The 47,098-nt window shown below is 34.3% G+C and carries 54 protein-coding genes; 10 read left to right on the top strand and 44 right to left on the bottom strand.

Translation table 11 applies throughout. The features are described 5' to 3' along the window. Positions 1-21 precede the first annotated feature (21 nt). The 37 genes from ACW9JY_RS06720 to ACW9JY_RS06540 form a co-directional block, all read right to left on the bottom strand. Entirely contained in the window at positions 22-699 is a 678-nt protein-coding gene (locus tag ACW9JY_RS06720; protein ID WP_457283786.1) for an adenylate kinase, read from the bottom strand. 7 nt (positions 700-706) lie between these two features. Beyond that, a complete protein-coding gene (gene secY, locus ACW9JY_RS06715; RefSeq protein ID WP_103076381.1) occupies positions 707-1,987 on the bottom strand; it encodes a preprotein translocase subunit SecY in 1,281 nt (426 codons plus the stop codon). A 1-nt stretch (position 1,988) separates the two neighbouring features. Next, complete coding sequence (gene rplO, locus ACW9JY_RS06710; protein WP_103076382.1) at positions 1,989-2,444, bottom strand: 50S ribosomal protein L15; 456 nt, start codon at positions 2,442-2,444, stop codon at positions 1,989-1,991. Between the two features lie 32 nt (positions 2,445-2,476). Further along, a complete protein-coding gene (rpmD, locus tag ACW9JY_RS06705; protein ID WP_103066425.1) occupies positions 2,477-2,662 on the bottom strand; it encodes a 50S ribosomal protein L30 in 186 nt (61 codons plus the stop codon). 3 nt (positions 2,663-2,665) lie between these two features. Continuing rightward, positions 2,666-3,199: a 30S ribosomal protein S5 gene (rpsE, locus tag ACW9JY_RS06700; RefSeq protein WP_103076383.1), complete on the bottom strand. Its 534-nt coding sequence runs from the start codon at positions 3,197-3,199 to the stop codon at positions 2,666-2,668. A gap of 16 nt (positions 3,200-3,215) precedes the next feature. Next, complete coding sequence (gene rplR, locus ACW9JY_RS06695; RefSeq protein WP_103076384.1) at positions 3,216-3,584, bottom strand: 50S ribosomal protein L18; 369 nt, start codon at positions 3,582-3,584, stop codon at positions 3,216-3,218. A gap of 30 nt (positions 3,585-3,614) precedes the next feature. After that, positions 3,615-4,175, bottom strand: a complete 561-nt coding sequence (rplF, locus tag ACW9JY_RS06690) for a 50S ribosomal protein L6 (protein ID WP_103076385.1) — start codon at positions 4,173-4,175, stop codon at positions 3,615-3,617. A 12-nt stretch (positions 4,176-4,187) separates the two neighbouring features. Next, positions 4,188-4,592, bottom strand: coding sequence for a 30S ribosomal protein S8 (rpsH, locus tag ACW9JY_RS06685; protein ID WP_103076386.1), 405 nt, complete (start codon positions 4,590-4,592; stop codon positions 4,188-4,190). Between the two features lie 14 nt (positions 4,593-4,606). Next, positions 4,607-4,792: a type Z 30S ribosomal protein S14 gene (locus tag ACW9JY_RS06680; protein WP_103076387.1), complete on the bottom strand. Its 186-nt coding sequence runs from the start codon at positions 4,790-4,792 to the stop codon at positions 4,607-4,609. A gap of 16 nt (positions 4,793-4,808) precedes the next feature. Further along, positions 4,809-5,366: a 50S ribosomal protein L5 gene (rplE, locus tag ACW9JY_RS06675; RefSeq protein ID WP_103076388.1), complete on the bottom strand. Its 558-nt coding sequence runs from the start codon at positions 5,364-5,366 to the stop codon at positions 4,809-4,811. Positions 5,367-5,434: 68 nt separating this feature from the next. Beyond that, entirely contained in the window at positions 5,435-5,755 is a 321-nt protein-coding gene (gene rplX / locus ACW9JY_RS06670; protein ID WP_103076389.1) for a 50S ribosomal protein L24, read from the bottom strand. A gap of 9 nt (positions 5,756-5,764) precedes the next feature. Continuing rightward, a complete protein-coding gene (gene rplN, locus ACW9JY_RS06665) occupies positions 5,765-6,133 on the bottom strand; it encodes a 50S ribosomal protein L14 (protein ID WP_103076390.1) in 369 nt (122 codons plus the stop codon). Beyond that, complete coding sequence (gene rpsQ, locus ACW9JY_RS06660; RefSeq protein WP_103076391.1) at positions 6,114-6,446, bottom strand: 30S ribosomal protein S17; 333 nt, start codon at positions 6,444-6,446, stop codon at positions 6,114-6,116. Before rpsQ ends, rplN begins: the two co-directional genes overlap by 20 nt. Positions 6,447-6,451: 5 nt before the next feature. Next, positions 6,452-6,652: a 50S ribosomal protein L29 gene (gene rpmC, locus ACW9JY_RS06655; protein ID WP_103066435.1), complete on the bottom strand. Its 201-nt coding sequence runs from the start codon at positions 6,650-6,652 to the stop codon at positions 6,452-6,454. After that, the gene (gene rplP / locus ACW9JY_RS06650; protein ID WP_103076392.1) at positions 6,652-7,077 is read right to left on the bottom strand and encodes a 50S ribosomal protein L16; all 426 of its coding nucleotides are present in this window, start codon (positions 7,075-7,077) and stop codon (positions 6,652-6,654) included. Before rplP ends, rpmC begins: the two co-directional genes overlap by 1 nt. A gap of 219 nt (positions 7,078-7,296) precedes the next feature. Further along, positions 7,297-7,932 carry a 30S ribosomal protein S3 gene (gene rpsC, locus ACW9JY_RS06645; protein ID WP_103076393.1) on the bottom strand — a complete coding sequence of 212 codons (636 nt, stop codon included), beginning with the start codon at positions 7,930-7,932 and terminating at the stop codon, positions 7,297-7,299. 15 nt (positions 7,933-7,947) lie between these two features. Then, positions 7,948-8,394: a 50S ribosomal protein L22 gene (rplV, locus tag ACW9JY_RS06640; protein WP_103076394.1), complete on the bottom strand. Its 447-nt coding sequence runs from the start codon at positions 8,392-8,394 to the stop codon at positions 7,948-7,950. Positions 8,395-8,406: 12 nt separating this feature from the next. Next, the gene (rpsS, locus tag ACW9JY_RS06635) at positions 8,407-8,700 is read right to left on the bottom strand and encodes a 30S ribosomal protein S19 (protein WP_103076395.1); all 294 of its coding nucleotides are present in this window, start codon (positions 8,698-8,700) and stop codon (positions 8,407-8,409) included. A 93-nt stretch (positions 8,701-8,793) separates the two neighbouring features. Further along, positions 8,794-9,618, bottom strand: a complete 825-nt coding sequence (rplB, locus tag ACW9JY_RS06630) for a 50S ribosomal protein L2 (RefSeq protein WP_103076396.1) — start codon at positions 9,616-9,618, stop codon at positions 8,794-8,796. Between the two features lie 16 nt (positions 9,619-9,634). Then, the gene (rplW, locus tag ACW9JY_RS06625; protein ID WP_103076397.1) at positions 9,635-9,931 is read right to left on the bottom strand and encodes a 50S ribosomal protein L23; all 297 of its coding nucleotides are present in this window, start codon (positions 9,929-9,931) and stop codon (positions 9,635-9,637) included. Further along, on the bottom strand, positions 9,931-10,596 hold the full coding sequence (rplD, locus tag ACW9JY_RS06620) for a 50S ribosomal protein L4 (protein ID WP_103065579.1): 666 nt from the start codon (positions 10,594-10,596) through the stop codon (positions 9,931-9,933). Before rplD ends, rplW begins: the two co-directional genes overlap by 1 nt. 16 nt (positions 10,597-10,612) lie before the next feature. Next, positions 10,613-11,254 (bottom strand): 50S ribosomal protein L3, encoded by a 642-nt coding sequence (gene rplC, locus ACW9JY_RS06615; RefSeq protein ID WP_103065580.1) that lies wholly within the window; start codon positions 11,252-11,254, stop codon positions 10,613-10,615. A 59-nt stretch (positions 11,255-11,313) separates the two neighbouring features. Beyond that, positions 11,314-11,625, bottom strand: coding sequence for a 30S ribosomal protein S10 (gene rpsJ, locus ACW9JY_RS06610; protein ID WP_103065581.1), 312 nt, complete (start codon positions 11,623-11,625; stop codon positions 11,314-11,316). 77 nt (positions 11,626-11,702) lie between these two features. Then, the gene (gene tuf, locus ACW9JY_RS06605) at positions 11,703-12,902 is read right to left on the bottom strand and encodes an elongation factor Tu (protein ID WP_103065582.1); all 1,200 of its coding nucleotides are present in this window, start codon (positions 12,900-12,902) and stop codon (positions 11,703-11,705) included. A gap of 34 nt (positions 12,903-12,936) precedes the next feature. Next, positions 12,937-15,024 (bottom strand): elongation factor G, encoded by a 2,088-nt coding sequence (gene fusA / locus ACW9JY_RS06600; protein WP_103065583.1) that lies wholly within the window; start codon positions 15,022-15,024, stop codon positions 12,937-12,939. A gap of 25 nt (positions 15,025-15,049) precedes the next feature. Then, positions 15,050-15,517 (bottom strand): 30S ribosomal protein S7, encoded by a 468-nt coding sequence (gene rpsG, locus ACW9JY_RS06595; RefSeq protein WP_103076399.1) that lies wholly within the window; start codon positions 15,515-15,517, stop codon positions 15,050-15,052. A gap of 19 nt (positions 15,518-15,536) precedes the next feature. Then, positions 15,537-15,911, bottom strand: coding sequence for a 30S ribosomal protein S12 (rpsL, locus tag ACW9JY_RS06590; protein WP_103076400.1), 375 nt, complete (start codon positions 15,909-15,911; stop codon positions 15,537-15,539). A 206-nt stretch (positions 15,912-16,117) separates the two neighbouring features. Next, positions 16,118-18,142, bottom strand: coding sequence for an ATP-dependent helicase (locus tag ACW9JY_RS06585; protein WP_457283785.1), 2,025 nt, complete (start codon positions 18,140-18,142; stop codon positions 16,118-16,120). 52 nt (positions 18,143-18,194) lie between these two features. Then, positions 18,195-19,439 (bottom strand): sigma-70 family RNA polymerase sigma factor, encoded by a 1,245-nt coding sequence (locus tag ACW9JY_RS06580; protein WP_103076402.1) that lies wholly within the window; start codon positions 19,437-19,439, stop codon positions 18,195-18,197. A gap of 86 nt (positions 19,440-19,525) precedes the next feature. Then, positions 19,526-21,265 (bottom strand): DNA primase, encoded by a 1,740-nt coding sequence (gene dnaG / locus ACW9JY_RS06575; protein ID WP_457283784.1) that lies wholly within the window; start codon positions 21,263-21,265, stop codon positions 19,526-19,528. 45 nt (positions 21,266-21,310) lie between these two features. Continuing rightward, positions 21,311-21,718, bottom strand: coding sequence for a 30S ribosomal protein S9 (gene rpsI / locus ACW9JY_RS06570; protein ID WP_103076404.1), 408 nt, complete (start codon positions 21,716-21,718; stop codon positions 21,311-21,313). Positions 21,719-21,733: 15 nt separating this feature from the next. Then, positions 21,734-22,189 (bottom strand): 50S ribosomal protein L13, encoded by a 456-nt coding sequence (gene rplM / locus ACW9JY_RS06565; RefSeq protein WP_103076405.1) that lies wholly within the window; start codon positions 22,187-22,189, stop codon positions 21,734-21,736. A 13-nt stretch (positions 22,190-22,202) separates the two neighbouring features. Beyond that, entirely contained in the window at positions 22,203-22,763 is a 561-nt protein-coding gene (locus ACW9JY_RS06560; protein WP_103076406.1) for an ECF transporter S component, read from the bottom strand. 7 nt (positions 22,764-22,770) lie between these two features. Further along, the gene (gene rpmA, locus ACW9JY_RS06555) at positions 22,771-23,040 is read right to left on the bottom strand and encodes a 50S ribosomal protein L27 (protein WP_103076407.1); all 270 of its coding nucleotides are present in this window, start codon (positions 23,038-23,040) and stop codon (positions 22,771-22,773) included. 4 nt (positions 23,041-23,044) lie between these two features. Then, the gene (locus ACW9JY_RS06550; protein ID WP_457283783.1) at positions 23,045-23,341 is read right to left on the bottom strand and encodes a ribosomal-processing cysteine protease Prp; all 297 of its coding nucleotides are present in this window, start codon (positions 23,339-23,341) and stop codon (positions 23,045-23,047) included. 5 nt (positions 23,342-23,346) lie between these two features. Beyond that, positions 23,347-23,661, bottom strand: a complete 315-nt coding sequence (gene rplU, locus ACW9JY_RS06545; RefSeq protein ID WP_103076409.1) for a 50S ribosomal protein L21 — start codon at positions 23,659-23,661, stop codon at positions 23,347-23,349. A gap of 115 nt (positions 23,662-23,776) precedes the next feature. Next, complete coding sequence (locus tag ACW9JY_RS06540) at positions 23,777-25,822, bottom strand: transglycosylase domain-containing protein (protein WP_457283782.1); 2,046 nt, start codon at positions 25,820-25,822, stop codon at positions 23,777-23,779. A 444-nt stretch (positions 25,823-26,266) separates the two neighbouring features. On the opposite strand from ACW9JY_RS06540, the gene ACW9JY_RS06535 reads away from it, so the two are divergent. The 5 genes from ACW9JY_RS06535 (at position 26,267) to ACW9JY_RS06515 (ending at position 30,454) form a co-directional block, all read left to right on the top strand. After that, positions 26,267-27,022 (top strand): YebC/PmpR family DNA-binding transcriptional regulator, encoded by a 756-nt coding sequence (locus ACW9JY_RS06535; RefSeq protein WP_103078847.1) that lies wholly within the window; start codon positions 26,267-26,269, stop codon positions 27,020-27,022. Between the two features lie 71 nt (positions 27,023-27,093). Further along, positions 27,094-27,861 carry a hypothetical protein gene (locus tag ACW9JY_RS06530; RefSeq protein ID WP_457283781.1) on the top strand — a complete coding sequence of 256 codons (768 nt, stop codon included), beginning with the start codon at positions 27,094-27,096 and terminating at the stop codon, positions 27,859-27,861. 19 nt (positions 27,862-27,880) lie between these two features. Further along, on the top strand, positions 27,881-28,690 hold the full coding sequence (locus ACW9JY_RS06525; RefSeq protein WP_457283780.1) for a CheR family methyltransferase: 810 nt from the start codon (positions 27,881-27,883) through the stop codon (positions 28,688-28,690). A gap of 244 nt (positions 28,691-28,934) precedes the next feature. Then, the gene (mtnA, locus tag ACW9JY_RS06520) at positions 28,935-29,990 is read left to right on the top strand and encodes an S-methyl-5-thioribose-1-phosphate isomerase (RefSeq protein WP_457283779.1); all 1,056 of its coding nucleotides are present in this window, start codon (positions 28,935-28,937) and stop codon (positions 29,988-29,990) included. Further along, entirely contained in the window at positions 29,987-30,454 is a 468-nt protein-coding gene (locus ACW9JY_RS06515; RefSeq protein WP_457283778.1) for a metallophosphoesterase family protein, read from the top strand. The genes mtnA and ACW9JY_RS06515 overlap by 4 nt, the downstream gene beginning before the upstream one ends. Before the next feature lie 12 nt (positions 30,455-30,466). On the opposite strand, the gene ACW9JY_RS06510 is transcribed toward ACW9JY_RS06515, so the two are convergent. From ACW9JY_RS06510 to ACW9JY_RS06485, 6 genes are all read right to left on the bottom strand, one after another. Next, a complete protein-coding gene (locus tag ACW9JY_RS06510; RefSeq protein WP_457283777.1) occupies positions 30,467-31,531 on the bottom strand; it encodes a family 1 glycosylhydrolase in 1,065 nt (354 codons plus the stop codon). Between the two features lie 77 nt (positions 31,532-31,608). Beyond that, complete coding sequence (locus ACW9JY_RS06505; protein WP_457283776.1) at positions 31,609-32,817, bottom strand: ABC transporter permease; 1,209 nt, start codon at positions 32,815-32,817, stop codon at positions 31,609-31,611. Next, entirely contained in the window at positions 32,804-33,502 is a 699-nt protein-coding gene (locus ACW9JY_RS06500) for an ABC transporter ATP-binding protein (protein ID WP_457283775.1), read from the bottom strand. Before ACW9JY_RS06500 ends, ACW9JY_RS06505 begins: the two co-directional genes overlap by 14 nt. Continuing rightward, complete coding sequence (locus tag ACW9JY_RS06495) at positions 33,499-34,566, bottom strand: efflux RND transporter periplasmic adaptor subunit (protein ID WP_457283774.1); 1,068 nt, start codon at positions 34,564-34,566, stop codon at positions 33,499-33,501. The genes ACW9JY_RS06500 and ACW9JY_RS06495 overlap by 4 nt, the downstream gene beginning before the upstream one ends. Then, positions 34,563-35,906, bottom strand: coding sequence for a hypothetical protein (locus ACW9JY_RS06490; protein ID WP_457283773.1), 1,344 nt, complete (start codon positions 35,904-35,906; stop codon positions 34,563-34,565). Before ACW9JY_RS06490 ends, ACW9JY_RS06495 begins: the two co-directional genes overlap by 4 nt. Further along, a complete protein-coding gene (locus tag ACW9JY_RS06485; RefSeq protein WP_457283772.1) occupies positions 35,903-36,904 on the bottom strand; it encodes a TolC family protein in 1,002 nt (333 codons plus the stop codon). Before ACW9JY_RS06485 ends, ACW9JY_RS06490 begins: the two co-directional genes overlap by 4 nt. Positions 36,905-37,290: 386 nt before the next feature. Between ACW9JY_RS06485 and ftsH the strand changes: the two genes are divergently transcribed. From ftsH to ACW9JY_RS06460, 5 genes are all read left to right on the top strand, one after another. Beyond that, a complete protein-coding gene (gene ftsH / locus ACW9JY_RS06480) occupies positions 37,291-39,183 on the top strand; it encodes an ATP-dependent zinc metalloprotease FtsH (protein WP_103076421.1) in 1,893 nt (630 codons plus the stop codon). A 36-nt stretch (positions 39,184-39,219) separates the two neighbouring features. Then, positions 39,220-39,489 carry a metal-sensitive transcriptional regulator gene (locus tag ACW9JY_RS06475; protein WP_103076422.1) on the top strand — a complete coding sequence of 90 codons (270 nt, stop codon included), beginning with the start codon at positions 39,220-39,222 and terminating at the stop codon, positions 39,487-39,489. Between the two features lie 169 nt (positions 39,490-39,658). Continuing rightward, entirely contained in the window at positions 39,659-40,939 is a 1,281-nt protein-coding gene (locus tag ACW9JY_RS06470) for a S41 family peptidase (protein ID WP_457283771.1), read from the top strand. Between the two features lies 1 nt (position 40,940). Continuing rightward, positions 40,941-41,630 (top strand): hypothetical protein, encoded by a 690-nt coding sequence (locus ACW9JY_RS06465; RefSeq protein WP_457283770.1) that lies wholly within the window; start codon positions 40,941-40,943, stop codon positions 41,628-41,630. Positions 41,631-42,068: 438 nt separating this feature from the next. After that, the gene (locus ACW9JY_RS06460) at positions 42,069-44,465 is read left to right on the top strand and encodes an efflux RND transporter permease subunit (RefSeq protein ID WP_457283769.1); all 2,397 of its coding nucleotides are present in this window, start codon (positions 42,069-42,071) and stop codon (positions 44,463-44,465) included. Between the two features lie 9 nt (positions 44,466-44,474). Here the strand turns inward: ACW9JY_RS06460 and ACW9JY_RS06455 are convergent, their stop codons facing one another. Further along, positions 44,475-46,919, bottom strand: coding sequence for a TolB family protein (locus ACW9JY_RS06455; RefSeq protein ID WP_457283768.1), 2,445 nt, complete (start codon positions 46,917-46,919; stop codon positions 44,475-44,477). Between the last annotated feature and the right edge of the window lie 179 nt (positions 46,920-47,098).

Raw genomic sequence — 47,098 nt, 5'->3', positions numbered from 1 at the left:
TTAGTTCTTTTTCTTCTTGCCTTAACTTAATTTACCTTTAGTTAATCGTTGCTTTGACCTATTTCTGAAGTGGGTAATATTAAACAATTCTTTTGTAACGTCTTCAATATTTTGGACACCGTCTATTGTAATTATTTTGTTATTTTTTCTATAATATTCTATTACGGGCTCGGTATTTTTCTTATATACTTTATACCTTTCTCTGACTACTTCTTCTTTGTCATCGTCTCTTTGAATTAATTTTGTACCACATACATCACATTTTTCGTCTTCTTTTGGTTTAAGTGTAATTAAATTATATACTTTTCCACAGTTTGGGCAGACCCTTCTATTACTTATCCTTTTTACTATTTCCTCTTCGGAAACGTCGATTAGTACTGCCGCATCTATTTCTTTTTTTAACTCTTTTGTTGCTTGATCCAAAAATTTTGCTTGATCTAAAGTTCTAGGATAACCATCAAGAATAAAAGAATCTAATTCTTCCAATTTTTCTTTTACCAAACTATTCATTATTTCATCTGAAACTAATTCACCACGATCCATAATTGCTTTAGCCTTTTTACCTAATTCTGTACCTTTGCTAACAGCGTCTCTTAAAATATCTCCGGTGGATATATGTACAACATCAAACTCCTTGGCTACCCTTTTTGCTTGGGTTCCTTTACCTGCACCAGGGGGTCCGAAAAATAAAAGTCTCAATGAAAATTCATCTCCTTCCTCGTAGCCTTCCTTTTTTCATAAAACCTTCATACTGTCTAACTATCATGTGTTGCTCCATCTGTTGAACTATGTCTAAAGCAACTCCTACTGCTATTAGGGTACTGGTACCACCTATCCAGATTTGCTGCATCCCTGAAGCACCTCTGATAAAGTAGGGAACCAAAGCGATTACAACCAAAAAGATAGCTCCTATGAATGTTACCCTCGTCATAACTGAAGTAATGTAATTAACAGTCGGCTTTCCTGGTCTTAAACCTGGTATGAACCCACCATAATTTCTTATATTATCAGCTACATCGTTTGGATCCATAACAACAGAACTGTAGAAGTATGTAAAAAAGAAAACCAACAAACCATACAACACAAGGTAAAGTGGAGCACCTATGGCGAATAGCCTATCGTCTACCGTCGTGTTGGTCACTCCAGCAATCATACTGGGTAGAGTCATGATAGCCGAAGCAAAGATTATTGGAATTACCCCTCCACCATTTACTTTAATAGGTAAATATGTTGAGGAACCTCCATAAATTTTGGTGCCGACCACTCTTTTTGCATACTGAATATTAATTCTTCTTTCAGAGGTTTGAACCGCTACCACGGCTATTACTATAAATATGGCAACAGCCGCTAAGAGTATCCATTCTAATGGAGTTAAACCTATGAGAGCTTCTGCTGCATATGTAGGATACCTCGATACTATACCTGCAAATATTAAAACAGATACTCCGTTTCCTATTCCTTTTTCGGTGATTAATTCACCTATCCATAGTAAAAACATCGTTCCTGCTGCTATAGAAACGGTTGCTAAAGTTACAAAGAGGACTGGTGATAGGTTGGGGGATCTGTAATTGTTGGCAGCTATGGACATTAATAATCCTTGCCCAAAAGCTAACACTAACGTTAACATCCTGGTGTAATGAGCGAATTTTTTTCTCCCACTTTCACCTTCTCTCAACATTTCTTTTAAACTAGGTATTATAGAAGAGAGAAGTTGAAAAATGATCGAAGCTGTAATATAGGGTGTTACTGAGAGAACAAATATAGATAAATTGCTTAATGCTCCCCCAGCAAAAACGTCAAAAAAACCGATGAATCCTCCAACCGCTCCTTGGGCTGCTCCACTTAAAGCAGATTGCCATGCCTCAATATTTATTCCCGGAATGGGGATGTAAATACCTATCCTAAACCCTATCAACGCTAAAAAGGTGAATATAACCCTATCCCTTAATTCAGGAATCCTAAAAACGTTCCTAAAGGCTTTGAACATGTTATTCAATCACCTCTATTTTCCCGCCAACAGCTTCAATTTTCTCTCTAGCAGTTTGAGAGAAAAAGTTAGCTTTGACAACAAGAGGTTTTGATATTTCTCCTTTTCCTAATATTTTTACTCCATCGTTCAATTTTTTTATTACTTTCCTTTCTAGAAGTATATCTGGAGTTACTTCTTCATTTTCTGAGAAATACTTTTCTAATGTTTCTACGTTTACAACAGAATATACTTTTTTGAATGGTTTATTAGAAAATCCAAATTTTGGAGTCCTTCTAATAATGTTTGTTTGTCCACCTTCAAAGGCTTTACCGATTTTACCACTTCCTCTAGCCTTTTGACCTTTGTGCCCTTTTCCGGATGTTTTTCCTAATCCTGAGCCAATTCCTCTTCCTAACCTTTTTTTGGGTTTTCTTGATCCTGGTGTAGGTTTTAGATCTTCAATTTTAAGTGGCATGTATATAGCCTCCTTATTTACAGTTTGTTTAATTAAGAATCGATTTCTTCCCACTCAACTAAGTGATGTACAGTCCTTATCATTCCTCTAATTTGGGGATTGTCAGGTTTTATTACTACTTTATCTTTTCTAGTTAAATCTAAAGCATCGAGAGTAGCTAATTGTCTTTTGTTCTTACCTGCTCTTCCTCTTACTAATTTTATTTTTAGGCTTGACATCGCTCATACCCCCTCGTGTGCACCAAAAAATACTTGTTTTACAGTTAAATCTCTCAACTTTGCAATTTCTTGAGGAGATCTTAGCTTTTTTAATCCATTGTAAGTGGCTTTAGCTAAATTTAATACGTTCGTTGAACTAATGGATTTACTTAGAATATTATCTATTCCTGCTAATTCAACAACGGCTCTTACAGCTGAACTAGCTATAACACCGGTACCTGGCCCTGCTGGGAACAGTAATACGGTGGAAGCATCTTGTTCACCGATTGTTTCGTAAGGAATGGTTCCATTTCTAACGGGGACTTCTATTATATTATTCTTTGCATTTTCAATTGATTTTCTGATGGCTTGTGGAACTTCCCGGGCATTCCCAACTCCTAATCCTACTTTTCCATTTCTATTACCTACTACTGAAACAGCTCGAAATGAAATAGTTTTTCCACCTTTAGTTACTTTACTGACCCTTCGAATTTCGATTACTCTTTCTTCTAATTCATTTGCAGCATCAGTAGCTTTTACTTTCTGATCGCTCGGCATAAATTACCAACACCTCCTAAAACTTTAAGCCCGTTTCTCTTGCTGCTTCAGCAAGAGCTTTTACTTTTCCATGGTATTTGTAACCGCTTCTATCAAAAACTATTTCTGTTATACCTTTTTCTTTTGCTTTTTCAGCTATAAGTTTCCCTACTTCTTTTGCAGCGTTTTCATCCCATGTTTTTTCTAATTTTTCTTTCAATTGTTTTTGGGTTGTTGAAGCAGACACCAATGTGACACCTTTGGTATCGTCTATTATTTGAGCGTATATATGCTTTTGACTTTTAAAAACTGTTAGTCTTGGTTTTTCTGGTGTTCCTCTAACGTTTTTTCTCACTCTTAAATGCCTTTTTCGTCTAAGGGCTTTTTTGTCTAATTGTTTTATCAATTTAAAAGGGACCTCCTTTGCGGAAATGTTTTAAACTTTCTTTCCTTCTTTTCTTAAAACACTTTCTCCAACGTATTTTATACCTTTACCGCTGTATACGTTAACTTTTCTCAAACTTCTTATTCTTGCAGCGACTTCTCCAACTTTGTATTTATCTATACCTTTAACCACCACTCGTGTGGGTTGTGGAACCTCTATTGTTATTCCTTCAGGCACCGGAAATTCTACCGGCTTTGAATAACCAATATTCAAGACTAAATTTTTCCCTTGAAGTTGCGCTCTGTACCCAATACCAGTAATCTCCAATTCTTTTTGGTATCCTTCAGTTACACCTTTAATCATGTTTCTCACATGAGATGTGAACGTGCCTCTGAGCGCTTTTAATCGTTTTTCGTCGGAACTTCTTTTAACCACGCCTTCTTTTGACTTAATCATTAATTCGTTGTTATCTCTATTAATTTCTAAATATTCGGGTAAATTTAGACTTAATTCACCGTTTTTACCTTTGATTTTTATTGTTTGTCCATCCACAGATAATTCTACACCATCAGGAATAATTGTTGGTTTATCAGCTATTCTCGATTGTGGCATCTAGGCACCTCCTCACCATACATAACAGATTACTTCTCCACCAACTTTTTTATCTCTCGCTTCCTTATCGGTCATTACTCCTAAGGACGTTGAGAGTATAGCTATACCTAATCCACCTTTGACTTTTGGTATGTTACGGGTATTAACATATACTCTTCTTCCGCTTTTTGAAACCTTTATGATTCCTTCCATTATAGGTTTTTTGTCTCTTCTAGTACCTTTGTACTTTAGATAGACTTTGAGTATTCCTTGCTTACCATCGTCTATAAATTTATAATCATTGATAAATCCTTCTTTTTTCATTATTTCTAAAATGTCTCTTTTTAAGTTCGAAGCGGGTATTTCAACACTTTCTTTGAACACCGAATTGGCATTCCTTATTCTGGTTAGCATATCAGCTACCGGATCGCTCCACATTCGTTTTTCCCTCCTTACCAGCTAGCCTTCTTAACTCCAGGAAGTTTACCTTCTAGAGCTTTTTCTCTGAAACATATCCTACATAAACCAAATTCTCTATAAACAGCTCTTGGTCTACCACAAACCTTACATCGTGAGTATTCTCTTGTTTTATACTTTGGGGTTCTTTTAGATTTTTCTATAAGTGCCTTTTTTGCCATTACTCACACCCTCCATTTATTTTTTTTGTAACGGGAAACCAAAATATTCTAGTAATTTCCTGGCTTCTTCATCAGTTTTTGCTGTGGTAACGATTGTTATATCCATACCTTGAACTCTATTTATGTCATCAGGCCTAATTTCTGGAAAAATTAGTTGTTCGGGAATTCCAAAGGTATAATTACCTCTTCCATCGAAAGAATCGGATGGTAATCCTCTAAAATCCCTCAATTTTGGTAATACAACATGATTTAATTTATACAAGAAATTATACATTTTCCATCCTCTCAAAGTTACTTTTACCCCTATTGGCATCCCTTCTCTAACCTTAAAATTGGCAACACTTTTCTTTGCCCTGGTTATTAAGGCTTTTTGCCCGACTATCTTTGTTAACTCTTGAGCATGTTTTTCAACAACAGCTCTGTTCCTAGAGCCTTCTCCAACTCCCATATTAACAACTATCTTCACAAGTTTTGGGACTTGTAATTCGTTTTTGTAGTTAAATTCTTTCATCATAGAGGGAATTACTACTTCTTTGTACCTGTCTTTCAGAGGTATATACTGAACTTTCTCCATTGATAGTCCTCCTTTTTGGTTCTTACCTTACCTACTTGATTTTTACAAGTTTTCAAAATTTGAATGAATTAAGATTTCTCTACTATTTCACCACATTTTTTGCAATATCTTACTTTACTTCCATCTTCAAGAAATTTAAATCCCACTCTTGTTTTTTGATCACAATTTGGACAAACTAACATAACGTTTGAAATATCAATAGGACTGGGTTGCTCGATAATTCCCCCTTCCCTCATCTTTTGAGTGGGCCTTTGATGTTTCTTGACGACGTTTACATTATCTACAATAACTTTTTTATCCTTTGGTATAACCCTTAAAACTTTGCTTCTTTTTCCTTTATCTTTTCCAGAAATTACTATTACAGTGTCATCTCTTTTTATTTTATACATATTTTCACCTCACCAAACTTCTTTTGCTAACGATGCTATTTTCGCATAGCCTTTTTCCCGCACTTCTCTGGCTACTGGGCCAAAAACCCTCGTCCCTAAAGGTAATTTATTTTTATCAACCAGTACTGCAGCATTGTCATCAAATCTAATATAGGTTCCATCTTTCCTTTTTATCTCTTTTTTCGTTCTGACAATAACGGCTTGAACTACTTGACCTTTTTTCAAATCTGTGTGAGGTATGGCTTCCCTAACGGAGCAAACAACGGTGTCTCCAACGGTTCCTTTTGATTTATGAAATCCTCCGAGTACTTTAATAACTCTTAAAACTTTTGCTCCAGAGTTATCAGCGACTCTAACTTTACTCTCTAGTTGTACCATCAACCTCACCTCCAAAGGCTTCTTGTACTTCTTCTTCAACTGACTCGGGTGTTTCAACTTCTTCCGATAAAATATTTTTTCTCACAATTCTTTTTAAAACAAAAGCCTTTGTTTTGGAAAGCTTTCTAGATTCTTCTATTTCAACAATATCACCGATCTCACATTCGTTATTTTCGTCATGTGCATGGTATCTTCTGGTTTTTTTAACAAATTTGTGGTATTTGGGATGTTTGGTAAGTCTGTCTGTTTCTACCGTTATCGTTTTGTCCATCGCATTGCTGACAACTTTTCCCGTTATTATCTTTTTAGACATGAAATTTACCTCCTTATTCCGAGTTCCCTTTCTTTGAGGATGGTCTTTATTCGAGCTATATCTTTCTTTACTTGCTTGATACTTGAAGAATTTTTTAGTTGTCCAAGTTCAAGTTGAAACCTCAATTGAAATAATTTTTCCTTTAAATTGTTTAATTCTTCATTGAGCTCTTCGTCTGTTAATTCTCTCATCTCAGTTATTCTCATCAGAGCTCCCCTCCTATTTCATATCTTTGAACTATCTTAGTCCTTATCGGTAGCTTGGAGGCGGCATACTCTAAGGCCCTTTTGGCAGTTGCTTCATCGACTCCACCTATCTCAAACATTACCCTTCCCTTCTTTACAACCGCTACCCAACCTTCTACATCACCTTTACCTTTTCCTTGCCTTGTTCCAATACCTTTGGAAGTTACTGGTTTATCTGGAAAAACGTTAATCCAAATATTTCCTGTTCTTTTTAAGGTTCTAACCATAGATAACCTACATGCTTCTATCTGTTGAGCGGTTATCCATGAACTTTCCATCGCTTTTAATCCCCAGTCACCAAAATGTACCAAACTAGCACCTTTTGTCATTCCTTTGACTGTTCCGCGTTGTTGTTTTCTGTATTTCACTCTTTTAGGCATTAACATTTAGGATTTCCTCCTTTTTTACCATTTCTACGATCTTTAGCATGCTTTAGCGCCCCTTTGCCCCGCTCCCCACCCATAAGGAAGAACACAATATTTTGTCCCTTCATCTCGTAGCTCCATCCATAAGGATGGGGAAAGATATCTTCACTCCGCTCCTTACCTTTTAGGATGAGCAGAAGACTTTGCCTCTTCATCTGGTAGCCCATCCATTTGGTAACATTATTGAATTATCGTATCTCCATGATAGACCCATACCTTTATTCCTATGGTGCCGTATTTAGTTTGAGAATGAACGATAGCGTAATCTATGTTTGATCTTAAGGTTTGAAGAGGTAATCTTCCTTCCATATACCATTCTGTTCTTGCTATTTCAGCACCACCAAGCCTGCCAGAAACCATAATTTTCACGCCTTTAGCGCCTCTTCTCATGGCGTTGCTTATAGCTCTTTTCATGGCAACTTTGTGCGAAACCCTTCTTTGAAGTTGACCCGATACATCTTCAGCTATGAGTTGAGCATCAACGTAAGGATTTTTTACTTCTTGAGCGTAGACCTTAACATTTTTATCGCCCACTATGTTTTTCAAATCATCTCTAATTTTTTTTATCTCTGAACCTTTTCGTCCGATCAAAATCCCTAGTCTTGCACCATAGATATCTATTCTTATTAACGAATCGCTGGGTCTTTCAATTAATATATCTGAAATTCCGGCAGCTTCGTAATTTGATTTTAGATAATTTCTTATCTTTTCATCTTCATGTAAATAATCAGAATAATTCTTTTCGTTAAACCATACAGATTTCCAATTTTTATTGTTTCCAAGCCTGAAGCCGTTTGGATGCACTTTTGATCCCACTTAATTCACCTCACTTTATTTATCGGCACTTTTGTCTCTCACGGTTATATAAATATGGCTCATTCTTTTTTGAAGAATATCTGCTCTTCCATGAGACCTTGGCCATAGTCTTTTTAGTCTAGGGCCTTCATTCACCATTATTTCAGAAACATAAAGATTTTCAGCGTTCAACCCAAAATTATTCTCGGCGTTGGCTATCGCGGACATCAAAGTTTTGTATAGTATACGTGCTGATTTTTTTGGACTGAAAGTGAGTATTTGAAGTGCTTCACTTATATCTTTATTTCTTATTGAGTTGGCCATGGATCTAACTTTTTTTGGTGATATTCTTACATACTTTGTAACTGCCCTAGCTTCAACAATTGGTTCAGCAGCTTCTTTTTCTTTTCTCAATCTATGATAAACAGACCTTTTTACTTTTCTACCATCTTCTTGAACTCTGGAAACATTATTAGTAGCCATAAACTACCCTCCTCAACCTTGCTTTTCTAACTTTCCTTTAACCGCTTTTTTGTCCGGATGCCCTCCAAACCTTCTGGTTGGAGAAAATTCACCTAATCTATGACCGATCATTTGTTCAGTTATATAAACCGGTATGTGTTTCATTCCGTTATGAACTGCTATTGTGTGCCCAACCATTTCTGGAAGGATCATTGAAGCTCTTGACCAAGTTTTAATGACTTTTTTTTCACCCTTTTCGTTCATCTCTCTAATTTTTTTAATAAGACTCGGATGAACATATGGACCTTTCTTTAAAGATCTTCCCACCTACTGCACCTCCTTGCTTTTTATGTTTTAGACACTTTAGAAACTCTAAAACTTCTGTTAGCGCCCCTTTGCCACGCTTCCCATCCAAAGTGTCTACTTTACCCTTCTTCTTACAATAAATTTATCGGATTGTTTTTTTCCTCTTCTTGTTTTATATCCTTTAGCAGGGGTCCCCCATGGGGATTTAGGAATGTGACCTTTGCTCCTTCCTTCTCCACCACCCATTGGATGGTCTACTGGATTTTGTACCATACCTCTTACTTTAGGCCTTCTTCCTAACCATCTAGTTTTTCCTGCTTTACCGTAAACTTCATTGGAGTGTTCTTCGTTGCTTACTACACCGATGGTAGCCATACAACTCAAACGAACCCTTCTCAATTCTCCAGAAGGCATTTTTAAAAGTGCATATTTACCTTCTTTAGCCATTAACTGAGCATAGGTCCCTGCAGATTTTGCTATTTTTCCACCTCTGCCTGGTTCAAATTCTATGTTGTGCACAAGTGTACCCAAAGGAATGTTCTCCAAAGGTAAGCAGTTACCAACTTTGATTTCAGCATTTGCACCACTCATTACAGTTTCTCCAACTTTTAAACCTTTGGGAGATAATATATACCTTTTTTCCCCATCGGCGTATACCAATAGAGCTATCCTTGCACTTCTGTTGGGGTCGTATTCTATTGAAGCAACTTTTGCAGGAATATTCTCTTTATTCCTTTTAAAGTCGATTATTCTGTATTTTCTTTTATGTCCACCACCACGATGCCTCATTGTAACTCGACCGTAATGGTTCCTTCCTCCAGTTTTTTTCAAAGGTTCCAACAAACTTTTTTCGGGTTTGACTTTTGATAATTCGGAAAAATCAGAAGTCGTCATATATCTTCGCGTTGGTGTTACGGGTTTGTATTGTTTTAACGCCATTATTTATTCACCTCTCTTACAAACTGCCTTGCAATTCTCTAATTACGTAACCTTCTCCTAATTTAACTATTGCTTTTTTCCATCCTCTTGTATATCCTTCACTTCTTCCTAATCTTTTCGGTTTCGGCTTCATATTCATTACGTACACTTTCTCTACTTTGACTTTGAATATTGTTTCGATGGCTTCCTTTATTTCTGGTTTGGTAGCATCTTTCGCAACTTCAAATGTATATTTTCGTTCTTGCATGAGAGAATAAGTTTTTTCTGTTAAGATCGGCCTAGTAATAATATCGTACGCTTTTTGAAGCTCCATCAGCCGATCACCTCCTCGATTTTATTCACCATTTCTTTGGTAAGTACAATTTTCTCATTGTTTATTAAATCAAATACATTCAAACCATCCACATTTTTTTTATTTTGCCCAGGATTATCAGCAATAATTACTTTCACCTTTGGTAAATTTCTTGCAGACAATTTGAAGTTTTCGTATTGTTCTTGCTTATAAGGAAATAAAAATAAGACCTTTGTACCATCCATACCAAATTGGGTCAAAATATTTTTTACATCTTTTGTTCTAGGTTTTTCAAATTTAACATCATCCAAAACAATTAAGTTATTTTCTCTATACCTGACACTCAATGCAGATTTTAATGCTAATCTTTTCATTTTTTTGTTGAGATCTTTGTGAAATTCCCTAGGTTTTGGTCCAAAAGCTACTCCACCGTGTCGGAAAATAGGAGATCTAATTGATCCGGCTCTTGCTCTACCTAAATGCTTTTGAGGCCACGGTTTTCGGCCTCCTCCCCTGACTTCACTTCTAGTCTTTGTCGAAGCTGTACCTGCCCTTTTGTTGGTTAATTGCATATCCACGTATCTATATAGTACATCCATATTTGGATCGATATTAAAAATTTCATCTTTAATATCTAACGTTCCCACTTTTTCATTTTTAATGTTGTATACATCTATCTGTGACATTTCTTAATTGACCTCCTTACTTCATTTTTGGGCGTTTAGCCTTAACGGCTTCTCTTATTGTTACCAATCCGCCCCTCGCTCCTGGGACTCCACCTTTGACCGCTATTAGATTGTTTTGTACATCAATGTAAACTACCTCTGAGTTTTGAATGGTTACCCTTTCATTTCCGTATTGACCAGCCATTTTTTTCCCTTTGAATACCTTAGAAGGATAGGATGCATTTCCTGTTGATCCTAGATCTCTATGAAATTTTGAACCGTGAGTTTTCTCTCCCCCTGAAAAGTTCCATCTTTTCATAACTCCTGAGTATCCTCGGCCTTTTGATTTACCTATTAAATCAATCTTTTCTCCTTCAGAAAAAATTGATACATCAATTTTTTGACCGATTTCGTAATCATCGACATTGTCTACTCTAAATTCCCTTAAATATCTCATGGGTTGCACTTGTGCCTTTTTGAAGTGACCCATCAATGGTTTGTTTGCTTTTCTTTCCGGTATCTCTTCAAAACCTATCTGTATAGCGTTATATCCATCTGTTTCTACGGTTTTCTTTTGAACTACCACACATGGTCCAGCTTTGATAACTGTCACCGGGATGGCTTTATCGTCTTTAAAAATTCGTGTCATTGCAACTTTTTTACCTAAAATACTCTTCATTTTCACACCTCCAGAGCCCGAATGATATCCGTCTTAATTTTTTTAGATTTACAATGGCATTAAGCCTTTATGTCTACAGATACTCCTGCTGGAATATTGACTTTCAACAGTTTAGTAACCGTATCTGATGAAGCATTGTAGATATATATAACTCTTTTATGAACAACTTTTTCAAATTGTTCCATTGAATATGAATATTTGTGTGGGGATCTTATTACCGAATATACAGTTCTCTTATTTGGTAATGGAATAGGACCAGAAACTTTAGCTTCGGTATCTTTTACGGCATCAATAATTTTTTTTGATGATTCGTCTAGTAATCTATGGTCGTATCCTTTCAATCTAATTTTTATGTACTTATTATTGGCCATATTTTTTTAAAAAGCCTCCTTTTAACTCATTAGTAAGGGGAGCTGAAGCTCCCCGTACAATAATACATTCAAATTGATTATTCAATTATTTCTGTAACAACACCGGCTCCTACTGTCCTTCCACCCTCTCTTATAGCGAATCTCATCCCTTCTTCAAGGGCTACAGGGTAAATCAGTTCTACTGTCATATTGATATTGTCACCAGGCATTACCATCTCTGCACCGCTGGAAAATTCTACAAGAGTTCCTGTAACGTCTGCTGTTCTAATATAAAACTGAGGTCTGTAACCTTTGGTAAAGGGTGTGTGTCTTCCTCCCTCTTCCTTTTTCAATACGTATACCTCAGCCTTGAATTTTTTGTGAGGAGTAATTGAACCTGGAGCGGCGAGGACTTGACCTCTTTTTACTTCATCTTTTTCTATACCTCTTAAAAGACATCCGACGTTGTCTCCAGCTTCACCTTCATCCAATATCTTTCTAAACATCTCAACACCGGTTACAACAGTCTTTTTTGTTTCATAGCTCAAACCAACTATTTCAACTTGATCTCCAGTGTGAACAACACCTCTTTCGATTCTTCCAGTAACAACCGTTCCCCTTCCAGTAATGCTGAAAATATCTTCTATGGGCATTAAGAAAGGCTTATCAGTTTCTCTGACTGGATCTGGAAAGTAATTATCAATCGCATCTAGAAGTTCGTATATCTTTTGTGTCCAAGGACCGTCTGGGCTGTCTTCTTCCAATGCTTTTAGGGCAGAACCTTTAACAACTGGGACTTCATCTCCAGGAAATTCGTAGCTACTTAGGAGATCTCTAACTTCCATTTCTACTAAGTCTATTAATTCTTCGTCATCAACCATGTCAACTTTGTTTATAAAAACAGCTATAGCGGGAACGTTAACCTGTCTTGCCAACAAAACATGTTCCCTTGTTTGTGGCATAACACCATCAGTTGCGGCTACAACCAAAATAGCTCCATCCATTTGAGCTGCCCCAGTTATCATATTTTTTATGTAGTCCGCATGACCTGGACAATCTATATGTGCATAATGCCTTTTTTCTGTTTGATATTCAATGTGTGAAACGTTGATGGTGATTCCCCTTGCTTTTTCTTCAGGAGCTTTATCTATCATGTCAAAAGGTGTAAAATCTGCCCAGCCTTTGTAAGATAAAGCCTTGGATATAGCGGCGGTTAAAGTTGTTTTCCCGTGGTCAATATGACCGATAGTTCCTACGTTCATGTGTGTCTTTTCCCTAACAAACTTCTCTTTAGCCATTGTTCTATCTCCTCCTTATAAATTATTATTGAACTTATTCTCTACTTAAGAGTTTTTGAGTTACTTGCTCCGGAACCTCCTCATAATGAGAAAATTGAATCGAACTGGTTGCTCTTCCTTGCGAAAGAGATCTCATTACTGTGGCGTATCCGAATAATTCTGATAATGGAACATGGGCATGTATTATTCTGGTATTCGTTCCTCCCACGTTTTCAAAACTCTCTACTCTTCCTCTTCTTGAGCTTAAATCGGCAATTATATCTCCCATGTATTCTTCAGGAGTTGTAACGTCCACTTTCATGACAGGCTCTAACAAAACGGGTTTGGCTCTCTTTACTGCATCTTTAAAAGCCATAGATGCAGCTATTTTAAAGGCCATTTCTGAAGAGTCAACTTCATGGTATGAACCATCAAAAACTTCCACTTTAATAGCCACCATGGGATATCCCAATAAGACGCCATCTTGCATACTTTCCTTAACACCATTCTCTATGGCTGGTATATATTCTTTTGGTATGACTCCTCCCACTATTTTATCAACAAATTCGAATTCTTTTTCGCTATTCAAAGGCAGCGGTTCAATTCTAAGTTTAACATGTCCGTACTGCCCACGACCTCCAGTTTGCCTTATATATTTACCTTCAGCTTCGGCTGGAAGTTTTATTGTTTCTTTATATGCTACACGCGGCTGACCTACTTTAACGTTCACCTTGTATTCTCTTTTAATTCTCTCAATGATAATTTCTAAGTGCAATTCTCCCATTCCAGATAATATGGTTTCTCCAGTATCGTGGTCGACGTAGCTTCTTAAACTTGGGTCTTCTTCTGTTAATGCATTTAGGGCTTTACCCAATTTTGCTTCATCATCTTTGGTTTCAGGTTCTATGGAGACCGAAATAACAGGTTCTGGGAATTCAAGTTTTTCTAGAACTATATTACATTCTTTATCTGAGAGTGTATCCCCTGTAGAAGTATCCTTTAAGCCAATTAATCCAACAATGTCTCCAGCCCTTATGTAATCAACTTCTTCCCTTTTGTCAGCATGGAGAAAAACAAGTCTAGATACCCTTTCTGTCTTATTTTTAGTTGTATTGACCACGTAGCTGCCCTTATTTAAAGTACCGGAATAAACTCTAGCAAAAGTCAATTTACCAATAAAAGGGTCCGCCATTATTTTAAAAGCCAACGCAAAAAAATCTTCGTCTTTGGAAGGATGAATATCTTTTACATATTCCCCCGTCCTTTCATCAAACGCCTTAACAGGGGGCATATCTAATGGCGACGGCAGATAATCGATAACTCCATCCAACACGGGTTGTATACCTTTGTTTTTAAAAGCACTTCCACAAAAAACAGGTACTATTTTGTTTTGAATAGTGGCTTTTCTTATCGCTTCTTTCAATTTAGCCAGGGGAATTTCTTCCTCTTCTATATAAAGTTCCATTATATCTTCATCAACCTCTGCAATTGCGGCAATTAAATCTTCTCTCTTCGATTCACAAAAATCTATTAAATCATCTGGAATACTGGTTCTTTCGATTGTTTGGCCACTTTCATCTTTCCAATAAAGTGCTTCCATAGTTAGTAAATCAACTACACCTTCAAAATCCGACTCAGAACCTATTGGAACTTGCAAAGCAACAGGATTCGCACCCAACTTATCTTTCATTGTTTGTATAGCGTTAAAAAAATTCGCTCCTATTTTATCCATTTTATTCATAAAAGCAATTCTCGGCACTCTGTACCTGTCAGCTTGCCGCCAAACAGTTTCAGATTGTGGTTCAACTCCAACTTGAGCGTCAAAAACGGCAACCGCCCCATCTAAAACACGTAAGGATCTTTCCACCTCAACCGTAAAATCAACGTGGCCTGGTGTATCAATTATATTTATCCTATGATCCTTCCAAAAGGCGGACGTTGCAGCGGAGGTTATGGTAATCCCTCTCTCTTTTTCTTGATCCATCCAATCTGTTTCAGTTGTACCTTCATCAACATTCCCTAATTTGTGTTTTGTCCCCGCATAAAACAAAATTCTTTCGGTAGTAGTTGTTTTCCCTGCATCTATATGCGCAACTATTCCTATATTTCTTATTTTTTCTATGGGGTATAATCTTTCTTTCAAAACAATCCCTCCTAAAACTGCTATACTACCATCTGAAATGTGCAAAAGCTCTATTCGCTTCAGCCATCCTGTGAACGTCTTCTTTCTTTTTTACGGCAGGTCCCGTATTGTTGTACGCGTCTATCAGTTCTTGAGATAATTTACTAATCATATCTCTTCCTTTTTTTGATTGTGCAGAAGTAACTATCCATCTTATAGCTAAAGATGTGGCTCTGTTTTCAGGTACTTCAAAAGGCACTTGATATGTTGAACCCCCAACCCTTCTTGATCTTACTTCTACCACAGGTTTAACATTATCTATCGCTTTATGAAAAGCCTCTATTGGATCTTCTTTTGTGGCTTCAGCCAATCTTTCCAAAGAAGAATACACTATTTTTTGAGCTAAAGATTTTTTCCCATCATACATTAACCTGTTTATAAATTTAGAAAGTAAAATATCTCCGTAAACGGGATCTGGAACTATGTTTCTTTTCTCAGCAGTTCTTCTTCTCATTCAGTAAAGAACCTCCTTATTAAGCCTTTGGTTTTTTGGTACCATATTTACTTCTACTTTGTTTTCTACCTTCAACTCCAGCAGCATCCAAAGCTCCTCTGATTATCTTATACCTTACACCAGGTAAATCTTTTACCCTTCCACCTCTTACCAAAACGTTAGAATGTTCTTGTAGGTTATGACCTTCTCCAGGTATATAACAAGTTACTTCAATTCCATTCGATAGTTTAACCCTTGCAATCTTCCTTAAAGCTGAATTAGGTTTTTTCGGGGTCATAGTTGATACCCTTACACAAACACCTCGTTTTTGAGGGTTACCTCGTAATGCAGGAGATTTGGTCTTTTTCTTTACAGATTTTCTTCCATATCTTATTAATTGATTAATCGTTGGCACTTAGATTTCTCTCATTTCAAGGGAAGCCACTAAACAAATGCCCTCAAAAATGAGAGTTCACCTCCTTCTGCTTTATTTTAATTTATATTAGTAAAATATATATATTTTTCGTATATTTGAAAAAATAAGAAAACGCCAGTGGATATTTTACATTATTAGACCTTAATTAAAAATTAATTAAATATAACAATTTAAATAATTTATCGTTATTTATAATTGATTTTCAAACGGTTGACCATACCCTCAGGAATTTTTTTGATAAAATCGTTTTCCTTTTTTACAAAATAAAATGAATTCCTTAAATAAGGGTTGGTCGTTCCAGTCAGTTGTTTCAAAATGTATAATTCATTCTTTGCCCTTGTTATGGCAACATAGAAGAGCCTTTCTTCTTCATCTAATTTTTGTTCTTTAATTGCAAGTCCGTTGGGAAAATCTCCTGGATTCACCGATATGAGAATAACTACTTTCCATTCTAAACCCTTTGCTCCATGAATCGTTGTGAGAGTTAACTTATTCTCATCATTGACCCCGTTCGTGGCGTTCTTTTTTTCATCGTTCGCGGGTATTACCCCTAGCTCTTCACTGAGCGTCAAATCTTCTATAAAAGTACCCACGGAATCGTATCGACTGGCAATTTCACTGAATCTTTCAATATCCATGTTCCTTGATTTAGAATCAGTAAAAGTTAAGAAAGAATATTCTTGGTAGAAATCTTGATAAATGATATCTATCAACTCATCAGGACTACTTTCTTTCTTTTCAAAAAGTTTTGTCAATAATTCCAGGGGTGTTTTGAACTTTTTTATTTCAGTTTCCTTCAATATATTTGAGATGTTATCGTTTTCCTCGTTTATTCGAGTTTCTATCTCTTCATAGATCTTAGATGCAGTTTTGTTACCAATCCCAGGAAATAATTTTAAAACTCTCATCCATGAAATCTTATCCAAAGGATTGTTTAATACCTTTAAAAAAGCCAATATATCTTTAATATGTGCGGTTTCGATAAATCTCAATCCCGATAGTATTCTGTAAGGAATACCTTTTGAATCCAATTTTTGCTGTAATACCATAGATAGTGAATGTGATCTATATAGTACAGCGATATCTTTGTAATCTAAACCTTCTTTTAATTTATCTTCTATGATTTTGGTTACGGCATCGGCTTGTTCCAAATCGTCAAAAGTTTCCACAACAAAAGGTTTTAAATAACTTTTTCTTATAGGCTTTAGGACTTTAGGTACAGAGTTAGAAGGTATTAAATGATTAATAAAACCTACTATATCAGAGGTACTTCTGTAATTACTTTGTATTTTGAAAACTTTTGTTCTGTCATCTTCTATAAAATCTTTTACGTTTTTAAATAAAGCTCCTCTAAAAGAATATATGCTTTGAGAATCGTCTCCAACAACTATCAAATTTCCATGAACCGAGGATAAAGCCTCAACCAATTCAATTTGAATTTTGTTCGTATCTTGAAATTCGTCAACTAAAACATATTTAAATTGGCTTGAACACTTGTTTAGTACTTCTGGATGAGTTTTGAATAAAACTAAAGTATTTACTAATAGATCGTCATAGTCCATGGCGTTCATATCTTTTTTTAATTGGGTATATATACCCCAGATTTGTTCAATATCTCTTTCAAAATTCAACAAATAGGGAGCTCTTTCAAGTATGGCTTCTCTTAAAGAGGTTAATGTATTACATGAATAGCTTATAATTTTCATTATTACTTCTTCTTTGGGAAGTTTGTAATTATCACTGATTTCCTTGATGTACTCGCTTTTAGCCATTTTCAGTAAATCTTTTGAATCTTCTTTGTCGAGAATGCTGTAATTATTTTTGTAATCTAAAATCGTAGCATACCTTCTGAGAATAGAATTACATATATGATGAAAGGTACCTGCAAGCATTTTGTCCATGTTTCTGTTAGTTACATTCTTTACTCTTTCTATCATTTCCTTTGCTGCCGCTCTAGTGAAGGTAACTAGTAAAATATTCTCAGGTTTAACTCCATTATTCAACAAATAGGCAATTTTATAGGTTATTACTCTAGTTTTACCAGAGCCGGGACCCGCAACTATTATCGATCTTCCTTCTGATTTTATAACAGCTTCTTTTTGTTCCTCATCTAACTCATTTTCTAGAAAAGAGGGGAACCTTTCCTTGACCCCGTTCGGGGTGTTCTTCTTTTCTAAAAAGAGGAAATCATTCCCCTTATTTTTCTCCATGTATTTACACTCCTATTAAATATCATATTGTATATTTGCACCCCTTCGCCCATTATATATCTTTCTTTTCTATCATATCGCTTATTTCTTTTAATTGCAAGCTTCTGGAGGGATGCCTTAACTTTCTTAAAGCTTTTACTTCAATCTGTCTTATCCTCTCTCTTGTGACATTGAAGAAGTTTCCAACCTCTTCGAGTGTTTTCATCTTGCCATCAAGCAAACCATACCTCATTTTTAACACCGTTGCTTCTTTGGGCCTTAAGGATTCTAAAACTTTTTCAATTTCTTCTTTAAGTATCATTCTTACCGCAATTTCCTCTGGTTGATCAGCTTCAGAGTCCTCTAAAAAATCCCCTATATAAGCTTCTTCATCATCTGAACCACTTATAGGCGCATCAACGGAAATGATTTCTTTAGTTGCCAATAAAATCTCATCCATCTTTTCCAACGGTTTATCCAGTAATTCTGCTAACTTTTCGGTAGTTGGGTATTCACCTGTTTCTTGGAGATGTTTTCTAATAACTATATTCATCCTATTTATAGTTTCAACCAAATGAACAGGTATTCTAATTGTTCTTGCTTGATCGGCTATAGCTCTTGTTATTGCTTGCCTAACCCACCAAGTAGCGTAGGTTGAGAACTTAAAACCTCTTTTCCAATCAAATTTTTCTACAGCTCTAATTAAGCCAATGTTCCCTTCTTGAATCAAATCCAAAAAGGTTAATCCTCTTCCAGTATATCTTTTGGCTATACTTATTACTAATCTTAAATTTGCCTTCACCAATTCGTCTTTGGCTTTTTTGTCACCTTTTTTAGCCCTTATCGCAAGTTGTCTTTCCCTGGAAGGGGTTAAGAGTTTGATCCCCCCTATTTCCCTCAAATAAATCTTTATGGGTTCATTTACGGCAGAGTTGTCAAATATCTGAGATTCCCTTTCTTGAAAAAGCTCTTCCAAACCCTCGTTAAAAAATTCTTCTTCCTCCTGGGCTTGGTCCTCTGGAAAAGATTCCATAATTTCTATTCCTTCGGATTCTAGCTTTTCATGAATCTTTTCTAAAAAGTTACCATCAATTACATCTGATAAATTATGAGGTATGCATTCATCTATATCTTGATAAGTTATGGTATTATTTTTCTTTTTGGCTATTTCAATAAGGTTTTCCAAACCTTTTTCAAGTTCTTCTATATAACATTCTTTGTCTCTTTTAACCCTAATTTTATCTTGATCAACAATCTCTATTTTTTCAATTTCTTCTATTAATTCTGAAAAATCTATCTTTTTCTTAAGCTTTTCCATCGATTAGTTTACCTCCATAAGGAACGTTATTAGATCGCTTAATAAACAAATAAAATCCATTTTTAAAATATTGTGTAATCTACTATTCAATTTACTATTTTTAGTTTAGAATAAAGTTGTATGATTTGAGACGTAATATTCGTCTTTTCCGAAAGATCTTTTGTTTCATGAAGTTTTTTCTTCAACTCTTCTATTTGTTGATTTATTTTTGTTCTCCTAATACTCTCTTTTAAAGAAGAAAGAATCCTCTCCGGATTAAAGAAATATTCAATCTTCCAAACCTCTACTATCAATTCACTTAGTTCTTTTGAAGAATTTTCAAGTAGAAACCCGATATCTGAACTTTGTGAGGTTAAAGTAAAAAATTCTTTGAGTAATTGACTAGAGAAATCTTCTTCGCTGAAATAATTTTTGAGTATCTCTCTATAGTGAGGATATTTAATCCATAGGTATAAATAAGATTTTGCAATATCGTACCTTATATCCTTTTCTACGTAAAGAGTATCTTTCGTTTGAGAATTAGACTCATTTGAAGCAGAACTTTCAGGTATGAGCGCAGACGTTCTTTCTAATACTTTTTGAATGTATTCGGTGCCTTTTCCCGTTTTTTTTGAAATATTTTCTATAAAACTTTGTAAATAACTTATTCTTCCAACATTTTCAAATTTTTTGTACCATCTTGACATTTCTTTCAAATATTTCTCTAAAGCGAATTCATTGCCTAAATCGTATTTTTCTGCATAATAATCAATAATGAATTCATGAAATTTGTAGGAGCTTTTTAATATTTCGGCGATGTATTTGTTATCGTGCTTCTTGGTTAGTTCATCTGGATCTTTAGCAGGATACTTCGAAACTGCTATTTGGAAATCTTTAGCAAATAAAGCATCTATAGTGGATAAAGTGGCTTTTTGACCAGATTCATCCATATCGTACATTGTAACTACTTTGTTAGTTGCTTTCAGTAATTCAAGGGCATGATCTTTTGTAAAGGCAGAACCTAAAATTCCTACAACATTTTTGAAACCTAATTTGTACATGGAAATTACATCAAAGTACCCTTCGACCAATATTACAAAATCATTTTCTTTTATGAATTTTTTGTTTTTATAATACCTGTAAAGTATTTTAGACTTTTTAAAAAATTTATTCTCAGGAGTATTCAGATACTTAGGAGAATTCGTTTCTTCCTCTATTTGTCTACCAGCGAAGCCCACTAGTTCTCCAACATTGTTCCTGATTGGGATAATTAAACGATTATAAAAAAACTCTTTGTCACCATTGATCAACAAGCCAGCATTCTTTGCAATGTCTTTGTCAAAAAGATTTTCTTCGATCACTTTTTGGATTTCTGAGCCCGTGGCAAACCCTAATTCAAATTCTTCAGCTAACTCTCTGGTTATCTCTCTCTTTTTCAGATACTGCCACACTTTATGCTTCGAAGAAAGGTTGAGAAGATTATAGTTATAAAGCTTGGAAACTTCCTCATTGAAAGTTATCTCAACAGGTTCTTCTTTTTGAGTAATATCTAGTTCAATTCCTGCATATGTAGCTATTTTTTTTAAGGCATCCAAAAAACTAATTTGTTCATACTTTTCCAAAAAAGTGATCACATCACCATGAGCTCCACATCCAAAGCAATGGAAGGTTTGAGTTTCAGGAAATATATAAAAAGATGGTGTATCTTCCGCGTGAAAAGGACATAGTGCTACGTAATTTTTTCCCCTTTTAGAAAGAGACAAATAAGAATTGACGAAATCAATTATATCAACTTTATTTTTAATTTCGTCAATCTTTTTTTTCAGGTTATCGTAATTTCTGCTCATAATACTTCACTATTCCTTAAAAATACAAAGCAAATAATACAATACTCATCTTTTTGAAAACTGAGCTCTTTTCCTAGCTTTTCTCAAACCATATTTCTTTCTTTCTACTTCTCTTGGATCTCTGGTTAATAGACCTTCTTTTTTCAAAATGGGTCTCAAAGATTCATCATAAGAAAGCAAAGCCCTGGCAATTCCAAGCCTAATGGCACCAGCTTGGCCACTCAATCCTCCACCATTAACCCTTATAACTAAATCAAACTGTCCATTCGTAGATGTAATGGTGAGTGGTTTTAAAGCTTCCATTTCCCATACCTCGTTGCCTCTTAAATATTCTACTAAACTTTTGTATTCTTTTCCGTTTATTTTAATCTTACCATTACCTGGTCTCAAATGTACCCTCGCAACAGCTGTTTTTCTTCTACCGGTTCCATAATATTCGACAAGTTCTGCCATTCGAATACCTCCTGATTAAATATTTTCTATTTTTATTTCTTTTGGTTTCTGAGCCTGGTGTGGATGATCAGGACCAACATATACCTTTAATTTTTTCATCATATGTTTGGCTAAAATGGTCTTTGGCATCATTCCCTTCACAGCCAACTTAATTATCCTTTCAGGATGTTTATTGTACATTTGTTCAAAAGAAATTTCCTTGAGCCCTCCAGGATAACCACTGTATCTTCTGTATACTTTGTTTTCTTTTTTGTCTTTTGAAAGTTTAATTTTTTCTGCATTCACTACAACAACAAAATCTCCACAATCTATATGTGGTGTATAAGTTGGCTTGTGTTTCCCTTGTAGTATTTTTGCAATCCTTGATGCTAGTCTTCCTAGTGTGTAGTCTTTTGCATCAATTAAGAACCATTCCCTTTTTATATCCTCTTTTTTAGCGATATACGAAGGCTGCACTAATTTAGAATTCATTTCAAAAACCTCCTCATTCTTCTCTTTTTGCTTGAGCGAAACTTGTTATTTTTGTTTTTTTCAATAAAAAATGCGAAATAGACGAATCCACAAAAAATTTGATGAAATTAAACAATAGAACTAGTAAAAAAAACACTTGCAAACTTATCCCTATGTTAGTAACGAATTGTGATGTTGGTTGATTAGTATAAACTGGTATCGCTATAAAATAATTCAACCCGTACGCTACAACCCCCGTCAGTAAAGAAGAAATTACGTAATTGATCCAGTTGTTCAACTTAACGAAATTTTTTAACAAATACAATGTGGTTATAAAAGCAGTCCCAGCTATAAAATTCATCAATATACCTATTAAACCACCATCACCGGCTCTGAAAATAAATAAAAAACTTTTTATTATAAGAGTAAAGAATCCAGGCAAAAAACCGTATCCCATTGTCACCAAAATGATCAAACTGTCGCTGGGATCAAATTTTAAAAAAGGTAACAAAGGTATTATTGGAAATTCTATAAAAGTTAAAAGAAAAGAGAGTGCCCCAAATATTCCAACAATCGCAACTCTTCTACCATGCATAAACGGATCAGTCCTTTAGGGCATAAACATCAACGAACTTCCTGTTGTTTTTAGTTTTGAACTTAACAACGCCGTCTATTTTAGCAAATATCGTGAAGTCTCTTCCTATTCCAACGTTTTCCCCAGGATGAATCTTAGTGCCCCTTTGTCTAACAATTATAGTTCCAGCCTTAATTTTTTTGCCGTCAGAAGCCTTGACACCAAGATACTTGGGGTTGCTATCTTTTTTATTTACATCAGAGCTTTTTTTAGCAAAAAGTTGTAAATCTATTTTCATATTCTTATCTAACCTCCACTTTAAGATTTCTTGGGTAATCTTTAGATATAGCAACCAAACTTTTAAGCAAGTAATCTAATAACAATTGGGAGAGGTGAGTTTCTTGCTTGAGCGAAATCTTTAAATAGCCCTCTCTTTTCTCAATCTGACCTAAACTTTCATTTTTTAGAATTTCAGCAACAAATTGCGTTAAAACACTCACGGCACTACAAACTATATCGTTGCCAAAAGAAGAAAATTCGGCATGTCCGAAAATTTCTACACTGGGTCTTTCAGAATTGGTATAAATTGCGGTAATCATTGGCGTTACCCTTCAATTTCTTTTATTTTTAGAGCGGTATATTCCTGTCTGTGACCTTTTTCTCTTCTATAATTTTTTCTTCCTTCAAATTTGATTATTTTTACCTTTCTATCTTTCCCATGCTCTACAACCTCGGTAATTACCTTTGCTCCCTCAACATAAGGTTTCCCAGCTTTCTTTTCTTCATCTTTACTTAAATAAATAACTTTGTCTAATACTACCTGGTTACCTGGATCGACATCTTTTACTTTTTCAGTGTAAATCACTTGATCTTTTTCTACCTTGTATTGTTTACCATTAAAATAGACTATAGCGTACACTTTTGCACCTCCGATCTCTCAGAATTTTCTAAAATCCATTTGCCTATTTTACCATCTAAATAAACGGGTAGTATTAATTAATTGTTAATTTTAAAAAAATAAAACTAGACATTTTTCACTCTATGAACTTTTCTATTACTTTAGCTTGGTCAGGATATATATACTTTATTTGATTATAAATCTCCTTTAATTGTGCTTGCTTATCTTTATCGATAGTAATGCTGTTCAAGTAACTTTCCAAATCGTAACCGTTTTGAATGAAGGAAAATGGTTCTTTAAAGAAATCCGTCAGATTCTCTTTTTTCCATTGCTCGATTTCTTTTACCACATCAGGATAAAGATATTGAATTTCCCTCTGGGCTGCGTTTATCTTTTTTTCAAGCTCTTTATACGGATAATCGAACTTGACCGAATTTAAATATCCCACAACGTTCCCCCCGGTGGAAACGAAATCAATGGGACTTTCAAAAAATGAAATACTTTCTTGTATACTTTTTAAACTAAGATAAACATAAACCTCTTCGCTTTGGCCATAATAAAGTAAAGAGGTGGCAATCTCTTTTGCCCAGGGAACAGCCGTGTAAGAAGATAAAAGATCTTCCCCTTTAACCATAGTGGTTAAAACCTCGCTACCGGTGTATCCAACAAACCAAGCTGATAAATCAGAAGTTCCGGTTTTACCATGTAAATCTAAATCTAAAACATTTGCTCTTTGCCCTGTTCCTTCTAAAACGACTTTTCTCATTAAAGTATTCATTGTGGCATATGAATCATTGGATATACCATCGATTTTTCTTTCAACATTTGGATATCTTTTATATATTAAATTCCCTTTTTTATCGTAAACTTCTGAAATTATGTAAGTCGAAGGAATAATACCGTAATTTGGGAAAAGTGAATAAGCTTTTGTAAACTCATATGGACTTGTTTCCACAGTTCCCAGCGACAATGTTAAATCATTGGGATATTTACCTTGAACACCCACAACATTTGAAAGAAAATTCTTTATTGTTTCTATAGACCTTTGAGGAGATATATCTATATGAGAAGCTAGGTAGATCGATGGAATGTTTATGGAATCGACTAACGCTTCTTCTAAAGTGACCGTTCCTCTGTATGTCTTATCAAAATTTTCCGGGGCCCAATCACCAAATTTCATAGGTTGATCGGGAAGTACCGTATCTGTATCATAACCATTTTCCAAAGCTAAAAGATAATAAAATGGTTTAATAGCAGAACCAACTTGTTGTTGGGAATAGAAAACATCGTATTCTCCACCCCAAAAACTTAATATTTCACCAGTTTTGTTGTTGATCACAATGGCAGAGGTTGATGAATCTACAGTAACAGAATCGAATAAATTCTTATTAAAGGTGGTTTTTATAGTATACCCACCACCCTTTAATCCTATATCTTCTTCTTCTACTTTGATTCTATAAACTAAATTTAAATATCTTTCATCGTAGGTTTGAGGGTAAAAAACCATCTTATCTATTCTTTCCTTAACGCTATCTTTTTCTTCTATTATAAAATTACTAGGAAGGGAATTTAAAACTATCATCCCCTGATTTTTAGCTCTTTCTGGGTACTTATAGGGGTTGTAAACTTCTGGTCCGTTTATTATCCCTATTAAAACTAGCATCTCTTCATAATTTAAATTTTGTAACTCTTTTCCGTAATATCTCTCTGCCGCAGCCCCAAATCCTGAAATGTCATTCCCTAAATACACACTATTCATATAAGCTTCCAAAATTTCTTCTTTTGTATAAGACCTCTCCAGAAAAAAAGCAAGCATAATATCCATTATTTTCCTTTTAATAGTTCTTTCATTTGTGAGATAAACAGTTTTGGCAAGTTGTTGAGTTAGGGTACTCCCACCTTGGACTATAGAAAAGTTCTTTATATTTGTTAATGCAGCTCTCGTCAGCGCCTTAATATTGATCCCATTGTGTTCGTAAAACTCTCTATCTTCTGACCACAAAAGGAAATATATTAATTCTGAAGGCATTTCATCCAGCTTAACATATTTGTATTTTGTTGATAGTATCTGTTCTCCATTATCGAATAGATAAGTGTTGTACTTGGGATCTACAAGAAAAATAGAAGTTGAATCATTGTAATAGCCGTATACATAGAAAAATAAAGCAAAAAAAATTGCCATTCCCATAAAAAAACCTATAATGAAACTCTTTATAAAAAACACCTCCGCTTGTTTGCCGCAGTGTGCAAACAAAGATCTTTTAAAAAAAAGACTTTTGTTTTTGGGGAGTTTGAGGGGTTTACCCCTCAATGTCCGGGGTTACCCCTTAACGCCTGAGGATATCATACCATATTTAGATTTATATTTTTTAAAAATTTTAGTAATAAATAATATTATAGAAAATATTTTGCTTGTTTTTCTAAATGAAAAATGTTAAAATAATGGTGAAAGAATTTATAAGAATAACAAATTTTCCATAAAAGTAAAATAATAGTAATTAAATTGATAGAAAACAAAAATGCCTATGTAATCCTTAATAGTATAATTGTTTCTGTCTAAATTTAATTGACTTAAGGAAACGCGACAAAAATAATTTATTCAATGTTTGTGAGGAGGCTGAATATTATGTCAGGACATAATAAATGGGCAAATATTAAACACAGAAAAGGTGCACAAGATGCAAAAAGATCCCAAATGTTTACAAAACTCATTAGAGAGCTTACAATAGCTGCTAGAGAAGGTGGAGGAGATCCAGAAGCTAATCCACGTTTAAGAACCGCGGTAGAAAACGCCAAGGCAGCTAACATGCCTAAAGACAAGATCGAATCAGCTATAAAAAAAGGAACCGGTGAATTAGAGGGTGAAGAACTCACCGAAATAATGTACGAGGCATACGGTCCAGGAGGAGTTGCGCTCCTAATTTCGGTTGTAACCGATAACAAGAATAGAACCGCTCAAGAGGTTCGCCATGTTCTCTCGAAATGGGGTGGGTCTTTAGCAGAATCAGGTTCTGTTTCGTGGAATTTTGAACGAAAAGGACTAATAACCATCCCCAAAGAAGAAGTTGAAGATATTGACGAGTTAATGTTACTCGCGGTTGAAGCTGGCGCAGAAGATTTAGATGAAAACACCGATCCTTTAGAAATCATCACCGCCCCGGAAAATCTGACTCAGGTGAGAAATGCTCTAAAAGAAGCAGGATATACCGTTTCCGAAAAGTTAACCTTTTTACCCAAAACAACCGTTAAGCTTTCTGATGAAGACGCCGAAAAGTTATTAAAATTGTTGAATGCATTGGATGACATGGATGATGTTCAAGAAGTATTCGGGAATTATGAGATTGACGATGAAGTAATGGAAAGACTCGCTGCAAACATTTAAAAACCCATAAATGGGGACTTTCGTCCCCATTTTAAATTATTAGGGAACTATTTGGGAAAGGATAACTACAAATGAAAAGATTTCCCTTAATACTTATATTAATTACATCGATAATCTCCACCTTGAATTTCGCCTCTAGTTCCTCGAAGGTACTTTTTTTAAGTGATTTCACTCAAACTTTGAAAAACGAATTTATTTTTGATTTAAAGTTTGAAGATATTTACGAAACTAAGTTCAATTTTGACTTTGAATCTTTAGAAGACGAAGTTCGATTATCGAATGTAGATAATGTAATTAATTATTTCAAATTCGATCAAGCAGGCTTCGAATTTTCGTATAGAAATCCCGGAAATAGAAACGACCCATACTTTTTAACAGAAAGTTTTGATAGTTTCAGCATGGTATTGGACGATTATTTTGTACTAACGTTCAACGATCTGAAAATTGGCGTTATCTTCAAAGAATCGCTTTTTAACATGTCCTTTTGGACTAAGGTCACAGACCTTTCTCAATCAAAAATTGCGTTGACTTTAGCAATTCCAAACAAATTAGGTATATCTCTAGGGTTTGAAGATATTATGAAGTACTATTTTAGAGCTGGAGATTTACTTTTTTCTTTGGATAATAATGCTCTTGACTCTGTTTATATTTTGAATCAAGATTTTCTATTGGAGTACAATTCGAGCACCAAATCTCTTTTGATTGATTCGATTTACTTCGATAAAAATGAAGAAAATTTCTATTTTCGAATACCTGTTACGAGAAATTTATTTCTGACTTATTCCAATCTTGGAATAGGTGTTTCTTTCTATATAGAACTCTTAAGCGAAAATAGATAAATAAATTTGGAGGAAAAAGATGGCGGATTATTATTCTTCTCCTTATGATGACGAAGATTACAAATTGTTTTTGAAAAAGTTGGTAACCCATTTCAATCTAGATCTCTCTGGATACAAACAACACAGAGTAAGGCGTAGAACGGATATATTGCTCAAAAAGTATGGAATCAATTCGTATTCGGAATATCTAGAATTATTACAGAAAAATAAGGACAAATGGCAGGAGTTTTTAGATAAACTCACCATAAATGTTACGGAATTTTTTAGGAACCCAGAGAAATGGGAATATTTAAAACAAGAAATAATCCCCGAGCTCATTAAAAATCACAAACCGAGGCTAAAATTTTGGAGTGCAGGTTGTTCTACAGGAGAGGAACCTTACACACTTGCTATTATATTAAATGAATTAGGTATTTCCAGCAAATCAACAATAATCGCTTCGGATTTTGACGATGGAGCTTTACAGCAAGCCAAACGTGGCATATATAATGAAAAAAGTTTAATAAACTTAAACGATGAATACATAAAAAAGTATTTCAAAAAAACAGAAGAAGGTAAATACGAAATAAAAGATTTCATCAAAAATAATGTTACTTTCAATAAAATGAACCTCCTATTTGACGAGTTTGAAAAGAACTTTGATTTAATCATATGTAGGAATGTTGTCATATATTTTGACAACGACGCTAAAGAAAAGTTATACAAAAAATTCTACGATGCTTTAAATCCTGGAGGAGTGTTGTTTGTTGGTTCTACGGAAAGAATTTTCAATCATAAGGCCTTTGGCTTCACTTCCATTGCTCCCTTTTTTTATAAAAAAATTATTTAGTTGAAGGGGCAAATCCTTCTAATCTTCCTTATGGGTGGGGAGCGAGGCAAAGGGGCGCTAATAAAGACTAAGTGCAGCTTACGAGAAAACGATGCTAACAATTAACTCACAAAAAGGCTCGCCTTTTAAAAGGGTCATAGGGCGGAGCCCTCCCCCACCCCTTCTGGGCTAGGGACCGTAGATCCCTCTTTACAAAAGAAATAATAAAAAAGAACAAATTACATATTATACGAGGAGGAAACAAATGAAAAATATAAAAACAATGACAATGGAATGGACAGGTAACAGTTTAATTTTGATAGATCAGAGGTATTTACCTATAGAAGAAAAGTATGTAGAATGTCAGACTTATCTCGATGTTGCTAATTCAATAAAAGACATGGTAGTAAGAGGAGCTCCCGCTATAGGAGCGACCGCAGCATTTGGCTTTGTTTTAGGGGCAAAAGAGTTTTCCTATCTTTCTGACAAAAATATATTTTTAAACAAATTAGAAGAAGTAAAAAACAGTTTATCTAAAACCCGCCCCACTGCTGTAAACTTATTTTGGGCGTTGAACAGGATGGATAAACTTTTAAAAGATAGCCTTCCCACAAAAGAAATAAATGACCTTGTCAACATATTAGAAGAAGAAGCATTGAAGATTGCCTACGAAGATATTGAAATAAATAAACAGATTGGTAAGAATGGAGAAGTTTTGTTAAACGATGGGGACACCGTTTTGACGCATTGCAATGCTGGAGCATTAGCAACCGTTGATTACGGAACAGCTTTAGGGGTTATTAGAGCGGCAGTAGAAAACGGAAAAGATATCCAGGTCTATGCAGATGAAACCAGACCATACCTTCAAGGAGCTAGATTAACCGTTTGGGAATTGATTAAAAGTGGTATCAAAACTACACTAATTACAGACAACATGGCAGGTTGGGTAATGAAACAAGGAAAAATAAATGCTGTGATAGTAGGAGCCGATAGAATCGCACGTAATGGGGATGTTGCTAATAAAATTGGAACTTATTCTGTAGCTGTTCTTGCAAAAAAGCACGGTATTCCTTTTTATGTTGCAGCTCCACTTTCAACTATAGACATAGAAACAAAAAATGGGGAAGGTATTCCCATCGAAGAAAGGAATCATAATGAGGTCAGATTTTGCCATAAAACTCGTTTAGTGACAGACGATGTAAATGTATACAACCCTGCTTTTGATGTAACTCCAAATGAATTAGTTACAGCGATAATTACCGAAAAGAAAGTCCTAAGACCTCCATATGAGAAAAATATAGTGGAAGTGGTCACCCTTTGAAAATACTTGTAATTGGCGATCTACATATTCCTATAAAATCAGACTTGAAAAGTTTAGATAAATTAAACTTTGGGCTTTATGATCAAATATTTTTACTTGGAGACATCGTGGATATCGAAGTACTGAATTACTTAGAAAATCAAAAGCCCATACTTCATGCTGTGTATGGAAATATGGACGATTTTTATATAAAAAATCGACTCCCCGAAAAATTGTCTTTAGAATTATTTGACAAAAAAATAGGCCTTATCCACGGTCATCAAACTGGTCGTGCAATACCTGAAAAACTGTTGAAATATTTTAATAAAAAGATCGATTTGATGGTCTTTGGACATTCGCATTATCAAGAGAAATATGAAATAGAGGATACTTTGATATTGAATCCGGGGGCTTTTTGCGAAGGAGAGTATGCAGAAATAGAGTTGAATGAAAGTATCTTTGAAATCAAATTACTGCATCTGTAATTTTACGAGAAGCTAATCAATATATTTTAGGTATCTTTCGTTTATACTATTATCTTCTATGATATTCGAATAGACTTTTGCAAAGTTTTTCAAACTGATATAATTATTTTTATCGTCTATTCTATACAGACCTGTTTTTAAAAGAAGATTATTGATTTTAACATCACTTAAGGAATTGTAGATGTATCCGAAAATCTTCGCATTATTTTCCAAAGATTGATTAATTTTATATAAATTATTAACTAAATAACGGCTTTTTAAACTATCGTCATCAATAGTGGATACATTATCAGTTATTAGAAAAGGAATGTAATATTTAGAAGAAAATCTTTTTATTACTTCATCAAGGTCAATAGTATTCTTCCCTTTTGAAAGTTCTTTTATTAAAGAAGTATATTCTTCTGAATTTGAAGTTAAATCATTGAAATTTATCCCAATAAAATCTATATCAGAGTTTTTAAAAGCCATGTTTTCAAAAAAAGGGCTTTCTCCTTTTACAATTACATCAATAAAGGAAAAAACAAAATCTAACTGTTCTTCTTCCTCAACATAAAATTCCTCGCTTACCGATACTTTAGCGTAAGGGTTAATACTTTTTATTATACGAACACTTTTATCGTAAAGATTGAAGAGATTTTGAACCGTTTCATGTAATGCGGTGTTATCAACATCTGCACCTTTAAAAAATCTTTTTTTTAGGTATTTCGCAGTATGATTCAAGATAATATAATATTGAACCTTGAATTTAAAAGTGGAGACAATTTTTTCGATAATTTCTATAAATATTGAGATATTTTCTTCGTTTTCTATATTATCAAAAGCTTCTTTTTTATTGTACGAAAGGAAATCAAAATCGACGAGGTTAACGATAGGTTCAATTCCACTTTGACGTAGTTGCTCTATAAAGTTATCATACATAGCATAAGAATAAAAAGGATCAAGATATAACAAATCCCAATTTAGATTGAATCTAAAAGAATTAATTTTCAACCTCTTAAGAAAAGATAATTGTTTGTTCAAGTTTTTTTCTGCATTTTCAAATATTTGTTGTTTCGATCCTTCCGTTGAATTTTCCAAAAAAGAAAAGAAAGGGGAGTTTACTCCCCACAAAAAAGATCTCGGAAAATTTACATTTTCCACATAAAACACCTTCTTTACTCGTATCTTAACGCTTCTATTGGGCTCAACTTTGACGCTTGATTTGCTGGGTATATACCAAAGAATAAACCTATCACGGCAGATACCCCGAAGGATAAAGCGATCGATTTCCACGTTATGACGGCCGTTAATCCAAAAGCTCTACCAAAATATGCTATTAAACCTGAGAGAAGCCCACCTAATATCATACCTATTATACCAGCTACCACCGTTAAAACTATACTCTCAACTAAAAATTCCATCAAAATCCTATGTCTTGTGGCTCCTATAGCCATCTTTATACCTATCTCTCTGGTTCTTTCTTTAACGGTGACGAGCATAATATTCATTATTCCTATTCCGCCTACAACTAACGAAATTGCCGCTATTCCTACAAGTATCACATTCATAATACCAGTTATTTGATTAACAGCTTCTAAAATAGCGTCTTGACTTAATATACTGTATTTATCAGAATCTCCAAATTTTCTATAAAGATAAAAGTCCGTCGCCATGGTTGCCAATTCTGCAGTATTCTCATCTACTGCTGAAACAAAAATAGAGCTCGTCCTTCCATTCATGTGAAACAGCCTATAATCTGCTACTGTATGGGGGAGTATGATCATATCATCAACGTTAAATAATAACCTTGTTCCGGTTTTTTCCAAAACTCCAACTATTTCAAAAGAAACCTTTCTACTACCAGAATTTCCACTTTGAATAACATTGATTCGTTCACCAACAACATTTTGACGACCAAATAATTCATTAGCTATATTATAACCTATAACGGCAACCGATCTTAATTCTTCTTCGTCAGTTTCATCTAACCTTCTACCATAAGCAATATTTAAGTTCATTATATCAAAAAAACTAGGCATAACTCCGAATACCGATCCGGAAATCGTTTCTCCAGCACTTTCAACGGTCAAATTTGAATTTAAAACACCTGTAGCATTCTTTACTTGTGGAACCATATTCTTAATGTCAACAGCGTCCTGGAATTCAAGGGGCTGAGATGCAAATCGTGAATACACAGTGGAGTTAACCATAATAATGTTTGACCCAAGAGAAGAAACGGTGTTGTTTATTTCCTGCCTTGCTCCATCACCTATGGCTATTATCGTCATTACCGCACCAACACCTATTATTATTCCCAACATCGAAAGAAATGTCCTCAACTTGTTAGAAAGTAAAGATCTAAATGTCTCTTTAAGTATTTCCAACTGTGTTCACCTCTATCGACTGGATCCTTCCATCCAACAATCTTATTATTTTTGACCCTTCATCCAACATTTTCATATCATGTGTGACGACAACTAGCGTTTTACCCATATCGTTCAACTTCCTAAATATTTGAAGAATTTCTTCTCCACTTTTAGTATCCAGGTTCCCCGTCGGTTCATCAGCTAAAAGAAAGGCTGGATCGTTAGCTAAAGCTCTTGCTATTGCTACCCTTTGTTGTTGCCCACCCGATAGTTGAGTTGGTTTATGATCTAACCTGTTACCGAGCCCTACTAACTCTAATTGTTCTTTTGCTATCTCCCTTCTTTTTTTCTGAGGTACACCCGCATATATTAAAGGAAGTTCAACATTTTCCAATGCACTCAACTTTGGAAGTAAATTGAAACTTTGAAATACAAATCCTATCTTTTTGTTTCTTACCGTTGCCAATTCTCTATCTTTCATTTTGGACACTTCCATATTTTCAATGTATACCTGTCCTTTTGTAGGTTTATCTAGACAACCAAGAATTTGTAATAAAGTTGATTTACCGCTACCTGAAGGTCCGATTATGATGACATATTCACCATCTTCAACATTAAAAGAAACCCCGCGCAGTGCTTCAACTTTCACTTCTCCAATATCGTATATTTTCCATACATCTTTTAATTCCATTACTGCCATCAAAATCCACCCCTTCCAGGACCTTGAGGAACAGTGCCTGGAGCAACAGGTACCCCCATTGGAATACCATAATTTTGTATTATTCTTTGTGCTTCTTCTTGAGATGGTAATATCAAAACCTTATCTCCTGGTTCTAAACCTGCAGTTATTTCAACCATGCTATCCGATTCTCTTCCAGTTTGTACTTGAACAGGTTCCATCCCACCTTCTGCAGTCTTTTTGTATACTATTTTTGTCCCATCAACCCCTTCATGAATGGCATCTTTTGGCACAGCTACTGTGTTTTCCAATTTTAAGGTAACTATTTCCACATCGGCTGTCATACCAGGAATCAGGAGATTTTGAGGATTATCTTGTGTAAATTCAATTTCAATTGGTATAACAACTACCCCCATATCCGTTTGAGTAGTTGGACTAATCCATGTTATTACTCCTGGCTCTTCTAAATTCAAAGGATCTATTCTTATTGTTGCGTCCATGCCTTCATTTATAAGCGGGAAATCTATTTCATCAACCGCAGTTTCAACTTTTATTGTGCTATTATCCACTATAGTTAATACGGCAGAAGTTGTTCCAACCATATCTCCCTTGGAAATATTTACTGTGTTTACTATCCCTGAAACAGGTGATTTTATCTCAGTTTCTTCCAAATTCTTCTTTGCTTTTTCCAACTGTAATCTCTTTACTTCCTTCATCCGTTCACCTACGTTGGTTGATGATTCGTAATCATTTAAGGCATTCAAGTACGCTATCTGATAGTCAAGATCGTCTATCTTAGCTAATATCTGACCTTCTTCAACCTCGTCTCCTTTTTCTACGTATACCTCAACTATTTCTCCAGAAACTTTTGGGATCACTGATTCAATCTCAGCCGTTATGTTTCCCACCACTTCTATCGAATCTCCTACACCATCTGATTTTACCTCATATTCTAAGTATATTGAAGGTAATCCACTTGTTTCAGAAGTTGTAGGTGAACTTTGCATTGGAAAAAATATTATCCCAACTATTACAACTATAGCTACTATCACTATTGTCCATATCGTTATCTTTCCTCTTCTTTTCAATTTATATCACCCCATATGTCCACATAGTATTGCTGCATTATTCTTAATTCATTTGTCAGAATGTCGTTTTCCGTCTTTTCACTAGCTAATTGTGCCCTTCTCAACGATATTTCTGATAATTTTAATTCCTCTTTGGTTATGTATCCTTGGCTATTTAATTCATTGTTTCTATTGTAATCTTCCATCGCGTTTTCTAAATCTATTTGTTTTATTTTAACGTCATAATTCAAAGTTCTTCTGGTTGTTTCCAAATTTCTTATCGCATTTTCCGCTTCTAACATACTTTCATCGTACGTCAAAGCGGCAACGTTTGTTTTCATAGTATCAGACGCCAACTTTCTTTCTCCTTTATCTAATATAGCTAATTGAAATCCTACACTTATACTAATTTTATCAATCCAATCTTCCGTTTCTTTAAATGGATTCATAGATACACTTATCGTATTGAAAGGCAAGTAAGGAATGAACCAGAAATTACTTTCTATTTCAGATGCCTCTTCTTGAAGTTGTAACGATTTTAAATCTAACCTTTCTTCAATATTCGTAGGATAGTTTTGATTTTCGTTTATTATTCTTTCTACCGAATCCTTTGTTTGGTTGTATAGTTCATCTGTGTATTCAAAATATTCTAAGGGTGCATTGCTTGCTCTTAAAGTTTCTAAATTCTTTTGTGCTGTTAGTATCTGTTTTTCTAAGTTTTCTTTTTCGTCTTCATCGGTTGATAAATTGTACTGTTGGTTCAGTATTTCTATTTCGTCTTCGTACGTCTGAATCATCTCTTCGTTGTAATATCTGGTGAATACATCTTCGATCGTGGTTATGAGTTCATTCGTTTGAGCCATGTAGTATTTAGAGAGTGCATCGTAGTAACTGCTTTCTGTTTTCAACCTTTCCGCCCTGTCAATTATTGTTAGATCACGTGATAAAGAGATTGATATATCTGATTCGCTAGGTGCGTTTATCTCCCATTCATCTGTGTTTAAAGTAAAAGGGAACGAGACACTTACCTCTGATGCCAATACCTCTAAGAAGTTTACATCTAAAGAAATCCTGTAACCTGTTATATCTCCTTCCCCTCCAAAAACCAACCCACCAACGATTGTTTCTTTTCCAAATGGATCTATCCCTGTTTTCATTGTATCAACAGATATTCCCAAATATGGAACAAAGAAGTTGTCTATTTTGTTCATTTCTAATTGTGCGCTTCTTAAGCTCAACTCCGCTTGGGTATAGGCTGAACTTTTCTCTAAGTTTTGTTGGTATAACTCTTCGAACGTCATCCCAAATATGCTCAGGATTCCTACGAGAAGGGTTATTACTAAAACTATAAGTTTTTTCACAATCCTACCTCCTCAAGGCTCCTTCCTGTGTCTATTATGTAGTTGATATATGCTTTTATGTAACTTCTTACACTTTCATAATAATTCTTTTGTGTTGTTAGATAGTTTATATTTGCAGTGTTTAACTCCAATTCAGATACCAATCCTTTGTTGAATCTATCCTTTGTGTCGTTATATGTGCTTTGAGCTAAGTTCATTCTTTCTTCTAAGTTTTTCAAACTTTTGTAAAGAGTTTCGATACTATTTTTTGTTGTTTTGTGTGCTTCGATCAATGTATCTTGAGTGTCTTGCAAACTTAAGATATTTTTTTGGTGTGTTAACTCTGCTATCCTTTTTTCATAAGATGATGCATTGGCAGGTAAGTTGTTGAGATCGTATTGTGAAATATCTACGTTTATTTGTGCCATTTTTAGATTGTAGTTGTTGTTTAAATATTCCTCATCACTTACGAATATACCTTCATACGTTGGAACATTTATCTCTATTTGGCTGTAATCTCCTTCGTATAATTCTTTTAAGTTGTCTTTGGCAGTTTCTAAATTTAATTGTGCACTTTCCAAATTGTTTTGTGCATCACTTACATCAAGTTCAGAACTTTTAAGGTCGTCTTCTGAGATCAAGCCATTGCTGAATAATTCAGTGTTGTTGTCGTAGGTTATCTGTGCGTTTTTTAACTGCAAATCAGCTGTTTTTACGTTGATTTCTTCTACGTAAACATCTAAAACTCTGTCTACTATGTCACCGTAGTAATCTTTCATAGAGGTATTGTAGTTTGAAAGACCTGAGTAATAACTTAATTCCCCACTTAATTCTAACTTCCTGTTCGTTGCCTCTATCTTAGCCTTATTGTAATCGAGGTTAGTCTTTTCGAAATCAAGCTGTGCGGTTTTGTATATGGTACTACTCGCTTTGGCTGTATCAAATACCTCTGTTAAACCTGCCGAAAACATCCCCGTCACTAAAATCAGTGTAAATGCTATCAATACTACTTTCTTCATCGTTTTTCCTCCTTTGGTTGTTTTTTGTAATATTTTTAAAAACTCTAAAACTTTTTATTTTGCGCCCCTTTCGCCCCGCAACCCACCCATAAAGAAGGGTGGAAGGATTTACCCCTTTGCCCGCAACCCACCCCTTCCTCTGTTATTTTTTAAAATAATAAATTCACAAATACTTTTTTAGTATATAATTTTTCACTTAAATATAGCTTAAAAAATTCATTTTTTTGAATATAATGTATTCTTTAACAGTCTCTAATGGTAGACAATTTCTTTCTTCAAATGCTAGTACAAGAAAATTTTTTTATAACATTTGCAAATGTTATAATATTATTATAAAATATGATATACGAAAGATATAAAATTATTTTTACAAAAAGGAGGCTTTTATGAATAACAATCCAAACAGAAGAGGTTCTCTATTTGGACCGCTTTTTATATATTTCATTCTAGCTATGCTTATTTTTATGAGTATTTCTCAGTTGAATACCTCGAACATAACTGAGATAAGTTACACCGATCTGGTGAATTTAATAAATCAAGATACGATCATAAGTTTACAGATCGATACAAGTGGTTTAATCCAAGCAAAAGCCAAAAACGGACAGCTTTTTCAAGTTTACGCCCCAACTTTGCTTATGGATCAAGCTTATGTAAGGGCATTGGCAAATGATGGCATTAAGATTGAGTATATTCAAAACACCGGGGCAAGTTGGTGGGTTACTATGCTTATCTATATGTTACCATTAATAATACTAATGTTTTTTTGGTTTTGGATGTTCAGAAGATCCGGAACAGGGGAGGGGATACCTGGAGCTAATTATAGGAGAAACCCTGCTAAAAGATATGATGCTAGAAAAAATAAAATTACTTTCAATGACGTAGCTGGAATCGACGAAGTTAAAGAAGAGTTAGAAGATATAGTTAATTTTCTAAAAGATCCTAAAAACTTTAGTGCCTTGGGAGCAAAAATGCCTAAAGGTGTCCTCTTGGCAGGACCTCCAGGCACCGGAAAGACTTTGGTAGCTAGAGCTGTTGCAGGAGAGGCTAATGTGCCATTTTATTTTATGTCAGGTTCTGATTTCGTTGAATTATTTGTAGGTGTGGGAGCAGCCAGAGTCAGAGACCTTTTTAAAGAAGCAAAAGAGAATAGTCCTGCAATAATTTTCATCGACGAACTGGATGCCGTTGGAAGGCAAAGAGGAACAGGTTTAGGTGGAGGTCATGACGAAAGGGAGCAAACTTTGAACGCTTTATTAGTTGAAATGGACGGCTTTGATCCCCGAGAAGGTATAGTAGTGATGGCCGCAACAAATAGACCAGACATCTTAGATAAAGCACTCTTAAGACCTGGAAGGTTCGACAAAAAAATATTCTTAGATGTACCTGATTTAAGGGCGAGAGAGGAAATTATAAAGATTCATCTAAGAGGGAAAAAAATCGCAGACGATATAGACGTTAAAAGTTTGGCTCGAAGTACCCCTGGTTTCGTAGGTGCTGATTTAGAAAATATGGTAAATGAAGCAGCTCTACTAGCAGCGAGAGACAACAGAGATCACATAACTAACGATGATTTCCAGGAGGCAATAGAAAGGGTGATTGTGGGTCCCGCTCGTAAATCACGAAAAATAACCCCCAAAGAGAAAAAAGTTATCACCTATCACGAATTGGGCCATGCTTTTTTAGGTTATCTTTTACCTTACGCAGATCCTGTTCACAAAATCACCATAGTTCCTCGTGGACAAGCGGCTTTAGGTTACACTATGCAACTTCCAACCGAAGACAGGTTTTTAATCACAGAACCAGAAATAAAGGATAAAATAGTCGGTATGTTAGGTGGAAGAGCGGCCGAAGAGATTGTATTCAACGAAATCACAACAGGAGCAGGAAACGATTTAAAGAGAGCTACAGAGCTAGTAAGGGAAATGGTTGCCCAATTAGGTATGAGTGAAAAGATTGGACCCATCGCATGGGGTGAAGAAGAAGGAGAAATCTTTTTGGGAAGAGAAATAACTAGAATGAAGAATTTTTCCCAAGAGACGGCTAAAGAAATAGATTCAGAGATCAAAAATTTTATTCTTAGCAGTTATGAAAAAGCTAAGAACTTACTGTTAGAAAATAGAAAACGACTTGACCTTTTGGCCATTTATCTCTATAATAAAGAGAATATCTCTGGAAAAGAGTTTAAAAAAATGATGGAAATGGATATTGACGAGCTTAATGATTACGTTTTAAAAGACAAAGATGTAAAAGAAACAAACCTTTTTTTATCGTATGCCTAAAATATAACAAAGATCTTAACTTAAAGAGGTGTATCCATGTCTTCAAACTACAACAAAGATAATTTAATCAGGCGATTAAAAAGAATAGAAGGTCAAGTTAGGGGCCTTCAAAAAATGTTGGAAGAAGAAAGAAGATGTGCAGATATATTAACACAGTTGTCTGCGGTGAAAGGAGCTTTAAATAAAACCGCTGAAGAAATAATGAAAGGTTACACAAAAAGCTGTATATTAGAATATGAAGAAACAGGAAACGAAAAGATGCTAGACGAATTAATACAAGTTTTATCAAAATTTAGAGAAATATGATTGTAGAGAGGAGAAATAATAAAAATTCTTTTATCTTTATAAGCTGGTAGCAGGGTCTAAGGAACTGCAGATCCCTTCCTTAGAAGGGTGGGGAGCGGGGCGAGGGGGCGCTAAAACAAGTTTTAGTCTAAAGTAACCATATAAATTTTTTTATCAAGGAGAGACTTAGATGAGTAAAAAAAAGAAAAAATTGCTATCTGTAATAATAATTTTTGGTTTATTTATTACTTCCTGGATCTTTGCAGATACTGTTTCTAACAGTTATCAAAAGGATACTGTAACGCAAATCTATTTAGATAAGTTTGAAGAACCTATTTATTCTACGTTATACTACATAGTCAATTATTATTATGACAAAGACAACGTTGATTACGATAAAATTGTGGATTCCACAATTGAAGGGATGATGAAAGGACTTGAGGATCCTTTTGCCTGGTATCTTGATTCCGTTCAAACAGAAGAAAGTAAAATAGACATAGAAGGTAAATATGGTGGGATAGGGTTAACTATTAGATACGATTACGAAATGGATGCAGTTCTTATCGTTTCACCGATGAATGGAACGCCTGCACAAAGAGCAGGATTAATGGCTAACGATTACATTTTATCAATTGACGGTACCCCCACATCCGAACTTGGCCTTAGTAAATCAGCCTCTCTAATGAGGGGAGAACCTGGCACGGAAGTTACCTTGGAAATATACCGCGACTCTTGGACTGAACCAAAGAATATAACATTAATAAGAGAAACAATAGAAACTAAGACTGTAAAATTCGATACGATAGAATACAAAAATAAAAAGCTTGGTTACATATTACTTACTAATTTCGCCAAATCAAGTGCTGAAGAAATGAGCGAAGCTTTAAATAATCTATCAAATCAAAATACAGATGGATTAATAATTGATTTAAGAAACAACCCGGGTGGACTTTTACAATCAGCTGTTGATATTACTTCCATGTTTTTAAAGAGCGGTGAAATAGTTAGTGTTAAATATTTCGATGGCACAAAAGAAACAATTCCAACTATTCCAGGTAATTATTACAGTTTTTTACAAAATATCCCTATTGTTTTGTTAGTTAATGGTGGTTCGGCATCTGCTTCAGAAATCCTAACCGGGGCTCTTAAAGATAATGGCGTAGCAACCGTCATTGGAGAAACTACATATGGAAAAGCAGCGGTACAAAGCACATTTAGCTTATCCACGGGAGGAGAGATTTGGTTACCTATAGCCCATTATTTCACACCAAGCGGATCAGATATTCATTTAAAAGGGATAAAACCTGATATAGAGGTAAGTAACCCAGAAAGGGAAGTCATCTCTATGACAGAAATATCTGAAGAAGAGGCAACTGAAGCTTTCTATACGACTACAGAAAAACCTGTACTAAATATTGAAGAAGATTTGCAACTGAAAACTGCCTTGGACTTTTTAACTGGAGGTAACTAAGTTGCGTTTTTATGGATGGGTAATATCTATTTTTTTAATATTTTTTTCTTTGTCCATCGGCTTATATTTATCAATGGGTCGAATAGAAAGCATCAATTATAATATAGAAAAATCTCCCAAATTTACAGTAAAAAATGTCAATTATGATGTTTCTTTTTTAAATGATCAGTTAAATGATGTGAACAACCTTTCTATTATAACTCGTAATATAATGGATGATGGGGTATTTGTAGGAACTTTAAATTTTGATTTTAGAAACAACAAACTAACTATAAAACCTGTTACTAAAAATGCTTACGATGATTTCAGAAGTTTGATTATATCCACAGGTGTTAGATATAAAGAATCAAGAAACGATTATGAATTATATGGTTTAACTTTGGCCTACTATCAACTTATAACAGACAATTTATACTTAGAATTAACTCCAAAGATATATGTTTTAAACCTTGAAAAATTTGATGAAAACACAATAAACATAATGAAATCCAGGTATAACTTATTCACACAAGAGGATTATAGATCATATTCTTTCAATAGGGATATTTTAAATTCATTGAACGAATATGGTGGAGTTATCGTGGATGAAGATTTACTTAACAATCCTGCAGTGAACCCTTTGTTGGATGTTTTTAGACAGGAAAATATAGATATTGAACAGAATGTTTCAGTTCTTGTCTTCGAAGGATGAAAAAATGCCAAATATTTTTTTAGACTTTTTCAACTCTCTTATAAACCCAAAAAATATTTTCAACGTCACAAAAAAATCCTTTTTTATCCCACTTCTCATAATCCTATTTTACATTTTCTCTCCGGTATTTTTGAGAAATATGCAGTTACTTGAAGTGGGACGTTTTGACGTTTCCAAACTTAAACTTCTTATTTTTATCCTACTTTTTTCTTATTTAAGTTCAGGTATAAGAATGCTTTTCTGTTCTGATTCTAATTTACTATATGCATACATTTCTTCCGTTTCCCCTGTTATATTAGGTTTATTAGGAAAGCCTTTTCTCTATTTCTCTGTTTTATGGGTAATTATCTTAAGATTTTATATAGACTTAAAAAAGAAGAATTATTATTCGGTGATAATAGGTATTGTTTTTGACCTTTTCCTAGTATGGTGGTTATTGTGAGAGAAAAAAAGGACTTCTTTTTAGAACTTGCAAATTTTATCACCCGAAATGCTTATTACATAATAGCGGTAGTTTTAGTGTTTACAATTATCCTTGGCTTTTTTTCTACGAAATTGAAGGTAAACTCAGATTTGTTGAAAATACTACCTCAAGACTCAGAGATTGTTGTTGAACTTCTTGAAGAGCAAGCGTTTCTCGAAGGATCTGATGTTATGGTTGCTGCATTTTTTCTCAACGATAATGCTCAGCCTTCACAAATTGCCGAAACTTTTCACGATTTGATGCAAAATGAACCTACTTTTTTGAGTTTTGTACAAACGGATCTATCATTCCTTTTTTCATACGGCATCATAAACTTAAGCCAAACGGATTTAATATACACAATGTATGAGAATTTACAAAGTTTTGGCAGTTTGTTAAATGGAAATTTCACGTATGATTTTGAATTATTTGAAAAAATGGATAGCTTTTTGGAAGATATTTATGGTTTAGAAAATATTCTCCAAACTGGTGAAAATACCGATTTAATTAGTTCCTACTACACTTTATCACCTGATGGAAAAGTTATGATTATGGGACTCACTTTCAACAAACCTTCCTCTGATTTAGATTATGTAAACTACATTGTTCCAAAAGTGGATTCAATTCTGACAGAGATTGAAAAAACTTTCAATATAAAAACGGGTTTGACTAATTCTTACGTCACGGAATATGAATCTAATCGTACGGTTATGGAAGATTTTAGATTAACCACAACCTTATCCATAATATTCATAACTATTTTATTCGCTTTTGCATTTGGTAATTTTACTTCTTCTATAATAGTACTTTTAGGTTTGATAGTATCTACACTTTTAACGATGGGACTCATTACGTTAACTTTCGGAGAATTGAATATTGTAACTTCTTTTGTCATGGCGATAACTTTAGGCTTGGGAATAGCCTATGGGATTCATGTGATGACTAGATTTTCAAAAGAAATTGAGGATGATGGTAACTTCACTACCGCATTAGCTTCTACTTACAAAGGAATTCTTTTTCCTCTCTTCTTTGGAATGATAACTACTATCATAGTTTTCTTAACGCTTTTTTTCATGGGATTACCAGCTTTTAACGAGTTAGCAATCGTTAGCTCATTGGGCTTGTTGGTTTTTTTCTGTATAATGATTTTTTTTGTCCCAACATTAATTTACGCTTTAAAAGTAAACATAAAAATTTCTCCTTTTACGGCCAAAATAGACAACGCCTTTAAAAAATTCCCTCACTTTATATCAAAAAACTCAAAAAAGATTTTTATCATAGTGGTTCCAGCGGTTTCGATCTTCAGCGTTGTGGGTTTAATTAATTACACTAATTTTTCGTATACGCCTCCAGGGTTAATCTCTTCCAATTCAGAATCTGTGAAGGTTGGAGAACAAATTTTAAAACACTTTGGAAATATTTCTTTTGATACATTGCAATATCTAATGAGAGTTGACGAAGATATTGAAACAGTCAAAAAAGAATTATTAGATACGGGGGTTGTGGAATCTGTCAACAGTTTGCCAGACATAATTCAAGAAAATCTTGGAGAATTTTCTAAGATAAAAACGCAACTTGAAGGTTTATCTCAAGTTATTAATAATCCAATAATAATATCCATTTTAAAAAAATATAATTTATATTCTGACAGTCTAAAACTGATAGATGCAGCAGCACGCTCTTCAGACCTTTACCATTTTACTTTGAATATAATGGATATTTTCCCTGAGGATCTCAGGGGTAATTTTTTAATAGAGAAGGATGGCCAAAAATATCTTCTTTTAGAGGTCACTCCCAAATTCAGCCTTTGGAGTAACAACGGAATAAAAATTTTCTTTGATGCCTTGGGGGAAAAGGGAGAAAACATTCTAGGCTTACCAAAAGCAACATATAAAATAATGGAGATGATTAGACAAAGATTTTATATACCATTATTCCTATCTTTCATCTCCATATGGGGTATAACTGCTATTGTTAGAAAAAATGTTGTTCAACCATCAGAAGCTATGTTTAGCCTTATAATTTCTGTATTAGCTACTTTTGGAGTGTCGTATTTAATAGGTATAAGGGCTACTTTCGTAACCGTTCTAACTTTTCCCTTAATCTTTGGTATAGGTATAGATGGATTTCTCCATATATACCATACGTTCAGTAATAACAAAACAAACTTTTGGAATATCTTAAAATCTATAACCTTTTCACTTTCTACGACAACGCTTTCTTTCTTGAGTTTTCAATTTTCTAGAGGAGAACTTTTAAAAGAATTTAGTTTGACGATGTCTATGTCTTTGGGTTTTACCTGGTTGTTTACAGCTGTTATGTTCATTGTAAACAGAGAAATACTAAAAAAATTTTGGAAAAGGAAAAAATAATTAACTTATTTATTTTGGTTTGAACATATCGCTGTTTATCTGCAATGGTACATTCAACCAATAAAAGATACTCAGATCAAATTGAATGTAAGCAAGATAATCAAATTTTTCTTGTCCAAAATCATACTTGATATCTCCTCCTGCCTTTATTCCATCGAATCTATACTTCCCAGATTCAAAAGAGATATATGGTCTCCATAATGTCTTTTCTACCTTACTTCCGGCGTATATAGATTCATTCTCATACCCAATGTAAGGATTTATCTTCGTATCAAGCAGAACAAAAGGTTTATCTAAATTTGCGTTTATACCAGAACTTGAATCATACGTGATTCCTAACCCCACTTCATAAATATCGTAATTGTTAACAGAGTAGGGACCTATTTGGAAAACAGAATCTAAGGCATACTTTTCAAAAGTTGTGTTTTTAAAGGAACCTCCACCTCCCACAAATGTGTTTATCGTATTTCCTAAATACCAAAGATAATTATTAGAAATATAGAAACTTGTCGAAACATCTTCTTCGTCCAAACTCAGAGTAACACTGTTAGTCGTATAATAATCAAAGGCCAAAGATAAATCCCCGTAAATTTCGTTACCATCTGAGTACGCATCTACAAACCCCATGTAGTTCATAGCCTCGCTGATAAAAAATGTACCCGCTCCGTATAAAATATTTTCTTCTGTATCAACGGCTAAAATTGGAAATGGCACTATATAAGGGTTTTCAAATGTATATTCTTTTACTTCAACATCTTCAGGATAATATATTTCATAACTCTCAAACTCAACTTGTGTAAATTCGCCTTGTAAAACAAAACTTTCTTTAACTGCATTTTCTAAATCTAAATAACTCAAATGGTATCCCTCATGATCGTAAACTAAATGGTACAATTTATCGTTTAAAACTACTGGTTCAAAACCACCACTTAAGTAATTTGTCAAACGTTCAACTGTTTTGTTGCTTGTGTTTAATCTATAAATATTGTAAATCCCATCTTCGTAATTAGCAGAATAATATATAAAATCATTATCAATAAATAACCCGAGTTCTTTAACTTCATCATCGGTAATTTGATAAATATTTTCTGATGATAAATCATATGAATAGATATCCGTTTGGTTCTTGTAATTAGCGGAAAAATATATTACATCTTCTTTTCCTACAATATCGTTAAAAACATACTTACCAAAATCTATTAACTTTTTTGCTTCGTTAGCCTTTAAATCGTACAAATACAAAGCGGTCAAGCCTTTATCTAGTTTTGAATAAGCTATCTTATCGTTTCCCACAAAACCAAAAGCTTTAACCCTTTCATCTATTAGCCTTTCACCGTTGGGGCAATTACAATCATAATACAACTTATTTGTGTAATATCCCATGTTGTAGGTAGTCACTAAGTACAAAAGATCTCCTCTTGAATTTACATCGAATGAACTTACTCCCTTTTTGACTAACTCGTCATTTCTGTATATACCCTTTGGTTGATCGGGCATAACCAAATATCCATAAAGAGAAACACCATCAGTTCTAAGATTCCCCGTATCTTGATAAGTGTCATCAATTTTTAAATAAGATAATTTGTAACCTTTTTCATTTAATCGATCGTATTCATTAAGATATTCTTGCTTAATATCTATCAAAAATCTGGTCCAACTATCCCTTGTTACCCAATAAAACGCTTCATCTAAATTGCTAAAAACGTTGGTATTTAAGACCCTTATTATCTGTCTCAATGCGCCCTCTCCATAATTATTAACTATTTCTTTCACCAGAATTGCTCCATACATATAGTTAAAACCAGCAGGGCTCCATATATCGACTAAAGAACCCGAACCTAAATAATATCTCGGGAAGTTGTTACTCAGTATCTCAGATCTTAGATACATATTGAAAAGATCATCTTCAAATCTTCCTCCAAACTCTTTACTTTCCATGTAAATAGAGAGACCTTCATGCAAATAGCTTGGCTGATGATACATGTTAAGCGTATTTTTTATCAATTTACTAGGAATCCAATATATAAAAGGATCTCTAACATCATTCCCATAAAAAATATGATTCAACTCATGAGAAAAAACAAATTTACCCCAATCTTCTACGTTTCCCCCTAGTGCCAAAAAATCTTCTGGAGGATTAACGTAAAGCCTTATCACATTTGTGCCTGTGGAAGCAAAAGAGTTTGTAAAATCAACATCGTCTAAAATATAAACCGTGATTTTGCCAGGATTTGAACCGTAAAAATAAGTGTACTTTGTATATAACTCTTCAGCGGTATCGGCGAGTTCTTCGTAAAAATAATAAAGATCTTTCTCAAAAACAAACCTGTAATTCTCTGTTTCTACCTGATAAAGATCTTTAGGTGGTGTATAAACAAAAGAAGAAAAAATCGTTAAAGAAATCGACAGACAAAATATGAATACAAACAATTTTCTAAATCCTTTAATTGTCATCGGAAAATCACTCCTTTGGTTTTTTAATGCTCATCTAATTATAATATAATTTTTTAAAATTTATAAAAAATAGAATATACAAATAAAATGGTCGATGAGGTAGGCTGTATAATAAAAATGGTTGATGAGATACTTGACAAAAGGGATAAAAAAAGATATCACTCCTCATAGAACAAAAA

The organism is Petrotoga sp. DB-2, from assembly GCF_054051725.1.
The sequence above is the reverse complement of the archived record's forward strand: the minus strand, read 5'-3'. Positions and strand labels throughout refer to the sequence as shown.

Excerpts from the sequence above, each read along its gene's own strand:
- ACW9JY_RS06470 (WP_457283771.1), top strand. The coding sequence starts at position 39,659 with ATGAGTAAAAAAAAGAAAAAATTGCTATCTGTAATAATAATTTTTGGT.
- ACW9JY_RS06550 (WP_457283783.1), bottom strand. The coding sequence starts at position 23,341 with ATGATTACCGCAATTTATACCAATTCTGAAAGACCCAGTGTAGAAATT.
- rpsG (WP_103076399.1), bottom strand. The coding sequence starts at position 15,517 with ATGAGAAGAAGAACTGCTGAGAAAAGAAACATAGTTCCAGATCCCGTT.
- ftsH (WP_103076421.1), top strand. The coding sequence starts at position 37,291 with ATGAATAACAATCCAAACAGAAGAGGTTCTCTATTTGGACCGCTTTTT.
- rpsH (WP_103076386.1), bottom strand. The coding sequence starts at position 4,592 with ATGTGGAGCGATCCGGTAGCTGATATGCTAACCAGAATAAGGAATGCC.
- ACW9JY_RS06455 (WP_457283768.1), bottom strand. The coding sequence starts at position 46,919 with ATGACAATTAAAGGATTTAGAAAATTGTTTGTATTCATATTTTGTCTG.
- ACW9JY_RS06530 (WP_457283781.1), top strand. The coding sequence starts at position 27,094 with ATGAAAAGATTTCCCTTAATACTTATATTAATTACATCGATAATCTCC.
- rplO (WP_103076382.1), bottom strand. The coding sequence starts at position 2,444 with ATGCCACTTAAAATTGAAGATCTAAAACCTACACCAGGATCAAGAAAA.
- rpsJ (WP_103065581.1), bottom strand. The coding sequence starts at position 11,625 with ATGGCCAATAATAAGTACATAAAAATTAGATTGAAAGGATACGACCAT.
- rplD (WP_103065579.1), bottom strand. The coding sequence starts at position 10,596 with ATGTCACAGATAGATGTATACAACATTAAAAATGAAAAAGTGGGAACG.
- ACW9JY_RS06540 (WP_457283782.1), bottom strand. The coding sequence starts at position 25,822 with ATGGCAATTTTTTTTGCTTTATTTTTCTATGTATACGGCTATTACAAT.
- rplM (WP_103076405.1), bottom strand. The coding sequence starts at position 22,189 with ATGAATTCTAAATTAGTGCAGCCTTCGTATATCGCTAAAAAAGAGGAT.
- ACW9JY_RS06525 (WP_457283780.1), top strand. The coding sequence starts at position 27,881 with ATGGCGGATTATTATTCTTCTCCTTATGATGACGAAGATTACAAATTG.
- rpsQ (WP_103076391.1), bottom strand. The coding sequence starts at position 6,446 with ATGTCTAAAAAGATAATAACGGGAAAAGTTGTCAGCAATGCGATGGAC.
- rplX (WP_103076389.1), bottom strand. The coding sequence starts at position 5,755 with ATGTATAAAATAAAAAGAGATGACACTGTAATAGTAATTTCTGGAAAA.
- rplF (WP_103076385.1), bottom strand. The coding sequence starts at position 4,175 with ATGCCACAATCGAGAATAGCTGATAAACCAACAATTATTCCTGATGGT.
- rpsI (WP_103076404.1), bottom strand. The coding sequence starts at position 21,718 with ATGGCAGAACTTGTCGAATATTATGGAACCGGTAGAAGAAAAACAGCT.
- rplB (WP_103076396.1), bottom strand. The coding sequence starts at position 9,618 with ATGGCGTTAAAACAATACAAACCCGTAACACCAACGCGAAGATATATG.
- mtnA (WP_457283779.1), top strand. The coding sequence starts at position 28,935 with ATGAAAAATATAAAAACAATGACAATGGAATGGACAGGTAACAGTTTA.
- tuf (WP_103065582.1), bottom strand. The coding sequence starts at position 12,902 with ATGGCTAAAGAGAAGTTTGTTAGGGAAAAGACACACATGAACGTAGGA.
- ACW9JY_RS06475 (WP_103076422.1), top strand. The coding sequence starts at position 39,220 with ATGTCTTCAAACTACAACAAAGATAATTTAATCAGGCGATTAAAAAGA.
- ACW9JY_RS06585 (WP_457283785.1), bottom strand. The coding sequence starts at position 18,142 with ATGGAGAAAAATAAGGGGAATGATTTCCTCTTTTTAGAAAAGAAGAAC.
- rplE (WP_103076388.1), bottom strand. The coding sequence starts at position 5,366 with ATGGAGAAAGTTCAGTATATACCTCTGAAAGACAGGTACAAAGAAGTA.
- rpmD (WP_103066425.1), bottom strand. The coding sequence starts at position 2,662 with ATGTCAAGCCTAAAAATAAAATTAGTAAGAGGAAGAGCAGGTAAGAAC.
- ACW9JY_RS06560 (WP_103076406.1), bottom strand. The coding sequence starts at position 22,763 with ATGCATGGTAGAAGAGTTGCGATTGTTGGAATATTTGGGGCACTCTCT.
- rplC (WP_103065580.1), bottom strand. The coding sequence starts at position 11,254 with ATGAAGAGTATTTTAGGTAAAAAAGTTGCAATGACACGAATTTTTAAA.
- rpmC (WP_103066435.1), bottom strand. The coding sequence starts at position 6,652 with ATGAGAATAACTGAGATGAGAGAATTAACAGACGAAGAGCTCAATGAA.
- ACW9JY_RS06680 (WP_103076387.1), bottom strand. The coding sequence starts at position 4,792 with ATGGCAAAAAAGGCACTTATAGAAAAATCTAAAAGAACCCCAAAGTAT.
- ACW9JY_RS06580 (WP_103076402.1), bottom strand. The coding sequence starts at position 19,439 with ATGGAAAAGCTTAAGAAAAAGATAGATTTTTCAGAATTAATAGAAGAA.
- rplN (WP_103076390.1), bottom strand. The coding sequence starts at position 6,133 with ATGGTACAACTAGAGAGTAAAGTTAGAGTCGCTGATAACTCTGGAGCA.
- rpmA (WP_103076407.1), bottom strand. The coding sequence starts at position 23,040 with ATGAAAATAGATTTACAACTTTTTGCTAAAAAAAGCTCTGATGTAAAT.
- rplV (WP_103076394.1), bottom strand. The coding sequence starts at position 8,394 with ATGGCTACTAATAATGTTTCCAGAGTTCAAGAAGATGGTAGAAAAGTA.
- ACW9JY_RS06535 (WP_103078847.1), top strand. The coding sequence starts at position 26,267 with ATGTCAGGACATAATAAATGGGCAAATATTAAACACAGAAAAGGTGCA.
- ACW9JY_RS06485 (WP_457283772.1), bottom strand. The coding sequence starts at position 36,904 with ATGAAGAAAGTAGTATTGATAGCATTTACACTGATTTTAGTGACGGGG.
- dnaG (WP_457283784.1), bottom strand. The coding sequence starts at position 21,265 with ATGAGCAGAAATTACGATAACCTGAAAAAAAAGATTGACGAAATTAAA.
- secY (WP_103076381.1), bottom strand. The coding sequence starts at position 1,987 with ATGTTCAAAGCCTTTAGGAACGTTTTTAGGATTCCTGAATTAAGGGAT.
- rpsE (WP_103076383.1), bottom strand. The coding sequence starts at position 3,199 with ATGCCGAGCGATCAGAAAGTAAAAGCTACTGATGCTGCAAATGAATTA.
- rplW (WP_103076397.1), bottom strand. The coding sequence starts at position 9,931 with ATGGAGCTTCAAAAAGCGTACGATATTATTACTAGGCCGATCTTAACA.
- rplP (WP_103076392.1), bottom strand. The coding sequence starts at position 7,077 with ATGTTAATGCCTAAAAGAGTGAAATACAGAAAACAACAACGCGGAACA.